The following is a 57,077-nucleotide window of genomic DNA, read 5'->3' as shown; positions in this document are numbered from 1 at the left end:
GCAGAGGCACCTGCAACGCCAGATTCGGGCGAACGACCTGTGTCCCGAACATTACGAACGCAGGAATCGTATTATCACAGAAACCTGCAGCAACGGCTGTTGCGATCATAGTGCCACCGAGAGAGTGACCAACCCAGGCGGGAAAGCGCCCTGTTTTTTCTTCGATAAATTCGTGCACTGCAGGCACGTCGTACCGTGCGTAGCGTTCAACAGTATTTCTGCTGTAGTCCTGATTGCGAGGCGACAGACCATGGCCCCGCTGTTCAAACAACCAGACATCGAAGCCCTGTTCAACCAGGTATCGGGCAAAGCCCTGACCTTTCGGCGAGAGCCAGAACCCACGATTAGTGAAACTACCGTGAACAAGAACCAGGGGAAAGCCGCTTTTCTCGGGAAATTCCGCAAGACCAACCCGCGTCAGAGCAATCTGAACACTCTGATCCGGATCGCGGTTATGCTTAACGAGATAGATATCCTCAGAAAGATCTCCGAGGATATCCGCCCTCATCAATGTGACTGGAAACAGCGCACTGCTGCTCTTCATTCAATTACCGCCCTTTCAGTCCTGCTTATTTGCAAGGAAAAACCAGGTATCGAGAACAGAGTCCGGGTTCAATGAGATACTGTCGATTCCTTTGTCCATCAGCCAACGAGCAAAGTCCGGGTGATCTGATGGCCCCTGCCCACATATCCCAATGTATTTGCCGGCCCGTTTACAGGCATCAATGGCATTTTCAAGCAGCGCCAGAATCGCTTCATTCCGCTCATCAAACAAATGAGCGATGATGCCTGAATCACGATCAAGCCCCAGCGTTAACTGGGTGAGATCATTGGAACCAACTGAAAAACCGTCGAAGTGTTCAAGAAACTTATCCGCAAGAATCGCGTTCGCTGGCAGTTCACACATCATGATCAGACGAAGATCATTTTCGCCACGCTTCAGCCCATGTTCTGCAAGAAGATCGACCACTTGCTCCGCCTCACCCACGGTACGCACAAATGGAACCATGATCTCGACATTGGTGAACCCCATTTCATTCCGGACTTTCTTCATTGCCCGACATTCGAGTTCGAAGCAGTCGCGGAAATTTTTCGATATATACCGGGAAGCACCCCGGAAGCCAAGCATCGGGTTTTCTTCTTCCGGCTCATAAAGGCGCCCGCCAATCAGGTTGGCATACTCGTTCGATTTAAAATCCGATAAACGAACAATGACCCGCTTAGGCCAGAACGCCGCAGCCAGAGTCGAAATACCTTCAACGAGTTTCTCGACGTAGAAATCAACAGGCCCGGGATATCCGGAAATACGTCTCTCAACCGTGGGCCGCAGATCATCCGGAAGCTGATCGAAGTTCAGCAGTGCCTTAGGGTGAACACCAATCATGCGGTTGATAATAAATTCCAGTCGGGCGAGCCCTACACCAGCATTAGGCAGTGCCTGAAAATCGAAAGCGCGATCCGGGTTACCAACATTCATCATAAGCTTGAGGTCCAGATCTGGCATGGACTCAACACTGTTTGTCCGAACATCAAAATCCAGAGCACCATCATAAACGAATCCGGTATCACCTTCTGCGCAAGAAACGGTGACTTCCTGGCCATCGCTCAGGCGATCAGTAGCATCTTCACATCCAACTACGGCAGGAATGCCCAGCTCACGCGCGATGATCGCGGCATGACAGGTACGCCCCCCACGATTCGTGACGATCGCGGCTGAGCGTTTCATGACTGGCTCCCAGTCAGGGTCTGTCATATCTGCGACAAGCACATCGCCTTCCTGAACCTGATCCATATCTTCAATACGATCAATGACTTTCACCCGGCCTTTGCCAATCCGGTGACCGATACTCCGGCCTTCCGCGAGCACGTTACCCTGTTCTTTCAGGAGATAGCGCTCCATCACCTGCTTACTGGCTCGGCTTTTTACCGTTTCAGGGCGGGCTTGCACGATATAGAGCTGACCGTCATCACCATCTTTTGCCCACTCGATATCCATCGGGCGGCCATAGTGCTTTTCGATAAGCACAGCCTGACGGGCCAGAGATTCCACCTCATCGTCTGTCACCGAAAAAATACGTCTGAGGTCTCGATCAACGCGCTGCGTTTCAACTGACTTGCCCACTGCGGCTTCAGTGTTATAAACCATCTTGATCGCTTTTGCGCCGAGGTTGCGCCTCAGGATAGCTGGGCGACCGTCCGCGAGGTTGCGTTTGTGAACGTAGAATTCGTCAGGGTTAACCGCGCCCTGCACAACGGTTTCACCCAGACCATAAGACGAAGTAACAAACACAACATCGTCAAAACCAGACTCAGTATCGAGCGTAAACATCACACCACTGGAAGCCGTTTCGCTACGAACCATTCGCTGGATACCGGCAGACAAAGCCACCTTATGATGATCAAACCCCTGGTGTTCGCGATAAGCAATCGCGCGATCGTTGAACAGTGATGCAAACACGTCGCGGATAGCGTGCAGAACGTTATCAATACCGACGATATTCAGATGGGTTTCCTGCTGACCTGCGAATGAAGCATCTGGCAGATCTTCTGCGGTAGCCGAAGAGCGGACAGCGACAGCAACAGATTCATTCCCAGCCTGCAATTCAACAAATGCCTGTCTGACAGCGGCCTCGAGAGCTGGCGGCAGTGGCGCATCAAGAATCCACTCGCGAATCTGCTGACCGGTACTCGTCAGGGCCTGGATATCATCAACATTTAGACTGCTGAGGGCCTGATTGATACGGGCATCCAACCCTTCATGTGAAAGAAACTCACGATAAGCGTCGGCGGTTGTAGCAAACCCCATAGGTACCGAGACACCAACGCTGGACAGATTTCCGATCATTTCACCAAGAGAAGCATTCTTACCACCGACCTTTTCTACGTCGTGTATCGAAACCTGATCAAACTTAAGTACGTAATCGGTCAACGCCCTTCTCCTTAGTGATACTTTTAACGAACGGATGAATCGCCCATAATGGGGACTGCGTAATACTAAGTGCACGCAGGACAAATTACCACATGAAGCGCTACGCCTATTTCATCTCCGATGGCACGGGGATCACCGCAGAAACACTCGGAAACGCATTACTTGCTCAGTTCGATAAAATCCAGTTTACCCGTGTCACTCTGCCCTACATCGACTCACCAGAGAAAGCCAACGCCGCTGTGGCCAAAATCAATGAAGCTGCAAAAGAATCGGGGGCACCGGCGATTCTTTTCGATACCATTATTGATAAAAGCATCCGTTCGATCATTGATACCGCAGACGCTTTCAAAGTCGACATCTTCGAAACATTCCTGTCACCACTTGAGCAGGAACTGAGCGTAGAAAGCTCATACTCTGTCGGTAAGTCACACTCATCGGCGAACAGCGCGAGTTATCTCCACAGAATTGATGCAATCAATTTCGCACTGGACAACGATGACGGAGCGAGAACCCGACACTACGAGGACGCCGACGTAATTCTCGTCGGGGTATCACGCTCTGGAAAGACACCAACTTGTCTTTATCTGGCCATGCAGTTCGGCATCAAAGCTGCGAACTACCCATTAACAGAAGAAGACATGATGGAACTGAGTCTGCCCGAGTCATTGAGAAAACACCGACACAAGCTGTTCGGCCTGACCATTGACCCAGAACGTCTGTCAGCAATCAGAACTGAGCGCAAAGCCAACAGCCGATATGCGTCGCTCAAGCAGTGTTACCATGAGGTAGACGAGGTTGAAATGCTTTACGAACGCGAGAACATCCCGTTCATCAGCACAACCGATAAATCCATCGAAGAAATTTCGACAAGAATTCTTCAGACAACCGGCCTGAAACGATCCCAGAGCTAGGGCTAATTCTGAATCAGGTGACAGGGAAAGTGAACCAAGAGTCCTGTGAGTCTTTAGTGCTCTAAGAGCCCTACCCGATCACGGGCTCGCAGACGCCAGGCTTTACATTCAGGGGACGTATAGCTCCCCTAACCGATTAATATCCGCGCGTTTATGATTTTTGCGATCTCACGCGGACGCGTATAAACGAGGCCATGATCACTGGCGTCGATAACATGTGATGTCCAGTCCGGACTCTGCTGGGAAAGCTTTTCGTGGCGTTGGTGCATCGACTGAGAGGAAAGGCCACCAACTAAACTGCAGCCAGCCACTGGTGATACCCAGCCTGCGTACTCTGCAGCGCGCTTATTAAGCGATTCAGACACTGCACCGATCCCATCGGCAAGCCCAGTTCCACGATGCATCAATCGCTCAACTGCCATTTTATCGATGGATGCGTTACGCACGCGACGTGGCGATACCGTATTTAAGAACTCAAGGTATGGTGCCGGCGCCGCCGGGTCCTTTCTTATCGCCGCCGCCAGACTGTCATACTGGGTCGCCCTCATACTCAGATCTGCCGCCTCAGTTGACAACAATGCAGCGGGCTCGATCAATACCAGCGACGTTACCGCGCTCAGAGCATTTAGGAGCTCAATTGCCAGCAACCCACCAAAAGAATATCCAACCAGAGCTATGTCTTCCCAGCCGAGTTGCTTTACAAGCCCACAGACTGCATCGAGATAGTCCTCTGTCAGAGGCGCACGATCAAACAGAAAGTCAGATTGCCCCATACCTGGAAGGTCTGGAATTACGATCTCGCTCCAACCCTCAAGATAGGACGTAACAAAACGCCAGGTCAGATCCCCAGCAACACCAGCCCCGTGAAGCATAAGTAGCTTCTGACCCGGGTTGCCAGAGCGGAGACGGGAATACCTTATCAGCGCAGCAGCACTGCTGAATTCAGAAAGGTGGTTCACCGGAAGCCCAGCGAATCTCGAGAGACATATCCTCAGCAGGCTTAAGCTCAGGGAATACAATCAACCCTGTTACCTCAGCGTCTTCAATGAGGATTTTATACTCCTGATAAGCCTGGCCATGCCAGCTTTCCGGAATAAATGACGAAGGCATGTCAAACTCAACGTAAAGCGGCCGATAGTCTGAACTTACAGCCACAAGATTGGTAGAAACCTCTGCACCACGCAACCGGAGCACGACGAATCTTGGTCGATTGTCATTGCTCACTTTACCGATTTCAAGATACCAGGCTGGGCGCTTACCTTCACCGGTTTCAAACGACCGATAGCGCGTAGGATCAAATAACTGAACTGAGCGGAATGGTTTTAAAGCAGGTTGAAACTGCGTCTTAAATCCAACACAACATGCTCCCTGAGTGACCTCACCAGGAACACGGAACGGCACCGCCAGAATAGTATGCCACCCGAGAATAGCTTCACTATCTTCGGCCACCTCGTCGGCTGCAGCCTGTTCCGCGTCCGCATCATAAGCTTGTGACCTTGTAACACCCTGAGCATCTACCCAAATATAAAACGACGGGTTTTCCTCGTTATATTTGCGGATTTTCTCTTCAAGCTGCTCTTCAGTAAGAAACTCTTCAGACTCCACCGACTTGGAATCGGCAGGTGATGCGACAACTTCTTTTGCAGAACTTTTGTCAGACACGGGGGTATTGTGAATACGCCCCTGGGCATCAACCCAGGTGTAATAGCCGTCGCCGGCGGACGCCGGCAACGCAATCAGAGATAAGAGTAGAATCAGAACTTGGTGCGGAAACTGATACCCGCGTGACCGATCGTTAACTTGGTATCGACGTCGAGTCCTGGGTACGGGTTGGTTACTACGCATGTAATACAGTTCCGGTTCAGAGAGTTACTCGAATTAGGATACTCGTCCTCATTGCTCTGAGGGTCTGCTTTGATATGTTCAACAGACTTCATAAAGCTCATCGACAGATCAATCACAGTATCAAGGTCCCACTGGTAGCCAAGACCAACAGCGTAAAGCCGCGCAAAGCCAATCGGCGCCTGGAGGCTGCGAGAATCATCCGGGATTGAACTCTTACGAGGCTCAATACCCGCACGCAACTGAATACGTGAGTTCAGATCCATCGCCATACCGATGTTGTAGGTCCAGACGCTGCGGAAGTTAAGAGGCATCTCCAGAGTGTTTGGGGTCACAATACCAGGTGACATCAACTGAGCTGTAGAAAGGAAGCTTACGTTGCGATCAAACTTCAGATCGAGACTGTCCCACTCATCGAAATCGGTCCAACCTGCATCCAGATTCAGGTGAAAGATATCGAAATACCTGAACTTCACACCCGCCTGGAAGTGCTGTGGATACGTCAGCTCGGTGCTGACATGTCCAGCCTCATATTTCTGACCACGCGGAAAAGAGAAGATTGCTCCAGTAACCGCACCGATAATTGACGAGTTAAACGTCTCAAAGAACTCTGCGAAGTCGTCTGTGTACTGAAGGTCAAAATCACCTTTCAGGCGACTCTTTGCTTCACTCTGATACACCGCGCCGAATTTAAACCAGCTATTCGGTTCCCAAAGCATCCCAAGGTTAAACGATGGGGACAGGCTTTCGGTCATTTCAATATTGAGCGTACCAACATCATCATACGGGCCGACATTACCACCACAAAGGAGGATAAACGGCGCAAGCGGATCCGACCCAACGGTGTTACCTTCATCATCAAAACACCCAAAAGCATCCTGAAGCTCTTCAAGTACACCCACCAGAACGTTAGGCGCACGGATATCCTGCTCAAGGGCGACTGCCTGATGCGAGAACAGGAGGCTTCCCCCCACGGAGAATTCGTCCGTTACCTGATACCCGAAAGACGGTGACAGGTAGGTGAGGCGCTGAATCGCAACTTCTTTTGCCTGATATCGACCAGGGTCGTCATCGTCCTTAGAGAAGCCTGCAGCCATAGGTGCATACAAGCCATTAGCAAAAGTAAATTTAGAGCCAGGCGGCTTAACAGAAATACCAACGGAAGGAAGCGCCACAATCGGTAAAGGGATGCCTACCGTTCCGACAAAAGGAAAGTAGGCAGCCACATGGGCGCGACTCTTTCCTTCGTTAATTACGGGGTCTTCTGAAATGTCCAGCAAGCCTGCGTTGTTCGCATCGTAGTCGTCAGGAAGACTGAACTCAGCCTCTGACTTGAGAATAATAGAATGCAACTGCAGTTGAAACTGACGCCCCTCCAGCTTGGTAAGACCCGCTGGATTAAAATGAATATCCATAATCCCCGTTGGGTCGGCTGTTACCGCATTCCCCAGGGACATAGCTTTATTGTCGATAAACATATTCTGGAGAAGCTCAGCATTAGCCAACCCCGGAATCATCATCGCTAAAAGTGCTAACTTCCGCATATCAAACCGCCATAAACTGTTAGTTCTTATCGTTTTATCAGTCATGACTGATTAGTTGCCCTCAGCTGGCTTCACACCTTCGATATCGATAGGCAGAGAGAGGCCGAGAATAATATCCGGAGACAACTCAGTAACACCAAAGCCAACGTTTACGTTAGCAATTGTTTTTGGAGACACCCGCACACCAAGTGCGAAGTTCATTATGCCGCTCATCTGACTTCCTACGGTGGAGGTACGCTCTCCTCCATTAACACCATCATATAGAGTGAACTCAGACTCAAGGCTGTATGACCCCTGAAAAGACGCGCTCAGAGATACATCGTAAGAGAGTGAATATGCGAAGCCCATAGAGAACGACAGGTTCAGGCCGTTGTTTACTTCACGAAGGACGTTACCGCCATCCTTGACTTGATTCAGGCCGGTCACAGGCAAGGTGTAACCGATTGAACTCGATCCAAACAGGACAACAGGGTCCAATACTTTTGACACGCTCCAGCCACCGGTCAAACCCCAGGAGCCCGAGCCAGTTGCCAGCGAAGTGTCTTCATCAATCTCATACGGACTATCGCCGGTAGGAAGACGCAAGGAGCCAAAGACAGTATGAGACATACGACCTGGGATATATTCAAATGGCTGCCAGCGCAGGCTGCCCGAGATATCCCCAATACCGTAACCAGTAAGTTCATCTTCAGTCTCAAACTTGGCAACGAGTGGCAATCGTCCACTGATCGTCAGGTTATTGAGCAGACCGTAATCAAATGTGAAAGTATTGGTAATGGTATGGCTTGCAACCGGAGTAACATCCGCATTACGGATTACGGCATTACCATCCTGGTTTTCGATTTCCAGACCGATTCGCTGATCACCATAGTAGGTGTAATCAACACCATAATTCAGCGCCATCCCGCCCTTTTTCAACAAGGAGTAGTTTTTTTCTGCAGCTTCAAAAACCTGTTCAAGCGCTTTTTCTGTATCAGCATCGTTATCCTGCTTTGAAAGCGCCTCACGAGCCCGATCAAGATCAGCAGATTCATCGGCCTGTGCGAACGGCACGGACGCGAGAAGAACAGACAGTGCGATTGCTTTAATTCGAATAGTCATGGTACTAACCTGTAATCCTTATCGTTATTATTTTCTTCTGAAGCGCAACTCTTTAGAGATCACGTCGCCTTCAGCGGCCGGTACAGCCAGGTTGAAATCATCAGAACTGACACCATCACTGGCGTCTCTCGAAACATATTCATAAACCGCGTTACCGTTATCATCGCGAACGATATCGCCGTTTTCGTCCCGCTGAACTTCATAGCTTGACTGAACATTATTGTACGACGCCGCTATTGCGTTATTCAGCTTATGGGTATCTGCAATCATGAAGTGCGGAAACTCTTTAAATGCATTTTCTGCGATCACGTAGTCAGACACAAAACGCATATCCTCCTCGTGCAGCTCTAACCCGCTGGCAGGCTTGTGGCCGTTCGGAAACACTATAAAGAGAACATTGTTGTCCCAGACTTCGAGAAAACGATTCAGAGTAAAAGAAATGTTGCCCAATGCAGGGTCGGCAACATAGACCCGGCCATCGTACACCGTGCGGATAACAACAAAGTGTTTGAATCCCGCATACTGAATCGGTGCGATAGCTGGGTGATCTAAGCTTTCAAGGTCGGATGCTTCCGCCTTGAACCCTCCTGATGGATGACCGAGCGCGGTGACCAGGCGCTTCATGTCGAGAAGTGAGAAACCGCGGCGCTGAACAATTCGTTCTGTTTCGCCGAAGCGGAGAAGACCTTCCATTACCTGACGCTCCTGGAAGTTTCTACCAAGATAATAATCAAGAAGCGTTGTAAGAGCGGCGGAACCACAGGAGTAGTCGTAGGCCTGGCGAACAACGTTTTTAAAACGCTTTGTCGATAGTGGCTCTACATTAACGACTTTATCTTCCTGGAAGTCCTCATTCACAGCCACACGAACGATCGTGTCGCCCTGCTGACGGTCATTCACCAGTGCAAACTCGTGCACCATGGCGAAGCCGATGATTGATCCCAATAAAATGACAAGCACTGTAAAAAGGCCGCAGCCCCTCCCGTATTGTTATTATAATATTTATTGCCAATACACATGTTACATAAAATCACACACCCGACCAAGCCAATTGGTTGTTTTTTTTAAGTTTTTTGTAAACAGCAAACACAAAAAAGCCCGCCGAAGCGGGCTTTTCCGAAGGCTGCTCTTAGTGACCAGAGATGGTCAGAGAAGCAGACATTTCGATGTTGCTGATTGCAACAGAACCAATAGAAGCGTCACCCAGAGCAACGTCACCCAGTTCGATAGTACCAGCAAGGTTCAGGTTAGAAACGGTGATACCGTTGCTGTTGAACAGGATGTCTGCGTCAGTAGACAGACCACCTGAACGGTTACCACTCGCATCCAGACCATAAGCCTGAATACCAGAAAGGCCGATTGCACCGTTCAGCAGGTCAGCAGAACCATCAGTGATCTCAACAGAACCACCACGAGTAGTGATCAGAGTATCAGCATTGCTGTCGCCATCGTTATCAGCAGTAGCGCCGATAGTGATAGTAGAACCAGTCAGGTTCATATCCAGAGATACGTTACGAGCCAGGTTGGCAGAGTTAGTACCGACAGTGTCGATGCTCGCAATACCAAGACGCAGGTTGTTTACAGAACCAGTCTGAATCACGATTTCGCCGTCAGCGTTAACGTCGATAACATTAGTCAGAACAACGTCATCACCAGTCGCAGAACCCAGTGTGATGGTAGACAGAGAAACACCACCACCAGAAATGTCTGAGCCAGTACCGTCTGCAGTATCAGTCCAGGTTACAGAACCGATGCTGATTGCAGAGGCAGAGTCACCCAAGTTGATGTCGATATCGATACCAGCCTGACCAGTTGCTGCAGCCAGTGCAGACTCATCCATTGCTACCAGTTCAGCATTTGCTGCGAAAGACACTGCAGCGATGGAAGCAGCCAGAGAAGCTTTTTTGAGGAATTTCATTTGTGCACACTCCTGATTATTTTTCTTTTGTAGTACAGCGGGTCTTGTACCCGTTTGATCATCCTACAAGATCCTCATCTTTGAGTCACTAAGTAGTTTGATCGTTGATTTGACCCCAAGGGGCCTTCTCAGTAAGCCCCGCTACACGAGACTTGCGATCAATCTATTACTTAGATCTGACCTTGTCTACCTCTTTTTTACACAAAGTTACGGAGGGTGGTCACAAAACAGGCAACATATGTATAATGATCGTAAATCGATGCCATAAAACCCTTTAAATTCAATGGGTTGCAATCAAAACCCATAATACAAAGTGGCTTAAAATGTTCCATACCCCCCTTTCCTGCAGTGCAGTTAAGCTTTTGAATTCACTACAGTTTTTTCAAGTCGCTGCTTTAATGCCCATGCCAGAGCACCAGGAGGATTACGAAAATCTGACAGATAACTCCTCTTTCTGCGCCACACATGTCGTGACAGTCAGGCCGCTGCAGAAATCAAATACCCTTCCTCCGACAGAACAACGCTCAGATCAGCGTACCTCGGAAAGAAACAACCAGGGCTTTGTCAGTGGATGGCTTGGCATCATCGACTACCCATCCTCCCCCACGCAGCGCCCGAAGCAGGAATTCTATTACTTCAGCTATAGCATCCTCATTGATATAAACAGTGACCGCTGCATCATCCAGTCACCAACCAGAATGGATGATTCCGAGCTGACCGCCCTTCAGTCTGATATTGCCAGCGCAACCTCAAAACCTGCCGTAAAAGCACAGGTGCGCCACTGGTCCGGAGAATGGAGCAAGGATTCCTATACAGAAGCGTTTCAAAGGGTGCAGCAGTATCTGTTATCCGGAGACTGCTATCAGATCAATCTCACCATGCCCTTTATCTGCCAGGATGATCTAACGGAAGCAAACCCCTTCCCGCTGATTGCGCACTTCAATGCACCATTCAGCGTGTACTTCAAGACGGCGGAGCGGGCGATATTGTCAGTATCCCCAGAACTGTTCATCCGCATCACCGGGAAACGACTGGAAACACGCCCTATTAAAGGTACCGCCCCGCGCTCCTCAATCCCTGATGCCGACGTAGAGAACATCAGACTCCTGGAAGGAAGTTCTAAAAATCAGGCGGAAAACCTGATGATTGTCGATCTGTTGAGAAATGACCTCAGCCTGAGCGCCAAGCCTCACAGCGTCAAAGTGGAAAAACTGTTCAATATTGAAAGCCACAAGAACGTTCATCATCTTGTATCTACCATCAGCGCTGAACTGCGCGACAACATCAGTCACAGTCAGGCTATTCTGAATGCATTTCCGGGAGGGTCGATTACCGGCGCTCCAAAACGCAGGGCAATGGAGATCATCGACTCCCTGGAATCACGAAAGCGAAACGCTTACTGCGGATCTTTCGGCTACATCGACGACAGTGGGCGCAGTGAATTCAACATCCTGATCAGGACAATCATTGCAACCAGAGAAGAAGCAGTCTGCTGGGGGGGCGGCGGCGTAGTTGCCGACAGCACTGCGGACGACGAGTATCAGGAAATACTCAATAAGGTGGGTATGATACTGGAGTTTCCACTCTGAGCTGCAACACAGCCCAGAGTGGACAGAATCAGAGAGAAAGCTCGCGATTACTCGCTTTGATAAACTCTTTCTTCAGATCTTCATAGGTATGTACCGCAGGGAACTGCGGAAACTCATCAATCACATTCTGCGGTGCATGAAACAGAATTCCCGCATCTGCTTCTGCCAGCATAGTCGTGTCATTATAAGAGTCGCCCGCAGCAATGGTGCGGTAATAAATAGTCTGCAGGGCCCGGATCGACTGGCGTTTCGGGTCTGCCTGACGCAGTTTGTAGTCCACTACACGGCCTTCCTCATCTGTAATCAGACGATGACAGAACAGTGTCGGAAACCCTAACTGACGCATCAGCGGTTGTGAAAACTCATAGAAAGTATCCGACAGAATAATCACCTGAAAGCGCTCGCGCAGCCAATCAACAAACTCACGCGCACCGTCGAGAGGCTTCAGGGTCGCAATTACTTCCTGAATGTCCTGAATCTTAAGGTTGTGCTCATCAAGCAGACGCAGACGCTGCTTCATAAGCACATCATAATCCGGAATATCCCGGGTGGTTGCTTTCAGCTCTTCAATACCGGTCTTATTTGCGAATTCAATCCAGATCTCAGGCACCAGTACGCCTTCAAGATCCAAGCATGCGATTTCCATGTATACCCCATTGGATGTCAGGTGATTTATGCGGCGTACTCTAGCCAGATGCGCTTTCGAACACAACCGTCAAGACCGCCTCTCATGGGCACAGGTACTAAGAATATGACTTTTTAGTCTTATTTGAGATAAGAGGTGCATGCTAATATTCCGGAAAAATACAGATACAACCGGATGATTACGATGACCTCAGTGGATTTTGAAGCCCTCAATGGGCAGTTGGCGGAAAAGCGCCCGAAAGACATCATCAGGCACGCTCTGGAACAGCACGATAAGATCGGCGTTTCATTCAGCGGCGCTGAAGATGTCGTACTGATCGATATGGCGGTGAAACTACGTAAAGATGTGGACATTTTTACCCTGGACACTGGCAGACTTCACCCTGAGACCTACGAGTTCATTGAGACCGTTCGCAAGCATTACGGAATCACAATTGATGTGCGAACCCCCGACCAGAAGGCTCTGCAGGATTTCGTGCGCGAGAAAGGCCTGTTCAGTTTTTTTGAGGATGGCCATAAGGAATGCTGCGACATTCGTAAAATCGCCCCTTTACGTGAGAAGCTGACCACCCTGGACGCGTGGATTACAGGTCAGCGGAGGGATCAGAGCCCCGGCACCCGCTCGAACGTTAACACGGTTGAAGCAGACACCACCTTTAACGGCCTCGGAGACACCCTGGTCAAATACAATCCACTCGCCAACTGGACCTCAGCACAGGTATGGGAATACATCAAAATTTTTGATGTTCCTTTTAATCCTCTGCATCAGCGGGGATTTGTTTCCATTGGTTGCCAGCCATGCACCCGCCCTGTCCTGCCAAACCAGCACGAGCGGGAAGGTCGCTGGTGGTGGGAAGACGCAGGTCATAAAGAGTGCGGCCTGCATGCAGGAAATATCATTTCAAAATCCTGATAAGAAAAAAGGGCCATCGGCCCTTTTTTCTTATCTGAAATCAGTGGACTGGAAGGTCTATCCCCGAAAAGAGCGCTGCCAGATCCTGCCTGTTTGCACACATCGCCGCTTTCTCGACCAGGTCTCTGGAAAGATGAGGAGCGAAAGCGGAGATGAAATCAAACATATACCCACGCAAAAATGTCCCCTTGCGGAAGCCAATACTGGTCACACTTGAATCAAATAAGTGGCTTGCATCAATCGCTACCAGATCATCATCCAGAGTCTCGTCTATTGCCATACTGGCTACAATTCCAACACCAACCCCCAGCCTGACGTAGGTTTTGATGACATCCGCATCGGCCGCGGTAAAGGCGACCTTGGGCGTCAGCCCTTTATCTTTAAACGCCTCATCCAGCTTTGACCTGCCGGTAAACCCGAACACATAAGTAACGAGGGGGTAGGCTGCAAGCTGCTCCAGAGTTGGCCGCGGCGTACGGGCAAGCGGATGATCCTTTGGCACCAGAATACTGCGATTCCACCGGTAGCACGGCATCATAATAAGATCACCAAAGTACTCCATCGCTTCAGTCGCAATCGCAAAGTCGGTGGTGCCGTCCGCTGCCATTTCAGCAATCTGCATCGGCGTCCCCTGATGCATGTGCAACGACACATCAGGATAGCGCCCCATAAAACTCTCAATCACCTGCGGCAACGCATAACGCGCCTGCGTATGAGTGGTCGCTACTGACAGACTCCCGCGCTTTTCGTCACTGAATTCCTGAGCGACCTGCTTAATACTCTCAACCTTGCGTAGTATCTCACCCGCGATTTTGAGAATGGCCTCACCCGCGGGCGTCACGCGCGTCAGGTGCTTACCGCTACGGGCAAAAATCTCAACACCTAATTCGTCTTCCAGAAGGCGGATCTGCTTACTGATCCCGGGTTGCGAGGTATACAGCACCTGCGCCGTGGCAGACACATTGAGGTCGTGGTGAGCGACCTCCCAGATGTATCTGAGTTGCTGTAACTTCATACGACCTCCGGATCGAGTGTTTAGTTATAAAAATATAAACAAATATTCCTTTCCAGAATAGATGCCAGACAATACATTGTCGCCCACAAAGGGCTTAGACCCATATTTTCACTTTAGACGATTCCAATGGATATTTTGTTATATATAGCAGCCGGTGCCGTAGTTGGCCTGGTCGTAGGCATCACTGGCATCGGCGGCGGAGCTCTGATGACTCCAATGCTGCTCTCCTTTGGATTTCCACCTCACACAGCCGTAGGCACTGATCTTCTGTACGCCGCACTGACCAAAGCGGGCGGAGCATACAGCCACCACAAACAGAAACACGTTAAGTGGGGACTGGTAAAACTTCTGGCCGTAGGCAGCATCCCGGCTGCACTCATCACGGGGCTTCTGCTTCACTTTTTCTTTACCGATGCTGAAAGCTACGGCCACCTGCTGAAAAATGCCCTGGGCATCATGCTGGTACTTACCGCGATTGTGATTCTTCTGCGAGGCCGTATCCAGGCATTGGCAGGACGCTCTAAAGCCGGACGCCTGGCCCACCTGAGACCCCACGCAACCATCATCATGGGGATATTTCTCGGCATATTCGTAACCCTGTCATCCGTTGGCGCCGGCGCCATTGGCACCGCCATTCTGATGATCCTTTATCCTGCACTGCGAGGCACACATATCGTAGGCACCGATATCGCCCATGCGGTTCCGCTGACACTGGCGGCCGGACTTATTCACCTGACACTGGGCAATGTCGACTTCTTCCTGCTCGGCGCACTTCTGATTGGCTCTATCCCTGCCATTCACGTGGGCAGCCATCTGAGCCGCTATATGCCCGACAAAGTACTTCGTCCAGTACTTGCAACATTGCTTCTGACCATGGGCCTGCGTTACGTCTTCAACTGATACAGACAGAGTCACACATGTCATGGATGACATGTGACTGACTCTGGCAGCTCCTCCCACAAGGTCTATTCTGATGCTCAAACGTATCAGGAGCCATTCCATGACCGACCAGCTAATGTCCATCGAAGAAGTTGCAGAATTCCTGGAAATCAAACCAGTAACAGTGAAGCGTTACGCCCGCGAGGGCCTGCTTGATTCTACCGGCAGCGAACAACCTCCCGTCTTCGAAAAAAGCAAAGTAGAGCGATTTAAAGAGATTCAGGCCAAACTTCGTTAAAATTTAACTTTACTTAAACTCTTCTGCTTAATATGCTGTCTTCATACTTAAGGTAACTTAACTTATATTATGAAGACAGCAGACGTCGTTACACACTTCCGCACCAAAAGCGCCATTGCCAAAGCCTGCACAGACGACGGCTGGCCTCTGACTGTGGCTGCAGTTTCGCAGTGGGGAGACACCCCGCCACAAGGGCGACAGAAACAACTTGAGGCCATCACACAGGGCGCTCTCAGAGCAGCGACATCTGCCGAACCCAAACAACCCCCTACAGAAAAAACAGAAAGCACAACGGGTAGCTACATGACCGACAACCGCGTAGAAGATTTAAACATTGAAAGCATCAGCACGCTGATCACACCACAACAACTGAAGGAAGAGATGCCGATCTCTGACTCAGCTGTCATCAGCGTTCAGAGAGGACGCCAGGAAGTCCGCGACATTCTGGACAGGAAAGATCACCGTATTTTCGTTGTAGTAGGGCCCTGCTCTATTCACGATGTTGATGCAGCGAAAGAGTATGCGCAACGCTTACGCGACCTGGCAGAAGAAGTCAGCGATACACTCTGCCTTGTTATGCGTGTCTACTTTGAAAAGCCCCGCACCACGGTAGGCTGGAAAGGGTTAATCAATGACCCTTACATGAACGACACATTTAAGATTCAGGATGGCCTGCACATCGCCAGACGTCTGCTTCTGGATCTCGCAGAACTCGGCCTGCCGCTGTCGACAGAAGCACTGGATCCAATCTCACCCCAGTACCTGCAGGATCTGATTGCCTGGTCAGCCATCGGTGCGCGCACGACAGAATCTCAGACACACCGCGAAATGGCATCAGGCCTGTCATCAGCGGTAGGATTCAAGAACGGTACAGACGGCAGCCTGACGGTCGCTACAAACGCGCTAATGTCAGTTGCTAATCCGCACCGGTTCCTGGGTATTGACCAGCAGGGTAAAGTCTCGATCGTCGAAACTAAAGGCAACCCATACGCTCATGTCGTTCTGCGCGGCGGCGGTGGCAAACCTAACTACGACTCAGTCAATGTGAAGATCGCCGAAGAAGCTCTGGCAAAAGCGGATCTGGCGCAGAACATTATGGTGGATTGCTCTCACGAGAACTCCAACAAAAACCCGGCACTGCAGCCGCTGGTAATGGAGAACGTCACCAATCAGATCCTTGAGGGTAACAAGTCCATTATTGGTCTGATGGTGGAGTCCAACATCAAACATGGCCGCCAGAACATCCCTGCGAATCTCGACGATCTGGAATATGGCCTGTCAGTCACTGACGGATGCATCAGCTGGGAAGAAACAGCTGACGCTATTCGCAAAATGCGGGAAAAACTGAAAGACGTCCTGCCCCAGCGCTAAGCGGGTGCTGCAAATAAAAAAAGGGCCTCTGGCCCTTTTTTTATTCGTCTTCGAAGATCCCGAATTCATCCTCGAATTCATTCTCTACCTTGCCATCATTGGTCAGATACTCACGACGCTGCAGATATGCACTCCTGATAAACAGGTAACGATCGCCGGTAATAAATTCTTCAGAAGCCATAAGATCCGAGCGGAAATCAACGGCTTTAAGACCAAACATAGCAGCATCTTCGCCCAGGTTATCACCAAAGTAGGTGTAAGAAAGATGGGTAAAATAATCACCCCCCTGTCCTACCGCATGGCGTACCGTTCTCGGGCCAAAAAACGGCACCATAAGATACGGGCCGGTTCCCACGCCCCAGTACCCTAACGTCTGACCGAAGTCTTCATGATGTTTTTCAAGACCAATATGTGTAGCGACGTCAAATACACCAAAGAAGCCGACCGTTGAATTAACAATAAACCGGGCCGTATCCGACAGAGCCTGCGAAAACTTAAACTGCGCCACACCGTTGACTGTGGTCAGCGGCTCCATGGCATTCTGAAATACGTTGGTGATCCCGGCATCAACAGCATCGGGAGTCACGGCATCATAGGTTTTTGCCACAGGAACCAACAGGTTTCTGTCCATGAATTCATTGAAGGCAAAAATCTTACGATTGGTTTTCTCCCACGGATCGTACTCTTCGGCGGCATGCGCGCCTGCCATACAGAGCTGCGTCATTACACCGGTCACGATAGCGGGCATTTGCCAATAACGGTTGAGAGAGGCTTTCACTGCCTGTAACTCCTGTTCTTATATGCGGGATAATCTTCTCAGATTCAGGATGATTTTACAGCACCCACAACAATCCCTTTTTGCAGCCAATCCTTGAGAATCTCCGTTCCACCATTAAGCGCAACCTCGCTCACCGGAATACCCGCCTGAGTAAGTACATCCGTAACAGCGTCCCGGCCTCTCACCTGCTCCTGCCGCAATTTCATGAGAAGGGACAGCGCAAGGCCATTCAGGTTGAGAAAGCGGACGTTCAGATCAGCGTCCCGATAGACAACCATAACTGTCGGCGCTTCAACTTCTGGCAGGCTGTCGGCTGAAATCGTATGAACCGGGTATTGATATCCCGCCAGAATGTGCGCGGGATTGATCACAGGAAAGTCATTTTCAACATCAGCGGTTTCATCAATCACCACATCCCCTGCTTCGAGCACGTCCACAGCGAGTTCCAGCCACTCGTAATGTGCAAGCTCAGCAAGAAACGGATAATGCGGACTCCAATGGGAGGTGTCAGCAGACAACCAGGTAATGAATTCCTCACATATCTTCAGAAAATAAGGTGTGCGGCAGGCGTGCTCCCGGAAAAAACGCTCGCATAGGCTGGTCCAGTACGATTCACCCACAACTTCCGCGCAGACAGGAAACGTATTATCAATAAAGCCACGCACATTATTGAAAAACAGATCGCGATAGACCTGCATCCGCGGATCATCAGAATAGACATCCCCACCCTGAGTGCGGATGTCACGCGCAAATGCCTTCTGAACGTCAGCTGAACTCACGGACTTCCCCTACAGAAGACTGCACTCGTCGTAACTGGCTCAGTTCATCAAAGAGATCGTCGAGCGGAGGAATATTGAAGTCCCGCTCGAGCAATGTCGGGCGCACACCGTGTATGCGGTAAGCCTGCTCAAGAAGCTCCCAGACAGGGGAACTCACATCAGAGCCATGCGTATCAATGAGCAGATTCTCGCTTTCGGTGTAATGCCCGGCGAGATGCATATAGCGTATCCGCCCGGTCGGCATGGCCCGAAGATATTCAATCGGATCGTAGCCGTGATTGACCGAGTTAACGTACACGTTATTCACATCAAGCAACAAATCACAATCCGCCGCCGCAAGCACCTCACAGATAAACTCAGGCTCACTCATTTCTTTACCAGGTTCGAGATAAGCAGAGACATTCTCTACAACCAGACGTTGTCCAAGTATATCCTGCACTCTACTGATACGCTCAGACACCCTTCTGACAGTCTCCCGGGTAAAGGGCAACGGCATCAGATCGTACATATGGCCATGATCTGAACAATAACTGAGATGCTCACTGTAGAGAGCTACATTATGTGTCTTCAGAAACTCAGCCACCTCTCTGACGAAGGCTTCATCCAGGGGATCGAGACTTCCGATAGACAGTGACAGGCCATGACAGACCAGTGGATAGCGCTCTGTGAACCAGCGCAGCTGCTGAGCGAGCCTGCCGCCAGCGCCTATCCAGTTTTCAGGTGCAACCTCAAGAAAATCGAAGGGTGGAGTTTCACCACCCTCGATCCGCTCACGCAACGGCCGGCACATGGCCCGCCGCAACCCGAGGCCTGAACCTCGCAGTTCAGCAGAAGGCATGACGATCAGCTCTTACCGCCGCACTTGCCTTCACCACACTTACCTTCTTTTTCGGTTTTTTCACCACCGCATTTGCCTTCGCCACACTTACCTTCTTTGTCGGCTTTCTCACCACCGCATTTGCCTTCGCCGCACTTACCTTCTTTATCGGCCTTCTCACCACCGCATTTGCCTTCACCACATTTGCCTTCATGGTGCATTGCAACTTTGTAACCCTGCTGCAGCTCTGCTGAAGCAAACGGGTTTTCTGCCGCATGCGCAGGAGTTGATGCCAGAGCCGCAACGAATGCAGTACCCAGGATTGTGCCAAGTGCTTTGTTAGAATCTTTCATCGTTCTGTCCTTTTCTGTTTGGGATAAGCGGGCGAACCCGTCATCAAGTTAACCTTCCACACGAAGATTACAAACTATACGTTAGTAAAGTACGACCGGATTCAACTCAGGAAGAAAAGTGGACCAATTCTTTCCAGCGCGCTTCCAGTCGTTTCAGGGAAACCGGTTCCTGCGTCCCCAGAGGTTGAGCAAACAGTGATACCCGCCACTCCTCAAGAAGCCAACGAAATTCTTCCAGCAGCTCTCGCTTTTCCGGCTCATTACGTCGGACCGCTTCCTGCCAGGGCTCAAACAATGACGCAAATTCGATCATTGATTGGCGGTCCCTTGGAAGGTTTCCCTGAAGTTTGTCGATCCTGTATTCGATTCCTTTCAGGTAGCGGGTAAAAAATTTTAATTTTTCTAACGGCGTCGCCACCATGAAGCCGGGCTCCAGCAGTCGTTCCATATGCGCTTTAGCGTCACTGAACGCCATCGCCTTATCCATTGATACCGCGCCACGCAGACTTTTTAAGGTGCGATGACGGATTTTCAGCCACTCGATAAAGAGAGAAACGAGAAACTCAGCAAAGTCACTCAGATCACCACGACGTTCAAGTCGTGCCCGGTAGTCTTCTTCTGCTCTCGGTAAGGGCTCCCCATGAGGGAGGAAAACATGCGTAAAGCTTGCATCAATCAGAGATTGCGTCAGCTCCTGCTCGCTCCCCATTCCCTTCGCGAGTAGCCAGTGTGGCCGCATGGTTTTCTGAATATATTGCTTAAGCTGACGGTCCAGGTCCGGCAGGTTCTGCCTGATCAACCGCAGCAGCCCTTCCCTGTGGGACGCGTTCGCCTCATTCTCATCAGATTCGACCGTAAGCTCGACACCTTCTCTGGTTGCCCTCAGGCATGGATAAGCCCGGACAGGTAAGCCACCAACTTCAGATTGGGTCGTCTCAGGAAGATGGCCAAAGTTCCAGTCAGCAACATTACTCAATTGATAGCGCTGATCAGTGAGCTCTACAACAGCCGTCTGAGCAGCACCACTGAACTCGTCACGCAAACGGTTCAGGTCCCGGCTCTGTGCCAGACACTTACCCTCAGCGACAACGCTGTAGTTCATCAGGAGGTGCGGCTCAAGGTCGATCGCCTTAAGCTCATCAGGAGAGATCTTCGGACGCAACGTCTGATTGAGAAACTCAGCGAGTGCAGAATAGAGACTGCCCTGTCCTGCCGAGACCTGCTGGAGAAAACGGGTGGCGGTATCCGGCACGGGGACAAACTGCTTACGCACTGTTTTGGGCAAGCCTTTCAGTAAGGCCACTACTTTATTATGCAGAAAGCCGGGAACCAGCCATTCAGCCCGGGGCTCAGGCACCTGCGCCAACATAGCGACAGGGACACTGAGGGTGACCCCATCATCGATGGCGCCGGGAGCAAATGCATAACTGAGAGGGAACGCCAGGCCATTGATCTCAAGCTCGGTTGGATAATCGGCCTGAGACACGCCGCGGGCTGCATCAGACAACAGAAAATCGCGGCTGAACAGGAGTCTTTGCTTCTCTTCTGCGCTGCTTTTTTTATACCAACTTTCAAGACTGCGCCGGCTGCAGACCTGCTGAGGGATATTCTCACGGTAATGCCCCGCAATGACCTGATCGTCAATAACCAGATCACGACGCCGGGACTTCTCCTCATACTCAGTCACCTCATCAAGCAACCGAAGATTCTTCTGATAGAAAGCAACGTCAGAACGCAGATTCCGGGCAACCATTGCTTCCTGAATAAAGATCTCATGCGCTTCTTCAGGGTGAGTACGGGAATAATCAACACGGCGTCTTGGGTTCACAATAAGCCCATACAACGCCGACTGCTCTGATGCCACGACCTGACCGCGTTTTTCCTGCCAGTGCGGCTCAAAATACTGATACTTAAGTAAATGGCGTCCGCACTCTTCAATCCACTCAGGCTCAATTTTTGCGATGGTACGTGCATACAGGCGCGTGGTTTCAACAAGCTCTGCCGCCATGATCCACTTAGGTGGCTTTTTATAGCTGGCACTGCCCGGTGCCATCACGAATCTGCGGTTTCGGGCCCCCAGATATTCCTTCTGCTCAGCCCTGAAGCCGATGTGACTCAGCATTCCCGCGAGTAGCGATTTATGAACAACCTCATACCCTGCAACCGTGGAATTAACAGTAAAACCGATATCCCGACAGAGCAGATGAAGCTGGCGGTGGATATCCCGCCACTCGCGCATCCTCATATAGCTGAGAAAGTGTTTCTGACACCATTTACGGAGTTGATTCTGTGACAGTTCCTGACGCTGTTCTTCGTAGGCATTCCAGAGGTTTATCAATGAAACAAAATCAGAATCTTCATCCGCCCAGAGCCGGTGCTTTTCAGCCGCCGCCTGCTGCTTCTCAGGCGGACGCTCCCTCGGGTCGGCAACGGTCAGAGCCGCTGCCACAATCATCACCTCATTAACGCACTGACGTTCCGAGGCCTCAATCAGCATTCGTCCGATACGAGGATCTACCGGCAGGCGGGCGATGATACGACCGATATCTGTGATCTTCCGTGAGGCATCGACAGCCTGTAGTTCCTGCAACAGATTAAAGCCATCTTTGATATAGCGTTCGTCGGGGGCATCAACGAAAGGAAAGTGACGGATATCGCCCAGTCGCAGGTGCAACATCTGAAGCACGACGCTGGCAAGGTTTGTCCGGCGGATTTCGGGGTCAGTAAATTCTGGTCGACTGGCGAAATCCTCTTCTTCATACAAGCGGATGCAGACACCGGGCTCGGTCCGACCACAGCGCCCTGCCCGCTGATTGGCACTGGCCTGAGAGATGGCCTCAACCGGAAGCCGCTGTACTTTGGTGCGATAGCTGTAGCGACTTATCCGCGCCACACCAGAGTCAATAACATAACGAATGCCGGGAACCGTCAGCGATGTCTCGGCCACATTCGTACTGAGTACGATCCGACGCCCGCCGTGGGGTTTAAAAATCCTCTGCTGATCTGCACCGCTGAGACGGGCGTAAAGAGGCAGGATGTCGGTCGCTGGGAGCGCCTGACGACGGAGATAATCAGCACATTCCCGGATTTCACGCTCGCCGGGCAGGAAAACGAGGACATCTCCCGGGCGACCACTGCGCTTATCTTCTTCACGCAGCTCACTCAAGGCATCCCGCACCCCCTCAAAAAGACTGCGGTCTTCCTGATCGTCATCCGCCCTGACCAGCCCGCGATAACGCACTTCTACGGGAAATGTACGCCCTGACACTTCAATAACGGGCGCGTTGCTGAAATGACGTGAAAACCGCTCAACATCAATGGTGGCAGAGGTAATAATAACTTTAAGATCCGGGCGCTGCGGCAGCAACTGTCGGAGGTACCCCAGCAGGAAATCAATATTGAGGCTTCGTTCATGAGCCTCATCGATGATGATGCAGTCGTACTCATTCAGAAAGCGATCCCGTTGTGTCTGAGCAAGCAGAATCCCGTCTGTCATTACCTTAATACGGCTCTGATCCGAACTCTGATCCGTGAAACGCACCTGATATCCGACAAGGCCACCAAGCTCTCCACCCAACTCTTCTGCAATACGTTGTGCAACGGCGCGGGCAGCCAGTCTGCGGGGCTGAGTATGACCAATACGACCGTAGCGACCTAACCCGGCCTCCAGGCACAGCTTTGGTAACTGCGTGGTTTTCCCGGAGCCTGTTTCACCAGCGATCACAACAACCTGATGGTTTCGTATAACGTCCAGAATTTCTTCTCTGCGTTCACATACGGGGAGACCTTCAGGGTACCTGAGAGGGGGCGTCACCTCGCGTGAGCCCGCGATTTCCTGACTTTTCTGAACCCGTTGCAACAGCTCCGCCAGTTTTTTCTGGCGTTTTTCTTCCGGCAGAGTCTCCGCCCGTTTAAGCGCTGACCGCACTGGAAACCTGTCTTTCAACAGGCAGAATTCAAGAGCTGCATGAATATCAGAAATCATTCGTTTACCGCTATTACCAAAAAAAACGCCCCGGATTTCCGGGGCGTTAAGTTTACCATGTCAGGGCTGACGAATACTTACTTGTGCTTCGCCAGCTCCTCATCACGCAGCTCCCTACGCAGAATCTTGCCAACGTTGGTTTTAGGCAGTTCTTCCCGGAACTCAATTGTCTTTGGTACTTTGTACGCTGTCAGGTTTTCCCGCGCATAGGCAATGACGTCCTTTTCAGTGAGCGCCGGATTCTTCGATACCACGAATACTTTGACAGCCTCAGAGCTTTTCGGATCGGGGATACCAATGGCAGCCGCTTCGATCACATCAGGGTGACCAACAATGATATCTTCAACCTCATTCGGATAAACGTTGAAGCCCGAAACGATGATCATGTCCTTTTTACGGTCAACGATCTGCATATAGCCATCTTCACGGATCACGGCCATATCACCCGTTTTAAGCCAACCATCAGCCGTCATGGTTTCGGCCGTTGCTTCCGGACGCTGCCAATAGCCCTTCATCACCTGAGGGCCTTTAACACACAGCTCACCTGGCTCGCCAACCGGAAGATCATTACCTTCTTCGTCGATAACTTTACAGACAGTATTCGGAACAGGCATACCAATTGTGCCCTGAATAATGGCACCCGGAGGGTTAAAGGAAACGACTGGCGAAGTTTCGGTCATACCGTAACCTTCTGCGACCTCACAACCAGTGACCTGTTTCCATTCGTCAAACGCTGCCTTCGTAAGTGCCATACCTCCAGACACAGTAAGCTTCAGGTTGCTGAAGTCGAGTGCCCGGAAAGATTCCTGACCACAGAGCGCCACGAACAGCGTATTAAGGCCGACAAATCCGGTGAACTCGGTCTTTTCCAGCGTTTTAATAAAGCCAGGAATATCCCGTGGATTCGGAATCAGGATGTTGTGATTACCCGTTTGCAGCAGCACCATGCAATGCACGGTAAATGCATAAATATGGTACAGCGGGAGTGGGCAGATAACCGTCTCTTCAGCCTCGTTCAGAATCTGAGTAAAGACACCGTCACTCTGCATCATATTGGCCATCAGGTTACCGTGGGTCAGCATTGCGCCCTTAGCCACACCCGTCGTACCACCCGTGTACTGCAACACGGCAATATCATCAGCCGTTGCCGGTACCGGCGTGTACTGTTTGCCGGCGCCTTTGCTCAACGCAGAGCGCAGGGGCACTGAGCCAGCAATGCTGAATGCCGGTACTTCTTTCTTCACGTACTTGAGAACGCCATTGATCAGCAGGCGCTTGAACGGACAATGCATATCGCCGACCTGAGTCACGATAACGTGCTTAATACCTGTCTTGGGGACAACCTTCATGGCCTTATCGCCCATATTGGCGAGTACCACGAGAGCCTTAGCACCTGAATCGTTAAACTGATGTTCCATTTCCCGTTCGGTATAGAGCGGATTGGTATTAACGACAATCATCCCAGCACGCATCGCACCAAATACGACAACCGGATACTGCAGCACGTTGGGCAACTGAACCGCAATACGGTCGCCCGCCTGCAGTGTGGTTTCATTCTGCAGATAAGCAGCAAAGGCAGCACTTTTCTCGTCCAGTTCGGCGTACGTCAGCGTTTGCCCCAGACAGGTAAATGCCGGACGGTCTGCGTACTTTTTGACAAAGCTGTTAAAGATTTCAATGACTGAAGAGAATTTATTGACGTCGACTGACTTTGGGAAACCCTCAGGGTAACGATCCTGAAAGAACTGTTCGTTCATACCACCTCCGGTAAGACCCCGGCAAATGCCGGTAGGATGAAAGCGCCCGCCTCCCTGTGACAAACGCTTCTGAATTATTATTAGCCAAGGATTCTAGCCCGTTTGGGCCTCTCCGGCAAAGCTCTGTCACTGCCGAACGACCAGGCAGGCCCCTATGTCATACCAACGTCATTGACCAGGCGCAGGGTAATTGTCATCGACAGGGGTATGATGCCCCGAGAAACAGGAGAAACGTATGAGCACAGTCAGAAACGTCCCCTTCTCCGAGCTGCGTTGTGGCGAGGCGCAGACCATGAAGCACACAGTCACACGGCGGGACATCGATCTCTTTGCCGCATCAAGCGGTGATAATAATCCGGTTCACCTGGATGAAGACTATGCATCGAAGACGCGCTTTGGCCGCACCATCATGCATGGAATGTTCAGCGGCGCACTTATCTCACGGATGCTCGGCACTCAATTCCCCGGCCCAGGTACCATCTACCTGTCTCAACACCTGGACTTCTGTGCTCCCGTGTACTGTGGCGATGAGCTGACTCTTCATATGACTGTTGAATCCATCCATCCGGAAAAGCCGGTTGCTACCCTGCACTGCGATATTGTTAATCAGGACGGAATCACAGTTACCGTGGGCACGTCAGTGGTACTCGTTCCACGCACAGAAGAAACAACGACGCTCCCTCCTTTGCCCGAGGTCGTTATTTCTGGCGACTAAAAACAGAAAACCCGGCGAGTGCCGGGTTTCTGTTGTCCTCAGGGATTGAAGCGTATCGGGTATTCAACCCGCGTCACTTCCAGCCCAGGACGATTTTCGAAAGCCATCTGCTTACACTTAGACTCTACCCGGCGAACCAGCCCAGAATCTTTGATTTCTGTTTTGGCTGCCTTACATTCGCTGACGGAACCGTCAGGCTGAATCGTAAGGGCCAGCAGAATAGTGCCCTCCAGTGTCGGATTCTTACGTAACGCACTGCGATACAGACGATCGTAATGCACATTGTATGTTTCGAACACCAGTCGCAGTTCTTCCTGGCTCCGTTTCGTGGATTCCTGCTCCTGAGCCACCTGCTCGGCAGACAATTCAACAGCGGTAACTTCACGATCGCTCAGCGTCTCGCCCGCAGTCACGTTTGTGAGAGTCGCGACATCGACCCCACCAGATACCCGGGAGGCTGCATTGCGGTCAATAACAGAACCGACATTCGTAGCCTGACTCCCCTTGGTACTGAGGTTTGAGCTCGAAGTGCTTAGCGCTGCAACAGGCACACTGTCGCGCAGTGCACTGAGAGCGGCCAGCGCATCAGCACCAATCGCCTGCTTAGCTTTCTCCCGTGCAGCTTCACGCTGCTGCTCAGTTGCTTTCACCTCAGGCTTCTTCTCGGGCTTTGGCTTAGGCTTTGGCGGCTCGGGCTTAGGTTCCGGTTTTGGCTCGGGCTTCGGCTCAGGTTTTGGTTCCGGCTTAGGCTCGGGCTTGGGCTCTGGCTTAGGCTCAGGTTTTGGTTTTGGCTGTTCCAGCTTCTTACGCTCAATCACTTTGGCCAGTTGAGGCGGCAGTTTCTCAAGCTCAGAACGATCTTTATCAGGAAGATCGATAAATGGAACGACCACACCAACAACAAACACCAGCAGTAATAACAGACCGACGATCAGCCATAACCGCTGACCATCACGCCCGTCAGTCCAGGGCAGCTCAGGAGTGCGGTTGATACCTGTCATCAAGCACCTCCCGCTGGCTGTTTCTGGTTCACTGCAAGCGAAATGTTGTTAAATCCTGCCTTTGAACAGGTGGTCATCACCTGCTTAAGAACAGCATACGATGTTTCTTTATCGCCAATAATGGTTACCGGACGACCTTCCTCGATCAGCTCCGGGGGCAACAGCGTACGGGAGGCATGATATTCAAGCTCCTTCTGCAAGGCAGCGATATGCTCGTCCCCTGACGCTTTGACCTCAGCAACGCTGGCGATCGGACGACCCTGAACGAGAATATCGTCTTTGGTCACCAGGACACTCAACTGCTCTTCCGGTTTACTGTCGGCAACCGACACAGGCAACTCAACACTGTCTGTGTTCTGAACCTCAACTTCTGACTGGTTGACCATCAGGAAGAACACCAGAATGGTGAAAATATCCATCAGTGCCGTCAGGTTGAGGCCATTTTTATTGGCATTGCGCTTGTGGTTACGGTGCATACGCTTAGCACGGCGGGACATTTTCATGGTGTCACCTCCGGTGCATCTGCTTCACCAAGAGAGATATCTGGAAACAGCAAAGCATCCACCAACGACGCGGCCACGACCGCCGGATAGATACGCACAGTATCCATGACAGTCACCAGGGTCTGATAGTCTGTTTCAGGCTCTGCAAGCAGAGTGATATCTTTTTTGTCCGCGAATACCGGATTCTTTTTCACATCCTGCAGAGTCGTAGACAATGCGGCGTAATCCAGACCATCAGGTTTGGCAGGCAGAGTGGCCAGCACTTCTGTCTGTTCCTGATAGGTACGGGCTACGGTGAAGCCGCTTTTTCTGATCGTCACTTCAAGCGTGACATCCTCCGGGGCAACAGCACCTGGCTGATCACCTGCCGGTAGTCTGAGATCAAGTACGGCCAGTTGTGAGAACACCATGTTCAGCAACAACACGGGGACCAGTACGATCATCAGGTTCATAAAGGATGTTACGTTGAGTTCCGCCTCTTCTTTGAGTTTCTTATGGCGTCTCATCGGAACAATTCCCCGGATTAACCGTTATTTGAAGGCGTGCCGTTCTGACCTTGCTTTCTGTCGGTAATCGTATTCAGGAATTTCACACCTGCCATTTCAATACTGTCGACAATCTCAGAGGTTTTTGTCTGCAGGTAGCTATGTGCGAGCAACAGTGGAATCGCGGCGATCAGACCGAATGCAGTCGTGTTCATCGCAACAGAAATACTTTGTGACAGAAGCGCTGCTTTCTCCGCTGCAGGCGCACTTGCTACGGCGGTAAAGGCTGCAATCAGACCCATAATAGTCCCGAGCAGTCCCATCAGCGTTGCGATATTTGCCAGAGTTGCAATGTAAGGGGTGCGTTTTTCAAGCTGAGGGATCGCTTCCATCAACCCTTCTTCAAGTGCATATTCGACTTCTTCACGACGCTGCGCAGTCGGAATACGCTGAATACCTGACGCAAAAATATTAGCGATATGGGTATCGGAGCTGTTGGCGTAATTGAGCGCTGAGCGCAGATCACGCTTCTGCAACATTGGATACATGTCGTCGAAAGCACGACGATTTCCTGATTTTTCTTTTGCCAGGACGAGGAAACGCTCCAGAGCTACGCCCAGTCCAATCACCATGATAATGGCAATCGGGTACATAAATACGCCGCCTTCCTGAAGGAAACGAATGATGGAATCCATGAGATATCTCCGCTGTATATCGCTTTATTGTTCTGTAAATGTCGCTGTCATGCGTTACGCATCCAGCCTGCCTGATTTAACCACTAATCGGTTAACGAAAAAACCGTATCTTACTGAATTTCAAGGACTTCATTCAGTCGTGTGATGTGGTCCTCTTTTTCGGTGTAGCGCTTACCGTATCGAATTTCCCGCTGCAGACTCTCCCGCGTCAGAGGCGTAAACCAGTGGCGGTTAAAACTGGTCACTGGTTCATACAGACGCCCGGTCCCCGGTGGTGGTTGCCACGCATTAACATAGAGGACATTCGGATTTTCACTATTACCGTGAATTGTCATCCCCTGGAGGCGCACAACATCGTCTTCGGCTAAGGCATAACCGTTGAAGAGCATAGCAAGGATTACAATAACTGCTTTCATTCTGTCACCTCTTCACCAGTGCTCTGAGTTTCCTGCTCTGCCCCTATACCAGCGGGCTCCTGTGAAACATCAACTCCGGAGTGAACGTCTTCAGCCTGTGGCTCTGCTGCTTCGTCTGTGCTGGTAGTGTCCACAGGCTCTGTTTCAGAAGCAGTGGCGTCAGAGGAAGCATCCTGCACTTGCGGGACATCCTCGCCTGTGCCTGCAGCAGTGACTGCGAGAGCCGCCGCGGCCGCCTTACGGCGCGCCAGCTCCGCCTGAACATCCTGCTGCCAGATGTCGATACTCTCGGGATCATCTTCGGCAACATCCAGACGCCGCGACAGGTCAGTAATCCACATGTTAAGAATATCTTCGTCAGGAATCAGGCGACGAGCCTTCCGGTAGTTATCCAGTGCACTGGCAAGGTCGTTTCGATACAGATCGAACAGAATCCCGAGGTTGAAGTACAGTGCCCCCTGATCGGGCTGACATTCAATCCCGGCTTCGTAACTGGCCTGCGCCTGGTCGAACTTACCAGCATCCCGTTCAAGAATGCCTTTGAGCGCGTATACCGGGCAAAATGACGAATCCAGTTTGACGACGTAATCATATGCAGCCAGTGCATCATCCGTACGCCCAAGCTGTTGCAGAGCCAATCCAAGATTGGTCCACACGCCGGGATACTCTTCACCGCTCTGTTGTGTCAACGCAGTCCAGAACCCGACCGCCTCTTCAAACTTCTGCTCTTCCATCAGCAAAAGTCCGTCGCGGTACTCACTCTCAAACCCTTCGCGCAGCGGAGGCCTCGTATCGCCGGGCGCCGCGGTCTCGGTAAGTACCTGCGGTTTATTTGCCGCACACGCAGCGAGAACCGCCGCCAGCAGAAGGCTAGCGAATCTGATCAACATAAGTCACCGCTTTTTCTTTCTTGTCGTATTGCCCCGGCATCAGTGTCGCCATGGATTCGAAGCTCTTCTTCACCCATTCATCATAAATGCCATCGTAAGTACGACTGATATTCGTCTGATGCACGCCAATGGCTGCTTCCTCCAGCGGGAATGCCTGGTCTTCGAGCAGAAACTGATATTCCTCTGCTTCGAGTTCATCCATTCCTGCCGGACGCTCGGAATCCATCAATCCCTTACTGAAACCCGCATACATATTTCCGATATGGAAGGTCGCTGGCGTCGTAAACTCAAGCACTTCCATCTCCACAGCCTGGGTGTAGCGGCGCAACGCTTCTTTCATCGCATTATTTTTACGGACAATACTTTTTGCCAGAGGGAGTTTTATTGCCACATTATCAAACTGGCGACGATCGAACTCACCGAGTTCAAACGCGGCCTTGGAAGCAAGGTAACGGGAGCGCTCAGTCTTATCGTCACCAGCCCCTTTATGAAGACGGATAATGCGATCCAGCCAGAAGCGGCGCTTCTCTTCTTCCCCGACCGTTGCGTAAATCTGATCCAGCTTGAAATGCGCTTCGATTGCCGGATCAAAAGGACGTTTGAATGTATGTGCATAGCGCTTGTACATAACGATTGCGTTATCAAAGTCTTCGGCTTTTTCGAAGTACTCGGCCGACTGAAAACAGGCAATGCGTTTTTCTTCATCGTTGCTGCCCGCATCCGAAATACGCTGCAGTTCGAAAGCCGCTTTTCGCCACTCGCCCTGCTCTTCATAAACGACAATCAGTTTGCTCGGTATATCTGCAATAAACTTACTGCGCGGGTGCGTATCACGGAACGTTACCAGCACCTCTTCTGCCCGGTCGAAGTCGCCCGTCTGCATCAACAGCGTCGCAGCATCGTATTCGGCACTTTCCCTGAGATCACTTTCCGGAACGACCTGCGCGATTCTCAGCCACTGATCGACCGCAGCAGCCGGGTCAGAATCTTTCAACGCTTCCCCCTGCTTATAAATAGCTGCCGCTGCTTTCTGGCGCAGATCACCGCGCTCTTTTCTGCTCAGCTTTTCATAGTCAGACGCCCGTAACAGAGCATCCTCTGCCTCGGCAAACTCGCCGACTTCAAAGGCCGAATGCCCCTGTACGAGAGATGCGCCATAGGCATAACGCGCAGGCAGCTCTACGCCGGCTTTCTGGGCCAGCCGCGCGGTCGACAACGCCTGCTCGTAATATTTATCCCCAAGTAGTGTTTCCGCAGAATTCACAAGAACAGTGCCGCGTCGCTCATCGTCCGGAAATTCAAGAACAAATCGCTTTGCACTCGCCACGGTCAGCTGTCTCCAGCGCAAAGCATCGTCAGGCTCCGGGCGATACTTCGCATAGGCCAGCAGTGCCGCATAGCCGGCTTCGGCGGCGTTTTCGTAGAAGGGATACTGATACGCAACAATTTCGTAGTTATTCCGGGCGTCGTCATAATTACCCAGTTCAAACGACAGTTCTGCGAGTAAAAAGTGAGCTTTTACCGTATCGGGCGCTTCCGGGAAACTACGGATATACTCGCGATACCACCGGGCGGCATCTTCGTAGCGTTCACGCTTTTCATTACGGGATTTACTCTGCTGCCCCCAACCGTGCGCGAAGGTCGCAAGATCCCAGATATAGTCACCAAGGGCAACGGTAATAAGAGTACGGACATCTTCTCCGTGAGTGTTCCAGTAATCTGATCCGACACCAAAGCGCTCGATGAAAATCTCTTTGTGCTTACGCTGCAGATTCGGATATCCGGCCTTCTCATAGCCAGTAATCAGACGGCGATAATAGAGCGGTGCTTTGTCGTCGTCAGGGTAGCGGTCCACAAACGCCCTGAGCGTAGACGCCGAGCTTTTATAGTATTTCTTGTCGTAATACTGATTGGACAGTTCAGCGTAGAGGCGGTACTCGTAATAACGGGGGCCATGCTCATCGTAGAAACGGGCGATTTCCGTCCAGTCGCCAATGTAATCAAACATAAGCGCCATGATACGCAGAGTATCATTGAGAATTTCGAGTTTACTGCCCTGAGCCGCCAGCAATGTTTCATCATCCGGAAAATGCTCATCAAGCATCAACGTAAATGAAAGCAGGCTGTCTTCAAGTCGGTTCTGTTTAAAAATCGCCCACGCACGAAGATATTGAGAGTCAAAATAAAGCGTGTTGCCATCAGGCCCGAAATTAACGACCTCAGTAAATCTCTGCTCTGACGCTTCGAAATCGCCTACCGCATATAACATGCGCCCCAGGCGGAATTGCGATTCCAGATAATAGAGCGACTCCGGGTAACGTTCTGTCAGTTCCTCCAGAACCGCTATCGCCTGATTAGGGCGCCCGGCGAGGGAATACGCTTTAGCCAGCTGGTAATAAATCGCGTCATTATCGATACGATTCGGATAGGTTCTGATCAGCGTTTCATAGTCACCAATCGAGGCTTCGGCCATGGCCTTATCTTCTTCGACCATGGAATCAATATCACCGTCTGCATTCTGTTCCAGACGGATTTCATCCCACTGCAGCTTCAGACCTGCAATACGATGAGCGACACGGACCCGAAGCTCAGGATCTGTACCAACTTCCAGATACGACTGATATGCACGAATAACATCAGCATGTTCCACATCGAGCGGCTCATCTGAAGCAAAGCGGACGGTTAAGGTACCGATGTCAGCAAGATAGCGGGTGTCATCTTTTTTACTGAACCAACTACACCCGGTAATACCCACAGCAATAAAAATTATCAGAGCTAAGCGGATCATTGGCCTACCTCCGGATTTTCAACAACATGCTTTTGCAACGAATCATCATAAAGTCGGGCCAGTGCAAGCCGGGCCTGGGAAAGATAGAGCGTCAGGCGGCGATCAAGATCGTCCATATATTCACTTGCGTACAGCTTGAGAACATCCGCCTGCTGCAGCTGTATTGTTGAGATAAGCGCCTGGGTTGCGCTGATACGCGCCTGGATATTCTGGACCTGTTCAGGAAAACCCCGCCATGAACTTTCAGCCCACTGCATAGATGTGCGGGTATGTTCCAGTTGTGCAAACAGGCTGTCCGTTTCTGAGCGCAATTTCATGTGGTCACGTTCGGTGTCCCATTTGCGCTGAGGCTGTTCTTCGTAGATATCCCACAGCTGAATACCACGCATACGGCGCCAGCGTTCTTTATATGGGGCCAGATCACGTGTCGGCGTACCAATCTTCTGCAGACTGGTGACATAACCCACGACGTTCCGCAGACGTTCAATTCTTACTTTGTCTGACTCGCTGGCGTACGAAAAAACGGTTTCGTCTTCGTCAAGGAGCTTGTCCTGAACGGCAAGCACTTTGCGAAGGACATCCATCTGCCGTTCTTCCATCTGATCGAGCAAGGCGTCTCCACCCAGGTTCTCAAGGTGTTGCCTGCGCACGACCAGCACCTCATCCCAGAGTGCCAGCGTGCGCTGCATGTCAGCGAGATCCGCCTGAATACGGTCAAGGTCATGCAGTACTGCCAACTGACGCACAAACGCATCATCATCAAGCAGCCCCTGAGTAAATCGGGTGACCGGACTGTCCTGCAGATCCGTCAGCTGCTGTCTTTCCCATCCCCAATCCTGCTGGGCATTAGTCAGTCGCCATTCTTCCAGCCAGGCATCAAGCAGTTCAGGCTGATTAGACGAGCGCAACTCATCAACCATGACGGACAGGTTGTCTTCAATACGCTCATACGCGAGCACAGACTGATTAACGGCCTCAACCAGCTCCAGAGTATGAGGCACGGCAAGGAGCGACTCGACAACCGCAGGGTGATAAGGATCGTACATGCGCTGGAGAATCCGCCAGGGCTGAATGGCGTCCTCATATTTCCACTCTGCCAGCAGATTCCAGCCGTAGTGCAGCAGGGCTGGGGCAGAGAACACGGTTTCCAGGCTTATTTCACGGAAATAGCGGTTAGCTAGCTTATGCTTTTCCCGCTCCATAGCGGCGATACCGGCGAGCAGAAGAACACGATCACGGAGCGAGCGCCCTTCTTCATCTTTTGGGAGGTAGTAGACTGCTTCATCGATCAGTGCTTCGAGATCCCGGCTTTTGTGGTTCTGACGGATCATCGCCAGGATCAGATTGTATCGGGCATAACCCGTCCAGATACTTTTATCCAACATGCCTGCCAGGGCACTTTTGGCTTCTTCGATCCGGTTCTGTTGCGCAACCGCACTGACAAGTATCGAGCGCAATTCCTGTTCGTAGCGCGGCGACAACGCAGGATCAGCACGGAGAGAATTGATGGCAGCAATTTCTGCCCCATCGTAATCAGCATTATTCAACAGTCGTTGAGCGAGAAAGTACCAGGCATCGCCAGAAGCTCCACCACCCTGCTCTGCGACCGCGAAAAATTTTGCTTCAGCCTGCTCTTCAAGGCCAAGGGCCAGGTATACCGCTGCACGCATCACCTCAGCTTCAAGCTCCGGCGCACCCTCTGCACCTTCAGCCTTTTCCCACTGATCCAGGTAGTAAAGCGTCCTGTAGTACTGGCCGTTCAGATAACTGTAATAAAAGTTTCCACGCAGAAGCCGCAATTCCTCGCCATCCGCAACCCCCAGAGCAGCAAGCTCTGCGTCGAGTGCGTCATCGAGCAATTCATTTTCTGACGTTTCAGCAGCAAGACTCCACAGAGGCAGCAGCAGAAACAGGAAAAAAAGTCTGCGCATCAGATTACCAGTACTTCAGTTGAACACGGGCGCTCTGCAGGTCATCCCGATCGACAATGACCAGCTCAGTAATCAGAGGCTTGCTGGTCTTATTCACCATTTCAGTCACGCTCAGCTCACGCCCCTGCCCCAGGTGATCCACACCACGGACCACCGCACGGACACTATGCTTACCCGGCGCGAGGTTAATATCACCCAGAGGCTGCACGGCGCCCATGCGCAGCGCTTTCACCTGGCGCTCGGTATACAGATGCTGAACTTTCAGCTCGTCATCAACCGAGATTTCAATCGACAGGGGCTCAAAATATTCGCCGTGATTCAGCGTCAGATTGAACGCTGCGCGCGTTGTCGCCGGGCTGAGCAACTCCCGTTCCAGCTCGTAAAGATCACGGTTAAGTTCGAGTACCGTTTCTTTTGCTGCGAGCACTTCTTTACGAACCGCCGCGTCTTCAGCCAGAGAAAGCTGTGGCAGCAACAGTGCAATAATCAATAACAATCTCATAACTTACTCCGATATCTGACCGTCACGACCAAGTGACAGCCAGCGCATTAATACTTTTTCAGTCTCCGGATAGTTGTCATCCAGATCTCCGGTGATCAGGTGGTCGAGTTCGCCATCCGGATCAATCAACAAAACGGCAGGACGACCTTCAAACTGCCAGCCCTGATTCCAACGGGGCTCATACTTCAGCACAGGAAGACGCATTTTCGGTGGCTGATCTTTACCTTCTGGCGTCCAGACAAACCATCCTTTCAGTCCGTCCATAGCCAGACTCTCTGCCAGAAGCTGGTAGCGGACGAGGGTTTCAGAACATTCATCACAACGGCCAAGCCAGACAATCATCAGGGGCGCACCACGAGCTTCGGCCAGCCTCTGCCCAAACCCATTTACCGCAGGCAGAGTAAAGTCAGGCACCAGATCCCCCGGCCGCAGACTGTTTGTTGGTTCAATTGTTTCTCCGGCCCAGCTGGCACAGGAAAGCAGTATCAGAACCACATACCGAGCGAGATATCCCACTGCATCCCCCTGTCCGCTCCAACCTGCTCCAGCCGCTCATCACTGATGACAAACTGCCGAGCACCTACCGCAGTCCAGACTTTCGGACCATGAAACTGAACAGAAAGTCCTAGCGACGTGTATTGCCCACTGGTATCGCCGGTTGTCTGTTCACCCACCGCCAACTCAGCCGCGATAGACCACGGCACCGCGTACTGCCCTGAGGTACTGGCATTCCCCTGAAGCACTGAGTATCCCGCGCCAAACGCATAGCGGAGAGCATCCTCACCTTCTTCAATCACCAGCGTATCGCCATCCGACAGATCTTCACTGTTGAACTCGCCATACTGAAATTCTCCCAGCAGGTACCAACGATCACCGGCAAAGTAGCGGCCGTTCAGTAACAGTCCAGCCTGAATTTCATTGCCGGTAGTTAAGGTATTTGCATAGGCGGCACCCAGCATACCGTGCTGCGTACCTGCACTTTTGATGTCTTTCAGACCATTAGCCTGAACACGGGGCTTATAGACACTGGCATTGTCTGCAAACGCAGGCAGCGCCGCTGTTATCAATGCAGCACAGAGCAAGGCTCTCATAGACGGATTCTCCAGATTAGTGACGCCCCGGGTCTGATACCTGGCTCACTGTCGAGTGTCACGGCGATGTGCCCGCGTACACCAATTTCAAAGTAACGTTCAGGTGACCAGACTGCTTCCGCGCCTCCCGAGAGAACCGGTACCGAGGAAGATGAGTCACTCCAGTAGTTACTGCCCTCTGTCTGGCTGGCCAACCCAAGGCCAAGGTCGACGTTCAGAGCAACGCCGCCGCTGTTGTCACGACTGCGTTTAATGTAACCCACCTCAGTGAGTCCCCAGTTCTGGTCGCCATCAGGGTTGCGTGTATGCCGGAAATAGAGAGGAAGTCCGTACACAGGCGTGAGCAGACCAATACTCCAGGCAGACTGAGTGACAAGACCAAATTCGAGGCGGGTATTCCCCGGACGGGCCTGATTAATCAGCGCCCACATTTCATCGGCAGGCAGTGAACGGACACGATGCAGGTCATCCACATGAAGCCATCCTTCATTGCGCTCATCGGTCATTTTCAACCAACTGCCGCGTCGCTGTAACGGGCGCAGTTCACGCTCACCTGTGACTTCAAATATGACGGGAAATGCCGAAGAGGGGCCACTGCGCAGACCTATATAGTCCTGCTCAGCCGCCACATTCTGAACAGCGAACAACGCAGGCAGAAGCGCCAGCACCGTCGCTAAAGGCCTGAAAAAGCCTCTGAATATCATCTGTTCTGCCCTGTTATTGTTATCGTAGTCGGCCGCCCGGGTGAGATCGGGCGATACAGCATCTGCATGCTGCGAGGCTAAGCCTCTGTCCGTCTGTTCTTTTTACTTACTCAGAAAACGCATGGCGTCTTCCAGTCCAGCTAAGGTCAGCGGGTACATCTTATCACGTACAAGCCCCCGGATAGCGCCAAGCGAACCCCCGTTCCCCCAATGCGCTTCCGGTGCCGGGTTAAGCCACACCAACTTTTCAAAATGGTTAGCCATTCGCTCCATCCAGAGCGCACCAGGCTCTTCATTCCAGTGTTCTACACTGCCCCCGACGTGGGTCACCTCATAGGGAGCCATCATGGCGTCACCAACAAAGATCACCCGGTAATCACCGCCATATTTGCGCAAAATGTCCCATGTTTCTGTGCGCTCGTTCATGCGACGGATATTATTCTTCCAGACTGATTCGTAAAGACAGTTATGAAAGTAGAAAGTCTCCATATGCTTGAACTCGGTCCGGGCAGCCGAAAACAACTCTTCACAGACCCGCACATGAGGGTCCATAGACCCTCCGACATCAAAAAACAGCAGTACTTTAACCGCGTTGTGACGTTCGGGCACCATACGGATATCAAGAAATCCCGCATTTCGCGCTGTCGATGAAATGGTGTCATCAAGATCCAGCTGATCTGCCGCCCCCTGACGGGCAAACCGGCGCAGGCGTCGCAATGCTACTTTTACGTTGCGGATGCCCAGCTGAATGTTGTCATCAAGGTTGCGATAGTTACGCTGTTCCCAGACCTTAGCGGCTTTTTTATGACGGGAGCGCCCTTGCTCAATACGCACCCCCTCAGGGTTGTAACCGTCGGCACCGAAAGGAGACGTCCCGCCGGTACCAATCATCTTATTGCCACCCTGATGGCGTTTCTTCTGCTCTTCAAGACGTTGACGGAAAGTATCCATCAGCTCGTCGAACCCGCCAAGAGACTCGATTTTGGCCTTATCTTCATCTGAGAGCAGACGTTCAAGTTCGCTGCGCATCCAGTCGGCAGGAATGTTGGCGTCTTCAAACAGGCCCGGCAGCGCGTCGATACCTTCAAAATACGCGGCGAACGCCTTATCAAACTTATCGTAATGCTTCTCGTCTTTGACAAGACAAAGACGCGCGAGAGCATAAAATTCGTTGAGATCAGCGAACGCCACGTGAGATCTTACTGCTTCGACGAGATCAAGGTACTCGCGGATAGAGCAAGGCACTCTTGCTTTACGGACCGTCTCAAAGAAATCAATGAGCATGCATCAGCCCCGACGTCGGCTCATGAAGGCAAGCTTTTCAAGCAGGTGCACGTCCTGTTCGTTTTTGACCAGCGCTCCAGCCATAGGCGGAATAGCTTTGGTTGCTTCTTTGTTGCGTAACAATTCGACACCCAGCTCATCAGCCATAAGCAGTTTCAGCCAATCGATCAGCTCTGACGTGGAAGGCTTTTTCTTCAGCCCCGGCACTTTTCGGACATCAAAGAAGACTTCGAGTGCTTCAGAGACGAGCTCTTTCTGAATCGCAGGATAATGAACATCAACAATCGCCTTCATCGTGTCACGATCAGGGAAGTCGATGTAGTGGAAGAAGCAACGACGCAGGAATGCGTCAGGCAGTTCTTTCTCATTGTTACTGGTAATGAGAATGATCGGACGGTGCTTTGCGACGATACGCTCCTGCGTTTCGTACACGAAGAATTCCATCTTATCGATTTCGAGCAGGAGGTCGTTCGGAAACTCAATATCTGCTTTATCAATTTCATCGATCAGGAGTACCACAGGCTTATCGGCCGTAAAGGCTTCCCAGAGCTTACCCTTAACGATGTAATTCGATATGTCGTGGACCTTATCATTTCCGAGTTGCGAATCACGCAGACGGGAAACCGCGTCGTACTCATACAGGCCCTGATGAGCTTTTGTTGTACTCTTCACGTGCCATTGAATCAGATCAGTCTCCAGAGATTCAGCCAGCTGCTCAGCCAGCATCGTCTTACCTGTACCAGGCTCACCTTTGAGCAGCAGTGGTTTCTGCAGAGTAATGGCAGCATTGACTGCCATCTGCAGCTCAGGCGTCGCAACATAGCTGCCAGTACCTTCAAATTTCTTCGTCATCTCTTGGGCCTGTCCGTATTCATCACTTCGTTGGCCAGAGTATAAGGAGCAGCATGTACTACAGCAAGGCAGGCGAGAGGAAAAGCGCTTAGAAATCAGACACAAAGGTCAATGTGTACAGAAAGAAGGGCCAGTCAGACACTGGCCCGGATGGCATTACTCAGGACGGGTGGCTACTTTTTATCTTCCTCATCCGGGAGGTCGAATTCACCCCATTCGTCATCTGCCGCCTCATCACCAAGATCAAAGTCGTCTTCCTGCGCCGAAGGCATCATAGTATCACCGCCCATAGACGCCGGGACCCTGGAATCTTCTTCATCAGACGCAGCCGGGATTTCCTCTTCTGCTTCATCGGCAAAATCATCGAAATCGCCCTCATCCAGATCAGCATCGTCCAGCGGACCAACATCAAGGTCAGGCACAGACGTCGCAACCGGTTCTGACTTGCCGGCATCTTCTGCATCGCCAGCCGAGGCTTTCCTGCGGCTCAGCCACCACCACGCCAGGCCACCGATCAATCCGAGATTCGCCACAACAAGAATGGCATACACCCACCACGGGATGCCTTCTTCCTCTTCCTCTGGCAACTCGGTGGACTCATCCGCGTATTTCTCTGCAAGATCCGGAGCTATCGGCTCACTGGCAGGCGGTGGCGGTGCCACAGGCTCAGGCGGAACAGGGACTTCTTCAACGCTTTCTTCAGCAGGTTCAGATACCGGCTGCAGCGCTTCGTGCGACTCTTCAGCAACAGCTGGAGTATCAATCAGAGTATCGCCGCCAGCCGCCGGAATCGGAAATTCGACCACCATAGTTTCAGGTTTGCTTTTGAACGTCATCCCGCTGCCCGACACTCCGCGGATATTGAGCATGACCTCGTACTGGCCGTCACCTTTTTCACCCTGCAGATCGAGCTTCCAGGCATTATCAGCCGCATCAAATTCCATTGAGTTTATGACTGAGCTTCCGTCAGGGCTCGTCACCCGGGCGATCACCCTGCTCAGCGTCGTATCAACCATATCGCTGTCAGAGTAAACGCGCACGCTGAAGGTCTGCGTATCGGCGTCAGCTTCCGATTCAACTCTCAGAGGCTCAGCCAGAGTCGCGGTCAGAACCTGGCGCCGCTGAAAGGTCCGACCTATGGCGTTGACTTCCAGTCGGTATTCCCCGGGCTGTGTCAAGCGACTGAGGACTTCACGAAAAACTCCGTCAACCGGAAGACTTTCAGGGTCGGATAAGAGCTTGCTGCCGGTCCGGCCGTCAGGTGCAGTCACCTGAAGGCTCACATCGGTCAGTTGAAGAATTGTCGGCTCATCGACCGTTTCCCCTTCATTCACCAGCGCCATTTCCAGCTCAACCGGAACACCAGAGAAGAGACTGCCCGGCAGACCTTTCACGCTCAGTTTAAGATCCGACAGAATCTGGACCCGGTTTTCCGGGTCGAGATCGGCCTCGGCAGACCATTCGCCCTGTTCCGGGTTTTTAATCGTTACAAGATCGAAGTTGAGATCATGATGCCAGCGGACATTTTCGTTATCGACGGACACCGCCTGACCAATACGCTCACCAGATGGAGAAATCAGAACGGTAGGCGTCGCAGACGATTTACGGAAAATAAGCGCGGTAAACTCTTTTACGCTTGGATCAATGCTGAAGCGGTTGTTTTCCATGGGTACCTGCTCTGCAGGCACCGCACGATCGAATGCTTTGAGGAAGGCAGGCATGAGCTCGTCAGCCGTATGTGCCTTCAGAAACAGACCATCGGCTTCCATCGCAATCTGCTGCAACATTGCTTCATCTGCAGCATCGGATAACGCAAGGGTATGAATGCGGACGCCTGCGCCCGTGTAGCGCGGCAGAATTTCTTTCATCAGGCGCTGACGCTCTGCGGCATTCGGAGGCGAACCAGGATTCCCCTGCGACCCGTCCATATCTATGCGACCGTCCGTCAGGAGTATAACGGTCTGATCAAAACTGCTGTCGGCTGTCGCCTGCCAGAGTGCTTTATCAAGTGCGCCCACGAGATTGGTATTCAGGCCAACGGAATTAATATCGCCCGCCGCTTTTTTTGCCTTAGTACGCCACTGTGCATCCACCGTTTCCAGCGGAACCAACATATTCACATAACGCCCGAAGGTCCAGACACCTGCCCGGGCACCATCGGGGAGTAATTCAGTCAGAAGATTAAGAGCAGGACGGCGTAGATTCTCCGGATCGGTATCTTTCATACTGCCGGAGATATCTATAACAATCCTGACATCCGGTTGTTTATTGTCTTCCGCAGAGACCACTCCGCTGATAGCCAGAGCGACAACTGTTGCCAGAATTCCGAAAAAACGCATACCTGCTCCCGGGACAGCCTCAGAGATTAGATTCCAGAACCCGACGACCTTTCTCGGTAATGTGCCAGCGCACACCGTTTTTGCCGCTTACTTTGCCTGCCAGACTACGGGCAGTCAGCACATTGAGTGTTTTCAGAACCGTCGATTCTTCCTGATTAGATTCGCGGCACACCCCCGCCAGAGAGCGGAAAATATAGCGACCATTTGAGAGAATTTTCAGCACCTGGGTCGACGTAATATCCAGTTCATCCGACACAGTCACTGCCTGGTTATCGTAACCGCTCATGTCTTTCTCTGTTTCCGTATCAATCAGAGGTAACAGCTCACTCTGAATAACGCGCAGGTTCTGTTCTACCTCTTCCGAACGCTGGCGTGCGACATGCGCTTCGTTGAGGATACGATCAGACATGTTGTCGATCACAAAACGACTCAACAGCGCTGAAACCAGACAGAAACCGGTAAAGATCAACAGCTGAGACGGATCACCCTGGCTTTCCAGTACCAGTTCGCTGTTGACCATATCGAGCACGACAGGAACCAGAAAAGACGCACCAACACCAACCACCAGAAAGCGTGGCAAGCTTGCTGAATCCGGATCTTTGTCCCCATATAAATAGTAATTCACCAGCCCCCCAAAAATGCCCGCCAGAAGCATTACGGTTGCAAGAATGAAAATATGATTTGCCATCGTCCTAATCCTCGTGAATTCCGGTTAAGCCGGAACTTCTTATCACCTGTCAGACCCACTGATACTGTGATGATTTTCTGTCATCACGACGAAGTGCGCCTCGCAGCAACACACCATGATTTAAAGCTAGCAAAGTTTTAGCGGTTAGCCAGAAAAGTAATTAAGAAACGGATAGTCACGAATGCAATTAGAGGGACAAAACCAATCCACCGCCCCCTCAGGGAGAGTGGACATGGCATAGCCAGCGGCAGACAGAACGCGACCGGACTGGCCGCGAAAGATCATCTGAAAGGATTGTCGGAGCGTGTTTTAGAACGGGGTTCTGCGGGCTTTTCCGCCGTTGTCTGCATGTCCGTCGGCAGCAGTCCCGCCAGCGCCATAATCAGGGTGATACCAAATGCAGTTGCCACCGACGCCGCATACCAGATAGCGGTGTAGTCCAGCTCAGCAAGCGTGCCAGAGATCAGACTAAAGGCGATAACAACCGCGCCCGGTGCAAGAAACGAAGACTCCGCTGCAACCGGAACAGGCGTAAACACAATGACCGCGCCCAATGCACTGAAGAGGTGATAAGGCAGCCCGCGGGAGGTCACCCAGAACGCCATTTTTCCCCAACACCAGTAACCCAGTGTCCCTGCAGCAAGGTAGATAACCCAGAAGGCAAAGTAACTGTTCAGGCCTTCCATATGATGCGGTCCTCCCATTCCTCTTCAGGGATCCTGTCGTCAGGGATCCCTTTATTTCTGATTGATATACCTGCCAGATGAACTGACTCGCGATCTCCCGATACCAGGGGGTGCCAGTCAAACAAGGGCTTCCCCTCTGCTACAAGACGATACGCGCACGTTTCTGGTAACCAATGAAATTCTTTTGCCTGATCGGGTGTCAGCCAGACACAGTGCGGCACTTTCTCCTGACGGGTCTGATACACAGTACAACGGCAGGTATCCTGCTCCATATAGCGACAGTGAACATCGGTGTAGTAAACATCCCCGGTGTCTTCGTCCTCGAGCTTATGCAGGCAGCAGAGTGCACAACCATCGCACAGTGACTCCCACTGTGACGACGTCATTTTATCCAGCGGAGTTGTCAGCCAGAAAGCCTTGTCACTCATTCAGGATCGCGCTTAGTAAAGAGGTCCAGCATATAGGTCTCTCTCATGGGCGGCATCTGCAGGTAAAAACCGTTTTCCTCCAGCTGTTCGATGACTTTGGCCGCATCCGCACGCCCGAGCTTTTTCTCAGGGGTGAGCAGTATGGTCATTGCCAGCTGTGGCTGACCAAACATCTCTTTAAGCTCATCTGGCACACGTGACATCCCATCTTTTTTGGTCACGTACAGGTACATTTCGTCTTTTTTGCGCGTTTTGAAAACATCACAAAGGATTTTACTCATCACTCTCTTCCGCAGGGTCGGTTGACTGCTCAAGCAGCACAGTTAATTCTTGGGTAATCACAGAGTAGCGCCATCCCTGCAACGGCTCTGGCACCGTTTTTCCCCGGGCCCGGACCAGGGCTTCGATCATTTTTTTATTCGCGAGGATTTCTGCAGGCACCTGCAGCTCCTCCGCACGGGCGACCACTTTTTTCTTCAGCGTTTTCATCAGATTCCCAGCACTGATAGACAGAGGTCTGGTGAGAGCTTCCGGCCATTGCTCCGGAGGTTGCCCAAGGGCCACTTCGATGCGTTTCAGCACCTCCCGGGCACTTTCTCTGATGATATTTGAGCGCATACCAGCTTTACTCAGCTGGTCGCGATTGCGTGCCTTAAAGCGAGCAAGATTCCAAAGTGTCTGATCGTCGGCGACTTTATTCCTCGGGACATCCAGCCTGCGGGCCTCAAGCTCCCGCCACTCTGATAACGACTGAAGTATGTTCTGTTCCAGCGGGCGCAGCTTCCAACCGAGTTTCACACGCCGATAGCTGGCCTTGAGATCGGTTTCAGCTTCTGCTGCTGCCTGCACCGTACGCTCAGCCTCTTCCTGCAACCAGACCAGTCGCCCGGTGTCTTCCAGACGCTCGCGCAGCCCCGGATACAAGCGCCTCAGGAAGTAAACATCCGCCGTGGCGTAGTCAATCTGTACGTCACTCAGGGGTCTTTTCAACCAATCTGAGCGAGTGGCTTCTTTAGGAATAGCAATCCCCAGAAGCGACTCTACGGCCTTCTGAAAACCGACGGAGCTCCCTTCACCTGCCAGCGCCATCGCCAGCTGCGTATCGAACAAAGGCTGCGGAACAACACCACAAAGGCGACGACAGACCTCAAGGTCTTCAGCACATGCATGAAATATCTTCACGACATCAGGCGCCGTCAGCACATCAGCAAAGGGCTGCCAGTCCGAGATAGCGAGTGGGTCGATTAACCAACAGTCCTCCAGAGTGGCGACCTGAATCAGCCCTGGCTGCGGATAAAACGTCGTCATTCTCACGAACTCGGTATCGAGCGCCAGGCAGGCTTCTTGTAACCACTGCTGGCAGATCTGCGCCAATGCATCATCGCTTTCGACCCACTGAGGCGCCGGCAGATTTAACATACTCATGTCTGAGATTTCCGATATCTGTCCAACAGCTCCACCAGAGTACAGGTGTCTCCGGGAGCATGGCTCTTTCTGATCAGGTAATCTGCCGTCACACGCCCCTCCACTGTCGCCGCTGTTGCGACGAGAATGCTGTCTACCTCCCGGGAACGGGATACAAAAGCATCAATATTGAGCTGTGACGGACCAATCCCCCGGGAAGGAGACAACTCACCATGAAGGCACCAGACAGGTTGGCGACAACCTGCGTCTCTCAGCAATGCCAGGTCATCCATATTGGCAACCACGGTCAGGGTTCTACCCGAGGAATCACGACAGTAGCGACACTCGGCCGCTACATCGTGAGTGGTATTACATCCTGCACACAAAGGTTCAGCCGCCGCTGCTGTGAGAACTTCTGCCAGTGCTTCCGCACGGGACTGATAAATCAGCCACTCGGCCAGACGGCGGGCACCAGACGGACCTACTCCCGGCAGGTCGTCCAGCTGCTCACACAATTTCTGATAGGCAGGCGCATTCTGTGTCATGAGGTCAGAAAGGCAGTTTCATTCCTGCAGGCAGGCCCATACCGGCGGTCATTTTCGCCATATGTTCCTGATTGTTCTGCTCAATCTTGCGCACGGCATCATTCACCGCTGCAGCCAGCAGATCTTCAAGCATTTCCTTGTCTTCACCAAGAATCGCATCATCCAGTTCAACGCGCTTCACATCGTGACGCCCTGTCATCGTAACTTTCACCAGGCCCGCACCGGATTCTCCGGTGACTTCGGCACGAGCAAGCTCTTCCTGTGCCTTGGTCATCTGTTCCTGCATCTTCTGGGCCTGCTTCATCAGGTTGCCCATACCACCTTTAATCATACTGTTCTCCTCAAGAGTTCGGACGAACGGTGTCTTCGTTCACACGCCCACCCATTTCGTTAAGAATCTGGTTGACCAACGGGTCACTGTCGATCGCATGTTTAGCTGCGTATAACGCCTCGACACGCAGCCGGTGCCGGCGCTGATCCGGCGTTTCGCCGCGCGGCGGCGTCAACGTCATTTCAATAGTCAGACCGGGCACCAGTGTCTGCAGAGCATCCTGCACGCGGGATTTCTGAGACTCATTGTAAAGAGCACCCTGAGCGGGGTCGACGTCGAATACAGCAACCCCTCCGTCAAGAGTGATCAATGCTGAGTTTTTCGCAATCGCCATCGGCAGACCTGCAAGCGGCAGGTGCTCTACCCACTGCCACCAGGTATGAGGTGCCAGCGCTGGTAATTCATCCGACTGACCGGGCGCGGCTTCTGGCGCCTCAACAGCAATCTCTGGAGCCGAAGTTACGCTTACCGGCTCACTGACCGGGTCAGTTACTACCTCATCAGCCACCGGCGAATCCATCAATGACGCCAGTTGAGTCACGGGCTCCGGCTCGGTCTTCTCATCAATCGACAGAGCTGTATCAGAAGGAACATCCTCGACGACCTCCACGGCAGCCTCCTGATAAGAGGCAGCAGCGTCAGGAGACGTTGTCTCAGCAGTGGAAACCGTCGGTTCTGCAGGCGTAGAAGGATCTGTTACGGAAACGTCAGTCGGCGGGCTCAGAGGCTTTTTTTTTTGCAGTGCACTCTCAAGATCCAGTTCAGGCACCTGCTCAGGAGCCGGACGGAACGCCAGCATTCTCAAGAGTACCATTTCAAAACCCTGGCGCGGGTCTGGCGCCAGAGCAAGATCTTTGCGGCCCTGCAACGAAATCTGGTAATACAACTGAAGGTCTTCTGCAGGCATTGCCATTGACAGTTTCAGAATGGCATCACGATCACCTTCTGAATTTTCAATGGCGTCGGGTACGACCTGGGCCAGAGCTGCCCGATGCCAGATATGGAGCATCCCCTGAAGCACCTCATCAAAATCCGGAGCATGCTCTGCCATCTCTGCAACTTCCTGCATAACCCGTCCAGCATCGGCCTGAGCCATGAGCTCGGCCAATCTGAACAACCGGCCCCGATCCATGGTGCCAAGCATGGCATTGACCTGACTCTCACCTACATGACCTTCACCGTAGGCAATAGCCTGATCGGTCAGACTGAGCGCATCACGCATACTGCCCTGCGCTGCCCGCCCCAGAGACCAGAGTGCCGGCTCTTCGTACTGTATTGTCTCGGCATCCAGCACTTTGGCGAGATACTCGACTATCCGCTCCGGCGTCATATTTTTCAGACTGAACTGCAGACAGCGGGACAGAATCGTCACAGGGAGTTTCTGTGGATCAGTGGTCGCCAGCAAAAACTTCACATGCGCAGGCGGCTCTTCAAGCGTTTTCAGCAATGCATTGAAACTGTGGGTCGAGAGCATGTGCACTTCGTCTATCAGGTAGACCTTGAAGCGACCGCGCGTCGGTGCGTACTGGACGTTGTCGAGCAGCTCACGCGTATCTTCCACACGCGTTCTGGAGGCGGCATCCACCTCAATCAGATCAACAAAGCGGCCTTCTGCGATTTCCCGGCAGGATGTGCATTCACCGCAAGGACGTGCACTGACGCCCTGCTCACAATTCAGGCACTTGGCTAAAATACGTGCAATGGTGGTTTTACCGACACCCCGGGTACCGGTAAACAGGTAGGCGTGGTGCAGGCGCTCTTCATTAAGCGCGTTAATGAGGGCCCTGAGTACATGCTCCTGGCCGACCATTTCATCGAAGAAACGCGGACGCCATTTGCGCGCAAGTACCTGATAACTCATGAATTTAGGGCCACCCCGGAAGTTAAATCTGGGGAGCATAATAACTGTTAGTGAAGGGAAAGTCAGTGACTATCTGGAGATGACCCCTACCAGCCACACCCCGGCACACGAGTCGACCACTACCGTTGCTTCCTTCCGGACCTGGCGGGGTTCGCGGTGTATCGTTGCGAGGGGACCGGCAAGGGCCACCATAACGTCCTGAGGAACCTCAGGAGGCCGCTACATTAGCCAAAACTGATTTTAAAATCAAGAAGTTAAAGGTGAAGCCATTGCTGCAACGCCTGGTTTATCACTTCAGCGCGGGACAACCCAAGGTCTTCAGCAACCTCATCGAGGCGCTCAATCACGTCGGCCGGCAATTTGACTTCAAGACGGTGCAACCCCGCATGCTTGTCACGAACCCGCTGACTGCGTTTATTAAACCGGCATTGCTGAGTACGGTCATAAGGATTGCTGCGCGGGCGCCCGGGCCGCGACGGGGAAAACATATCTATCGTGGTACGATCTTCGGGCTGGACAGACATCCACCACTCCGCCTGATTTAACTGCCTGGTACACACAGGCAATAAACCTGCAACTGAATGGCGCAATTATCCCAAGCACGGCAGCAAAAGCAACCTCACGACTTGCCTTAAGAGGTCCGGCGCAATACTGTTGGAATATTCTTTCTGATTTGTTCCAGTGAAATGACACAAAAACCGACATCGATTCCGCACAGTCTCGCGACACAGACAATTTCCAACGATTCACTTAAGTTCAACACAACCGCTGACCTCGAACCCTTCCAGGGGGTACTGGGCCAGGAGCGGGCCGTCAATGCCATTCAGTTCGGGGTTGCCATGGAACGCCCGGGCTACAACATTTTCGTCATGGGCGAAACTGGCACGGGGCGATCATCTTACGTACAGGATTACCTGAAGAGTGAAGCCAAGCGTCAGGCAACCCCTGATATCTGGTGTTACGTCAACAACTTCAAGAACCCCCGCGAACCACGCGCCCTGTCATTACACCCGGACGAAGCCAGCCTGTTCCGGCGCCTCGTCAATGAACTGATAGACCAGTTACTCGCCACCTTTCCGGCAGCACTTGAACACCCGGCCTACCAACAGAAAAAATCGGCCATCGATTACGTGTTCAATCGCCGCTATGACAAAGCCATTGAGGCCGTTGAGCGCGAAGCTCACAAGCGCGGCGTCGCTGTATATCGCGACTCAAGCGCCATCAGCTTCACCCCAATGCGAGACGGCAAGGCACTGGATGAAACTGAATTTGCGCAACTCAGCGAAGAGGAACGGGACACGTTCCATAATGACATTGGTGAGCTGGAGCAGATGCTGAGCGAGCACCTGTCTGAGCTTCCGCAATGGAAGCGGGAAAGCAGCAACGACCTGCGCAACCTGAACCGCGAGACCATCAGAGAAGCCATCACCCCTCTGCTTCAGTCCATCCGCGAGAGCTTCAGCGACCACCAACCGGTAATCGAATACCTTGATGAGATGGAAGAATACTTGCCATCCCTGGTACTTGAAGAACTGGTTGAAGAGCGCCTGATGGATCTGCGTGAAGAGTTCGCCAAACGCAGCAGTCTTGAGGATGCCCTTCTGCCCAACATTGCGACACACCACAACCCGGACAGTGGTGCTCCTGTTGTCTATGAGCCACACCCCAGCTATGCCAACCTGTTCGGTCGCATTGAATACGTCAGCGATCAGGGCGCACTGGTGACAAACTACCATCGCATTGCACCGGGCGCCCTGCACCGTGCCAACGGCGGCTATCTCATCCTGGATGCGGAGAAAGTGCTGTCCGAGCCTATGGTGTGGGAAGCGCTCAAGCGCGCGCTGCAGTCGCACGAGCTGAAAATGGAATCGCCCTACTCCGAAATTGGCCTGTTCAATACCACCTCGCTGGTGCCAGCGGTCATCCCACTGGAATTCAAGCTCGTCCTTATCGGTTCACGCAATGTTTATTATCTGCTGCAGCAATATGACGACGATTTCCGCCGCCTGTTCCGCTCCGTCGTGGATTTTGACAACGACATCCCACTTAACGAAGCGCACCTTGATGCCTATGCACAGCTTCTGAAAAGCCGCGTCACAGAACAGGGATACAGCGATCTCGATCGTGATGCCGTTGCCCGCATGGTTCAGCACAGTGCCCGGCTTGCAGAGCAGCAGGACGTACTCAGCGCCTGTATTGGCGACCAGTTCGACCTGCTTGCAGAAGCAGACTTTATCCGCAAACTCGCACAGGACGAAGTCATCACCCGCACTCACATTGACCGGGCGCTGAACGCAAAACAGGAACGCACCGGACGGGTTTACGACAAGCTGTTCGAGCAGATGCTGGAAGGTACCGTTCTTCTGGAAACTTCAGGCACCGCCATCGGCAAAATCAACGGCCTGACGGTTATGTCACTCGGCGATACCAGTTTTGGCTCTCCCGCGCGCATCACAGCGTCGGTATATCCCGGCTCGAAAGGCGTCGTCGACATTGAGCGTGAAGTAGCGCTTGGCCAGGCGATCCACTCCAAAGGCGTAATGATCATCAGCGGTTTCCTGGGCAACCGATATGCACAGAAATTTCCGCTGGCGATTTCCGCACACATCGCGATGGAGCAATCATACGGTTACGTTGATGGCGACAGCGCCTCCATGGCAGAACTCATCTGCCTGATATCGGCACTGACTCACTCACCCATCGATCAAAGCTTCGCCATCACCGGCTCGGTTAACCAGTATGGCGAAGCACAGGCCATTGGCGGCGTAAACGAAAAAATTGAAGGGTTCTTCCGGCTCTGCGAGGCCAGAGGCCTGACCGGCAGTCAAGGTGTGATTATCCCACACTCCAACCAGCGCAATCTGGTATTAAACGATGAGGTAGTGCGCGCAATTGAGGCGGGTAAATTCCACGTTTATTGCGTAAGACACGTAGATGAAGCGATGCATTTGCTGCTCAACCGAGAACCCGGCATTGCAGATAACGAAGGAAACTTCCCGGAAGGGACAGTGAACGGAGACATCATCAAGCGCCTGCAAAGCATCGCTGATCTGGGCAAAAAAGACTGAGGCAGGCACGCCCCTCATTCATGGGGGGCCTTACAATCGTTGCTAACTTCCCACCCTTACCGGGTGGCGTCCTTGGCGGCTATGAGCGAGCAACTGCTCATGCAGCAGCTTAAAGTCGACCGGTTTCGCAATGACGGAATCCATCCCCGCATCCAGACACTGCTGACGCTCGGAATCAGACACTCCGGCAGTGAGCGCGAGAATCGGCCGCCGACACCCCAGCGCTCTTAGTTCCCGCGTAGTCTGCATGCCATTGAGAACAGGCATATGGCAATCCATCAGAAAGATATCTGCGCTCTTCCAGGCTTCGCTGTCCAGCATATCCTGACCGTTCTCAAATACACTGACTGCCATCCCCCGCTTACGCAACAGAACAGCCAACAGTTTCTGATTCATCGCATCATCTTCACAGACAACGACATTCAGCGCTGACGTCGTCGTGGATTCTTCAGGAGCGTACCCCTCACCGACGAGATCCAGGGGAACCTCAAGCCAGAAAGTCGACCCGCTGGCGGGTGAACTCATCACACCGACGTCTCCACCCATCAGCTCTGCGAGATTGCGACAAAGACTTAAACCGAGACCCGTACCACCGAATTCACTGGACGTGGAATCACTGGCCTGCTCAAAAGGTTTAAATACTTCCTGCAAGCGTGAGGCTTCAATCCCGATACCCGTGTCCCGCACTGTCAGACAGAGATCATATCTGTGATGCCTCACCTCACCAGTAAGGCGCACGGAGACCCGGCCTCCCCTTGGCGTGAATTTGCAGGCATTGCTGAGAAAGTTAACCAGTATCTGTTGCATCCGGCTGGCATCGCCAAGGAGGTGTTCAGGCACACTCTCAGCCACCTCCGCACTGAAACGTATATCCTTCCGCTGCAGGTTTGCCGAGAATATTGCCGCCGCCCGTTCGAGCCAGTTGCGGACATTAAACACCTGAGGGTATAGCCGGAGTTTACCCGCTTCAATTTTTGCGACATCAAGGACATCATCCACCACACCCAGCAGAGTCTGCACTGTGTAGTTAAGATCGCGCAGCAAAGGCTTTATGGCCTGTGGGTCATCCTGAATTTCGAGCAGATCGACAATCCCCAGAACGCCCGTCAATGGATTACGGATTTCATGGCTCATATGCGCGATAAACTGGGTTTTTGCCTCAAGCGCGCGGGCCGCCACTTCGCGCTCCTGCTCCGCCTCCTTTGCCCGACGTGCATGAAAATCGGCCATCATAATGTCACGATAGCCTCGCAGCGCGGTGGTCAGAGACACAAACAGGCGCTCCTGAGTCGACTCAGTTTTGGCCAGATAATCATTGATATCGTAGTTCTGAACGACACGATATTCGGGCGCAAAGCCTGCCTGCCCTGTGCGCAGAATAATCCGCAGACGACGATCCCCCAGCGTATTACGGATGAACTCAACCAGAGCAAGACCGGCATCATCGCGTTCCATCACCACATCAAGGAGAATCACCGCAATATCATTGCGCTGCTGCAACAGAGCCCGGGCCTCGGACGCGGCATTACAGGTAATGCACTCGACGGAATGTCCATCAAAACGATAACGGGAGAGAACAAGGCGGGTAACATCGAGAACTGACTGATCGTCATCAACTACGAGAACCGGAATCCGGTCAGGCAGAAGCTCGCTTTTTACAGCCTGCATTTCAGTGTCGGTCATTTAAGCAATCCTTTGCCCAACCTTTATGGAGTTTGTCGGGTCAGTTACCCAGCATTTTATCGCGAAGGCGCGTCTGCACCGGATCATCAGATAACCAGATGCCTGTCATTGCCTGTTTGAACGCAAGCCCTGGAACAAGTTCCAGCTGCTCCCCATTACGATAAATGCGAACTCCTTCTTCGGGCAGATAAACCAGGTCAAAAACATCGCCATTTTTCAGCGCGTTCCGGAATGTCGCTATCATAGCATCAACTTCACTCCGGATGGGCTCAAGATTGCCGTGAGTTGAACGGACAAAGCCATCCATTGCAGATTCTGCAAAGCGTTCTCCGGTAATCAGATCAGACACAATGTAAATGCGGATATTCAGAGGAGCATCCGCTGCAATGATACCTTCGGCGTCGGATGAAGGTTCGGGCAGGTAGAGAACCGCAACGTAGATATCGTGAAAGAATTTAGTCCGCATTCCGGCACCATTGAGTACCAGCGGCTGTTCAGCGAAATTCAGATCGTCGGGAATTTTCAGGTCATACGCTTTCAGCGCATAAGACGGGAGTGACAGAAAGGCAGATAGCAGCAGCGCCCAGGTGACTCTGATCATAAAAACATCCTTAACAATCCATTAACTGACAGTGTCAGGAAAGAGGGGTGCTTTTACAAGCCCTGTTGCGCTGCTACAACGAATAAAGGCCCGGATCTATCCATCCGGGCCCGGACTCAGCGGAAGTCTTTGAGATTTTTCTGAACAAATCTCAATGTCATTTCCACCAGGTTCTCACCTGAATCGTAAAAACGATCATCCATCGAAGCAATATCATCAGCATGCTCGCTCTCTATGAGATCAAACGCCGCAATCCGGTCATCTTCATCAACCGGGACCTGACCGTCGTCAAAGAACGCGATAATGCCCGACAACACATCAGCAGAAGCTTTGGCGCGAATCCGCTCGAGTGCTTCGTGAGTGTCCTGCGCCCGCGCGCCTGCTTCGTGGTGAATAAACTGAACGAAACCGCCGTTTTCCATTTCTCTCAACAACTGATCAATACAGAAAACCGTTTTCTCCGCTTCATTCAGTTCGTCGTATCCGACTTCAGATTCTTTGTCGTAAATAACATCGGTAATCTGAAGAAATGAATCGGTCTCATCGGCAACATCGAGGGCTGCCTGAATCTCCATGTTCATAGGGTCCTACTTAAAACTCGCTTCAACACTAGGGGTAAAGCCACAATAGCCCAGACTGCAGCCTTTGACAAAGGTTTTGAAGTGCCTCCGTTTTGAGACTGCACGGCTACGAAATTATCCGCCGGACTAACTGCGCAGCCTGCTCTGGATTTTCCATAGGAAAACAGTGCGTCCCTGATACCTCATGCACCTTAACATTTGAATTGAGTGCCTTAGCCTTCCGCACAGCACGCGGGATAAAACCATAGGACCGTGAAGCAACCAGAATATCCACTGGACAAGACACTCCGGCCACAGAACGCCATAACTTCCTGGGATATGAGCCAAAAATAGCGGCCTCCCACTCCGGAGCGCAGCGAAGCCGAACCCTACCCTCCTCATCTGCGACGGCGCCATAACGGACGAACGCCTCCAGCGCCTGCGAATGCCAGTCACGATAAAGCGCCTTACGGCGCAGATCTTCTGCAAGCGCTTCGGCGCCCGGCCAGACCGAGCGGCGGGAAGATACTTTTCTGACCAGCGCTGTTCTGCGCCATAACCCCGAACGGCGCAACAATGCCTGCACCGCAATGATATCCGGCGGGAACAATACGGGGTCGAGCAGAACGATCCGGGAAAAGACGTCAGGGTGCCGGGCTGCAGCCATCAGAGTCAGAACCCCGCCCATAGAATGGCCGATACCTGTCACCGGGCCCGATGCCCGTTGACGTATGCTGCTGGCAATGTCTTCTGCCATCTGATTCCAGTCAGGCTCTGCAGCTCCCGGGCGCAGGGAAATGCCCTGGCCGGGGATATCGGTAAGCAACCACCGGGCGTCAGAATCAAGTGAGGCAGCAAAAGGCTCCAGAGTACGGGCACAGAAGCCGTTTCCATGTAGCAGATGTATTTCCCCTGCACCCTGAACACAGTCGTACCCGCCAAGCGTCGCATCCTGCCACTGCTCTAACGGAAGTTTCAGATCTTTCTGCGTCATTTCTGAGGAATTGTTCATTTTGTTCCAACTACGAAAAGATTTTGTCAAATTTGCAGACTTCCGGAACCTGTAGTTATGGCGCAGTCATAGCGGTAGGTCTAGTTTTGAAGCATTAACAAGAAAGGAGAACGACCATGACTGCTGCTGCCACTCTCAAAGCCCTGGAAGCAAACCGTATCTTCACTGACCTCAAAGACGCAGAAGCCAGGCTGGCGCAAGCTGCCCGGGATCTGAAAGCCGGCGCCATTGACATGGCAACCTACCAGACAGAAACGGATGTCTGCACTAAGATCATCCGCGCCTGTCAGCAGTAACTCAGGCAGGGATTCCACTATGGAAGCGGAATTCAGGGTCCGGAGTCTGAATTAGTTCTTTCTCCGCCTGACGCAACTCATCTATGCGCCACTGAATGTCCTCGTCGGCGTATTGACGGGCCAGGGTCAGGTAATCCTGATAATGGCGCCCCTCTGACCGTAGTAGCGACCGATAGAATTTTGCCAGCACGTCATCCAGATGAGGCGCAAGCATGGCAAAGCGTTCGCAGCTACGTGCCTCAATGAGTGCACCAATGATCAGAACATCCGTAAGTTCTTCCATACCGCCTTTGCGCACATGCTCACGAAGGCCGGACGCATATCGCGATGAAGAAATATGGCGATAGGTTACGCCCCTCTCCTTCATGATGTTGACCACCTGCTCGAAGTGGAGCAATTCTTCACGTGCCAGCTGACTCATTTTTTTCAGCAGGTCATCCCGGTCAATATAGCGATATAGAAGATTCATGGCGGTTGAGGCGGCCTTCTTTTCGCAGTTTGCGTGATCAATCAGAAGGACATCCTGCTGTTCAAGCGCAGCGCCAATCCAGGCTTCTGGTGTTTCACAGAGAAGAAACGTGTTTATTTCCTCAAGTACTTCTTTCATTGATGCCACGGTCAGCTCTCCATTCCAGACGCCAGGATATCCCGTATACGTCCTTCAATCGGCAATGCCTTTTCAGTCTCACGATCCATGACACAGAAGGTAACGTCAGCATCGACAACCACGACCTCGGCACCATCGTCATTTTTCAGTGTGACCAACTGTTCAAAGCGAGCACTTTTGTTGCCTATATGGCTGATGCGTGCAGTCACATTCAGGACATCGCCCATCACCGCCGGGCGCCGGTAATTTACATTGATATTCACAATCACCAGCGCGACGCCAGCCTTATCCAACGAGTCGCCAAACCCTGATCGGGACATAAAATCCCAGCGTGCTTCTTCAAGAAACTCAAGATAACGTCCGTTGTTTACATGCTGATAGACGTCGAGGTGATAACCCCGCACACGAATTTCGACGGACAAAGCCTGCCTCCAGAGAAGTAAAATGTTGGCGGAGTTTATCCAATCAGCGCGAGGCTCTCAACGCAGACAGACTGATCCCCAGAGGAACATCCGTTCTCAACCGGGCAAGTTCGCGGGTAATCAATGCACTTTGCCAGCCTTCCTTCAGCGCCTTACGGTAGCGTTCAGGCGCGAGATCAGGCCAGGCCAGAGCCCTGTCGAGAGTCTGGCATGAATCAAGCACCTGCCCCGCACCCTTTGCTCCGATACCAGCAACACCGGGCAGGTGATTGGTCTGATCCCCCGTCAGGGCCCAGAAATCCGGCAACCTGGCAGGCTCAAAGCCCCAACGTTCCCTGACCTGTTCTTCATCCCACCACAGGCGGTCGAAATGGTTCAGCACCCTGGTTGATGAATTCACCAGCTGGCAGAAACCTTTGTCGGTCGACAACAGGGTGACAGCCAACCCAGCGGCACCGGCTTTGACCGCGAGTGTCGCCGCTATGTCATCGGCCTCCCACCCCGAGAGGTTAAACGTGTGTACACCGTTCATCTCAAGATACTTACGGATGTCCCCGAGGATATGTTCCAGTGCCTCAGGCATAGGCGAGCGCCCTGCTTTGTACTCTGACCAGAGTTCGTGGCGCCACGTCGGATGATGATCCTCAAACACCATCACCCAGTGAGTGGCTTCCGAGCGGCTGGCCGCACCATGAATTATCGCCAGCGAACGTGTCATGGTCGCCTCGGCGGCCAACTCGTTCCCCTCAACCGCCGCATATACACGCCGGATGAGATTCATCGCATCAATGATCAGCAGGTGCATCTTGCTCTCCTGAGTGTTGAGCCGCCCACAATTGAGCGTAGCGACCCTTCTGCGCCAGAAGAACACTATGTGTCCCGCGCTCGACAATCTGTCCGTTCTCCATGACGGCAATATCATCCGCATCAACAATCGTCGACAGGCGATGGGCAATGATCAGCGAGGTATGCCCTGAGGACACCCGCCGAATTTCCGCCATAATCGCCCGCTCCGTTTCGGAATCGAGCGAGGAGGTTGCCTCATCAAATACCATCACAGAAGGTCGTTTAAGCAGCATCCGCGCAATAGCGATACGCTGCTTCTCCCCTCCTGAAAGCTTGAGTCCCCTCTCACCCACAACGGTTTCAAGCCCATCCGGGCACAGACTGATCAGGCGCTCAAGGCTGGCCATACGCACGACGTCGGCCAGTTCGTCGTCCGTTGCGTCGGGCCGGGCATACAGCAGGTTGCTCCTGAGGGTATC

The 57,077-nt window shown here is 52.2% G+C and carries 57 protein-coding genes and 1 other RNA gene (2 of these 58 running past the window's edge); 9 read left to right on the top strand and 49 right to left on the bottom strand.

The window, feature by feature from the left end; all coding sequences use genetic code 11:
• Both Q1L85_RS05350 and ppsA read right to left on the bottom strand, forming a co-directional pair.
• A protein-coding gene (locus Q1L85_RS05350) for an alpha/beta hydrolase family protein (RefSeq protein ID WP_300425389.1) crosses the window boundary here: on the bottom strand, positions 1–544 show its 5' portion. It extends 407 nt beyond the left edge of the window; the window shows 544 of its 951 coding nt (coding positions 1–544); its start codon is at positions 542–544; its stop codon lies off the left edge, out of view.
• Between the two features lie 15 nt (positions 545–559).
• Positions 560–2,929, bottom strand: a complete 2,370-nt coding sequence (ppsA, locus tag Q1L85_RS05345) for a phosphoenolpyruvate synthase (RefSeq protein WP_300425391.1) — start codon at positions 2,927–2,929, stop codon at positions 560–562.
• Between the two features lie 92 nt (positions 2,930–3,021).
• Between ppsA and Q1L85_RS05340 the strand changes: the two genes are divergently transcribed.
• Positions 3,022–3,840: a pyruvate, water dikinase regulatory protein gene (locus tag Q1L85_RS05340; protein WP_300425394.1), complete on the top strand. Its 819-nt coding sequence runs from the start codon at positions 3,022–3,024 to the stop codon at positions 3,838–3,840.
• A gap of 128 nt (positions 3,841–3,968) precedes the next feature.
• Here the strand turns inward: Q1L85_RS05340 and Q1L85_RS05335 are convergent, their stop codons facing one another.
• The 6 genes from Q1L85_RS05335 to Q1L85_RS05310 form a co-directional block, all read right to left on the bottom strand.
• On the bottom strand, positions 3,969–4,712 hold the full coding sequence (locus tag Q1L85_RS05335) for an alpha/beta hydrolase (RefSeq protein ID WP_300425395.1): 744 nt from the start codon (positions 4,710–4,712) through the stop codon (positions 3,969–3,971).
• 70 nt (positions 4,713–4,782) lie between these two features.
• Entirely contained in the window at positions 4,783–5,685 is a 903-nt protein-coding gene (locus Q1L85_RS05330; protein WP_300425397.1) for a DUF4124 domain-containing protein, read from the bottom strand.
• The gene (locus Q1L85_RS05325) at positions 5,595–7,226 is read right to left on the bottom strand and encodes an OmpP1/FadL family transporter (protein ID WP_300425399.1); all 1,632 of its coding nucleotides are present in this window, start codon (positions 7,224–7,226) and stop codon (positions 5,595–5,597) included. Before Q1L85_RS05325 ends, Q1L85_RS05330 begins: the two co-directional genes overlap by 91 nt.
• 51 nt (positions 7,227–7,277) lie before the next feature.
• Positions 7,278–8,327 carry a transporter gene (locus Q1L85_RS05320; protein ID WP_300425401.1) on the bottom strand — a complete coding sequence of 350 codons (1,050 nt, stop codon included), beginning with the start codon at positions 8,325–8,327 and terminating at the stop codon, positions 7,278–7,280.
• A 27-nt stretch (positions 8,328–8,354) separates the two neighbouring features.
• On the bottom strand, positions 8,355–9,287 hold the full coding sequence (locus tag Q1L85_RS05315; protein ID WP_300425403.1) for a C39 family peptidase: 933 nt from the start codon (positions 9,285–9,287) through the stop codon (positions 8,355–8,357).
• A 169-nt stretch (positions 9,288–9,456) separates the two neighbouring features.
• The gene (locus tag Q1L85_RS05310) at positions 9,457–10,245 is read right to left on the bottom strand and encodes a DUF6160 family protein (RefSeq protein ID WP_300425404.1); all 789 of its coding nucleotides are present in this window, start codon (positions 10,243–10,245) and stop codon (positions 9,457–9,459) included.
• Positions 10,246–10,649: 404 nt separating this feature from the next.
• On the opposite strand from Q1L85_RS05310, the gene Q1L85_RS05305 reads away from it, so the two are divergent.
• On the top strand, positions 10,650–11,834 hold the full coding sequence (locus tag Q1L85_RS05305; protein ID WP_300425406.1) for an anthranilate synthase component I family protein: 1,185 nt from the start codon (positions 10,650–10,652) through the stop codon (positions 11,832–11,834).
• Positions 11,835–11,862: 28 nt separating this feature from the next.
• Here the strand turns inward: Q1L85_RS05305 and thrH are convergent, their stop codons facing one another.
• Positions 11,863–12,480: a bifunctional phosphoserine phosphatase/homoserine phosphotransferase ThrH gene (gene thrH / locus Q1L85_RS05300; RefSeq protein WP_300425407.1), complete on the bottom strand. Its 618-nt coding sequence runs from the start codon at positions 12,478–12,480 to the stop codon at positions 11,863–11,865.
• Between the two features lie 183 nt (positions 12,481–12,663).
• Between thrH and Q1L85_RS05295 the strand changes: the two genes are divergently transcribed.
• Complete coding sequence (locus Q1L85_RS05295) at positions 12,664–13,392, top strand: phosphoadenylyl-sulfate reductase (RefSeq protein WP_300425409.1); 729 nt, start codon at positions 12,664–12,666, stop codon at positions 13,390–13,392.
• A 40-nt stretch (positions 13,393–13,432) separates the two neighbouring features.
• Here the strand turns inward: Q1L85_RS05295 and cysB are convergent, their stop codons facing one another.
• Positions 13,433–14,407, bottom strand: coding sequence for an HTH-type transcriptional regulator CysB (gene cysB, locus Q1L85_RS05290; protein ID WP_300425411.1), 975 nt, complete (start codon positions 14,405–14,407; stop codon positions 13,433–13,435).
• Positions 14,408–14,533: 126 nt separating this feature from the next.
• Between cysB and Q1L85_RS05285 the strand changes: the two genes are divergently transcribed.
• The 3 genes from Q1L85_RS05285 (at position 14,534) to Q1L85_RS05275 (ending at position 16,955) form a co-directional block, all read left to right on the top strand.
• Positions 14,534–15,307 (top strand): sulfite exporter TauE/SafE family protein, encoded by a 774-nt coding sequence (locus Q1L85_RS05285; protein ID WP_300425413.1) that lies wholly within the window; start codon positions 14,534–14,536, stop codon positions 15,305–15,307.
• A 100-nt stretch (positions 15,308–15,407) separates the two neighbouring features.
• The gene (locus tag Q1L85_RS05280) at positions 15,408–15,584 is read left to right on the top strand and encodes a helix-turn-helix domain-containing protein (protein WP_300425415.1); all 177 of its coding nucleotides are present in this window, start codon (positions 15,408–15,410) and stop codon (positions 15,582–15,584) included.
• 69 nt (positions 15,585–15,653) lie between these two features.
• The gene (locus Q1L85_RS05275; protein ID WP_300425417.1) at positions 15,654–16,955 is read left to right on the top strand and encodes a 3-deoxy-7-phosphoheptulonate synthase; all 1,302 of its coding nucleotides are present in this window, start codon (positions 15,654–15,656) and stop codon (positions 16,953–16,955) included.
• A 40-nt stretch (positions 16,956–16,995) separates the two neighbouring features.
• On the opposite strand, the gene Q1L85_RS05270 is transcribed toward Q1L85_RS05275, so the two are convergent.
• From Q1L85_RS05270 to Q1L85_RS05245, 6 genes are all read right to left on the bottom strand, one after another.
• Positions 16,996–17,733: a VacJ family lipoprotein gene (locus tag Q1L85_RS05270; protein WP_300425419.1), complete on the bottom strand. Its 738-nt coding sequence runs from the start codon at positions 17,731–17,733 to the stop codon at positions 16,996–16,998.
• 44 nt (positions 17,734–17,777) lie between these two features.
• Complete coding sequence (locus Q1L85_RS05265; RefSeq protein WP_300425421.1) at positions 17,778–18,512, bottom strand: DUF2063 domain-containing protein; 735 nt, start codon at positions 18,510–18,512, stop codon at positions 17,778–17,780.
• Positions 18,499–19,350, bottom strand: a complete 852-nt coding sequence (locus Q1L85_RS05260) for a DUF692 domain-containing protein (protein WP_300425422.1) — start codon at positions 19,348–19,350, stop codon at positions 18,499–18,501. Before Q1L85_RS05260 ends, Q1L85_RS05265 begins: the two co-directional genes overlap by 14 nt.
• A 5-nt stretch (positions 19,351–19,355) precedes the next feature.
• On the bottom strand, positions 19,356–19,682 hold the full coding sequence (locus Q1L85_RS05255; protein WP_300425423.1) for a hypothetical protein: 327 nt from the start codon (positions 19,680–19,682) through the stop codon (positions 19,356–19,358).
• Between the two features lie 106 nt (positions 19,683–19,788).
• Positions 19,789–23,667, bottom strand: a complete 3,879-nt coding sequence (gene hrpA, locus Q1L85_RS05250; RefSeq protein WP_300432518.1) for an ATP-dependent RNA helicase HrpA — start codon at positions 23,665–23,667, stop codon at positions 19,789–19,791.
• Positions 23,668–23,744: 77 nt separating this feature from the next.
• Entirely contained in the window at positions 23,745–25,424 is a 1,680-nt protein-coding gene (locus Q1L85_RS05245; protein WP_300425425.1) for an AMP-binding protein, read from the bottom strand.
• Positions 25,425–25,659: 235 nt separating this feature from the next.
• Here Q1L85_RS05245 and Q1L85_RS05240 point away from each other — a divergent pair, with 235 nt between their 5' ends.
• Positions 25,660–26,139: a MaoC/PaaZ C-terminal domain-containing protein gene (locus tag Q1L85_RS05240; RefSeq protein ID WP_300425427.1), complete on the top strand. Its 480-nt coding sequence runs from the start codon at positions 25,660–25,662 to the stop codon at positions 26,137–26,139.
• A 38-nt stretch (positions 26,140–26,177) separates the two neighbouring features.
• Here the strand turns inward: Q1L85_RS05240 and Q1L85_RS05235 are convergent, their stop codons facing one another.
• The 25 genes from Q1L85_RS05235 to ybfE all read right to left on the bottom strand — a co-directional run bounded on the left by Q1L85_RS05235 (position 26,178) and on the right by ybfE (position 48,087).
• A complete protein-coding gene (locus tag Q1L85_RS05235) occupies positions 26,178–27,140 on the bottom strand; it encodes an AgmX/PglI C-terminal domain-containing protein (RefSeq protein ID WP_300425429.1) in 963 nt (320 codons plus the stop codon).
• Positions 27,140–27,643: a biopolymer transporter ExbD gene (locus tag Q1L85_RS05230; protein WP_300425431.1), complete on the bottom strand. Its 504-nt coding sequence runs from the start codon at positions 27,641–27,643 to the stop codon at positions 27,140–27,142. The genes Q1L85_RS05235 and Q1L85_RS05230 overlap by 1 nt, the downstream gene beginning before the upstream one ends.
• Entirely contained in the window at positions 27,640–28,149 is a 510-nt protein-coding gene (locus Q1L85_RS05225; protein WP_300425432.1) for a biopolymer transporter ExbD, read from the bottom strand. Before Q1L85_RS05225 ends, Q1L85_RS05230 begins: the two co-directional genes overlap by 4 nt.
• A gap of 17 nt (positions 28,150–28,166) precedes the next feature.
• A complete protein-coding gene (locus Q1L85_RS05220) occupies positions 28,167–28,823 on the bottom strand; it encodes a MotA/TolQ/ExbB proton channel family protein (RefSeq protein ID WP_300425434.1) in 657 nt (218 codons plus the stop codon).
• 110 nt (positions 28,824–28,933) lie between these two features.
• A complete protein-coding gene (locus Q1L85_RS05215; protein WP_300425436.1) occupies positions 28,934–29,239 on the bottom strand; it encodes a hypothetical protein in 306 nt (101 codons plus the stop codon).
• Positions 29,236–30,129 carry a tetratricopeptide repeat protein gene (locus tag Q1L85_RS05210; RefSeq protein ID WP_300425437.1) on the bottom strand — a complete coding sequence of 298 codons (894 nt, stop codon included), beginning with the start codon at positions 30,127–30,129 and terminating at the stop codon, positions 29,236–29,238. The genes Q1L85_RS05215 and Q1L85_RS05210 overlap by 4 nt, the downstream gene beginning before the upstream one ends.
• Positions 30,110–32,917 (bottom strand): tetratricopeptide repeat protein, encoded by a 2,808-nt coding sequence (locus tag Q1L85_RS05205; RefSeq protein WP_300432514.1) that lies wholly within the window; start codon positions 32,915–32,917, stop codon positions 30,110–30,112. Before Q1L85_RS05205 ends, Q1L85_RS05210 begins: the two co-directional genes overlap by 20 nt.
• Positions 32,914–34,848 carry a hypothetical protein gene (locus Q1L85_RS05200; RefSeq protein ID WP_300426569.1) on the bottom strand — a complete coding sequence of 645 codons (1,935 nt, stop codon included), beginning with the start codon at positions 34,846–34,848 and terminating at the stop codon, positions 32,914–32,916. Before Q1L85_RS05200 ends, Q1L85_RS05205 begins: the two co-directional genes overlap by 4 nt.
• Before the next feature lie 4 nt (positions 34,849–34,852).
• Positions 34,853–35,350, bottom strand: a complete 498-nt coding sequence (locus Q1L85_RS05195; protein ID WP_300426567.1) for a hypothetical protein — start codon at positions 35,348–35,350, stop codon at positions 34,853–34,855.
• Between the two features lie 3 nt (positions 35,351–35,353).
• Positions 35,354–35,866, bottom strand: coding sequence for a hypothetical protein (locus Q1L85_RS05190; protein ID WP_300426565.1), 513 nt, complete (start codon positions 35,864–35,866; stop codon positions 35,354–35,356).
• The gene (locus Q1L85_RS05185; protein ID WP_300426563.1) at positions 35,836–36,441 is read right to left on the bottom strand and encodes a hypothetical protein; all 606 of its coding nucleotides are present in this window, start codon (positions 36,439–36,441) and stop codon (positions 35,836–35,838) included. The genes Q1L85_RS05190 and Q1L85_RS05185 overlap by 31 nt, the downstream gene beginning before the upstream one ends.
• Positions 36,438–37,145, bottom strand: coding sequence for a hypothetical protein (locus Q1L85_RS05180; protein ID WP_300426561.1), 708 nt, complete (start codon positions 37,143–37,145; stop codon positions 36,438–36,440). Before Q1L85_RS05180 ends, Q1L85_RS05185 begins: the two co-directional genes overlap by 4 nt.
• 102 nt (positions 37,146–37,247) lie before the next feature.
• The gene (locus Q1L85_RS05175; protein ID WP_300426560.1) at positions 37,248–38,429 is read right to left on the bottom strand and encodes a VWA domain-containing protein; all 1,182 of its coding nucleotides are present in this window, start codon (positions 38,427–38,429) and stop codon (positions 37,248–37,250) included.
• Positions 38,430–38,432: 3 nt separating this feature from the next.
• Entirely contained in the window at positions 38,433–39,281 is an 849-nt protein-coding gene (locus Q1L85_RS05170; protein ID WP_300426558.1) for a MoxR family ATPase, read from the bottom strand.
• A gap of 173 nt (positions 39,282–39,454) precedes the next feature.
• A complete protein-coding gene (locus Q1L85_RS05165) occupies positions 39,455–41,620 on the bottom strand; it encodes a vWA domain-containing protein (protein WP_300426557.1) in 2,166 nt (721 codons plus the stop codon).
• A gap of 19 nt (positions 41,621–41,639) precedes the next feature.
• Positions 41,640–42,308, bottom strand: a complete 669-nt coding sequence (locus Q1L85_RS05160) for a YEATS-associated helix-containing protein (protein ID WP_300426556.1) — start codon at positions 42,306–42,308, stop codon at positions 41,640–41,642.
• Positions 42,309–42,589: 281 nt separating this feature from the next.
• On the bottom strand, positions 42,590–42,994 hold the full coding sequence (locus Q1L85_RS05155; protein WP_300426555.1) for a hypothetical protein: 405 nt from the start codon (positions 42,992–42,994) through the stop codon (positions 42,590–42,592).
• Positions 42,982–43,422 carry a YcgN family cysteine cluster protein gene (locus Q1L85_RS05150; RefSeq protein ID WP_300426554.1) on the bottom strand — a complete coding sequence of 147 codons (441 nt, stop codon included), beginning with the start codon at positions 43,420–43,422 and terminating at the stop codon, positions 42,982–42,984. Before Q1L85_RS05150 ends, Q1L85_RS05155 begins: the two co-directional genes overlap by 13 nt.
• A complete protein-coding gene (locus Q1L85_RS05145) occupies positions 43,419–43,703 on the bottom strand; it encodes a YcgL domain-containing protein (protein ID WP_300426553.1) in 285 nt (94 codons plus the stop codon). Before Q1L85_RS05145 ends, Q1L85_RS05150 begins: the two co-directional genes overlap by 4 nt.
• Positions 43,696–44,847, bottom strand: a complete 1,152-nt coding sequence (gene rnd / locus Q1L85_RS05140; RefSeq protein ID WP_300426552.1) for a ribonuclease D — start codon at positions 44,845–44,847, stop codon at positions 43,696–43,698. The genes Q1L85_RS05145 and rnd overlap by 8 nt, the downstream gene beginning before the upstream one ends.
• The gene (locus Q1L85_RS05135; protein ID WP_300426550.1) at positions 44,844–45,371 is read right to left on the bottom strand and encodes a toprim domain-containing protein; all 528 of its coding nucleotides are present in this window, start codon (positions 45,369–45,371) and stop codon (positions 44,844–44,846) included. The genes rnd and Q1L85_RS05135 overlap by 4 nt, the downstream gene beginning before the upstream one ends.
• Positions 45,372–45,375: 4 nt before the next feature.
• On the bottom strand, positions 45,376–45,702 hold the full coding sequence (locus tag Q1L85_RS05130) for a YbaB/EbfC family nucleoid-associated protein (protein WP_300426549.1): 327 nt from the start codon (positions 45,700–45,702) through the stop codon (positions 45,376–45,378).
• 10 nt (positions 45,703–45,712) lie between these two features.
• The gene (gene dnaX / locus Q1L85_RS05125) at positions 45,713–47,563 is read right to left on the bottom strand and encodes a DNA polymerase III subunit gamma/tau (protein ID WP_300426548.1); all 1,851 of its coding nucleotides are present in this window, start codon (positions 47,561–47,563) and stop codon (positions 45,713–45,715) included.
• A gap of 84 nt (positions 47,564–47,647) precedes the next feature.
• Positions 47,648–47,744: signal recognition particle sRNA small type (ffs, locus tag Q1L85_RS05120), an RNA gene on the bottom strand.
• Between the two features lie 73 nt (positions 47,745–47,817).
• The gene (gene ybfE, locus Q1L85_RS05115; RefSeq protein ID WP_300426547.1) at positions 47,818–48,087 is read right to left on the bottom strand and encodes a LexA regulated protein; all 270 of its coding nucleotides are present in this window, start codon (positions 48,085–48,087) and stop codon (positions 47,818–47,820) included.
• A gap of 162 nt (positions 48,088–48,249) precedes the next feature.
• On the opposite strand from ybfE, the gene Q1L85_RS05110 reads away from it, so the two are divergent.
• On the top strand, positions 48,250–50,631 hold the full coding sequence (locus Q1L85_RS05110; RefSeq protein WP_300426545.1) for an ATP-binding protein: 2,382 nt from the start codon (positions 48,250–48,252) through the stop codon (positions 50,629–50,631).
• 42 nt (positions 50,632–50,673) lie between these two features.
• Here the strand turns inward: Q1L85_RS05110 and Q1L85_RS05105 are convergent, their stop codons facing one another.
• The 4 genes from Q1L85_RS05105 to Q1L85_RS05090 all read right to left on the bottom strand — a co-directional run bounded on the left by Q1L85_RS05105 (position 50,674) and on the right by Q1L85_RS05090 (position 54,487).
• Positions 50,674–52,314 (bottom strand): response regulator, encoded by a 1,641-nt coding sequence (locus Q1L85_RS05105; protein ID WP_300426544.1) that lies wholly within the window; start codon positions 52,312–52,314, stop codon positions 50,674–50,676.
• Between the two features lie 40 nt (positions 52,315–52,354).
• Positions 52,355–52,915: a chalcone isomerase family protein gene (locus tag Q1L85_RS05100; RefSeq protein WP_300426543.1), complete on the bottom strand. Its 561-nt coding sequence runs from the start codon at positions 52,913–52,915 to the stop codon at positions 52,355–52,357.
• 116 nt (positions 52,916–53,031) lie between these two features.
• Positions 53,032–53,496 carry a DMP19 family protein gene (locus Q1L85_RS05095; RefSeq protein ID WP_300426542.1) on the bottom strand — a complete coding sequence of 155 codons (465 nt, stop codon included), beginning with the start codon at positions 53,494–53,496 and terminating at the stop codon, positions 53,032–53,034.
• Positions 53,497–53,602: 106 nt separating this feature from the next.
• Positions 53,603–54,487 (bottom strand): alpha/beta hydrolase, encoded by an 885-nt coding sequence (locus Q1L85_RS05090; protein WP_300426540.1) that lies wholly within the window; start codon positions 54,485–54,487, stop codon positions 53,603–53,605.
• A 116-nt stretch (positions 54,488–54,603) separates the two neighbouring features.
• On the opposite strand from Q1L85_RS05090, the gene Q1L85_RS05085 reads away from it, so the two are divergent.
• Entirely contained in the window at positions 54,604–54,783 is a 180-nt protein-coding gene (locus Q1L85_RS05085; RefSeq protein WP_300432506.1) for a hypothetical protein, read from the top strand.
• A 1-nt stretch (position 54,784) separates the two neighbouring features.
• Here the strand turns inward: Q1L85_RS05085 and Q1L85_RS05080 are convergent, their stop codons facing one another.
• The 4 genes in view from Q1L85_RS05080 to Q1L85_RS05065 are tightly spaced (at most 43 nt apart) and all read right to left on the bottom strand, a layout consistent with a single transcriptional unit that may run on beyond the window.
• Positions 54,785–55,390, bottom strand: a complete 606-nt coding sequence (locus tag Q1L85_RS05080; protein WP_300428618.1) for a tRNA-(ms[2]io[6]A)-hydroxylase — start codon at positions 55,388–55,390, stop codon at positions 54,785–54,787.
• 11 nt (positions 55,391–55,401) lie between these two features.
• Complete coding sequence (locus Q1L85_RS05075) at positions 55,402–55,812, bottom strand: thioesterase family protein (RefSeq protein ID WP_300428617.1); 411 nt, start codon at positions 55,810–55,812, stop codon at positions 55,402–55,404.
• Positions 55,813–55,855: 43 nt separating this feature from the next.
• Positions 55,856–56,617: a 5'-3' exonuclease H3TH domain-containing protein gene (locus tag Q1L85_RS05070; RefSeq protein ID WP_300428616.1), complete on the bottom strand. Its 762-nt coding sequence runs from the start codon at positions 56,615–56,617 to the stop codon at positions 55,856–55,858.
• On the bottom strand, positions 56,598–57,077 hold the 3' end of the coding sequence (locus Q1L85_RS05065; RefSeq protein WP_300428614.1) for an ABC transporter ATP-binding protein/permease. It continues 1,335 nt past the right edge of the window; the window shows 480 of its 1,815 coding nt (coding positions 1,336–1,815); its start codon lies beyond the right edge, outside the window; it ends in the stop codon at positions 56,598–56,600. Before Q1L85_RS05065 ends, Q1L85_RS05070 begins: the two co-directional genes overlap by 20 nt.

The organism is uncultured Thalassolituus sp. (assembly GCF_950066645.1).
GTDB lineage: Bacteria > Pseudomonadota > Gammaproteobacteria > Pseudomonadales > Oceanobacteraceae > Thalassolituus.
This window is presented reverse-complemented; position numbering and strand designations above follow the sequence as displayed.

Excerpts from the sequence above, each read along its gene's own strand:
- rnd (WP_300426552.1), bottom strand. The coding sequence starts at position 44,847 with ATGAGTATGTTAAATCTGCCGGCGCCTCAGTGGGTCGAAAGCGATGAT.
- Q1L85_RS05130 (WP_300426549.1), bottom strand. The coding sequence starts at position 45,702 with ATGATTAAAGGTGGTATGGGCAACCTGATGAAGCAGGCCCAGAAGATG.
- Q1L85_RS05175 (WP_300426560.1), bottom strand. The coding sequence starts at position 38,429 with ATGCTCATTGATTTCTTTGAGACGGTCCGTAAAGCAAGAGTGCCTTGC.
- Q1L85_RS05230 (WP_300425431.1), bottom strand. The coding sequence starts at position 27,643 with ATGAAAATGTCCCGCCGTGCTAAGCGTATGCACCGTAACCACAAGCGC.
- Q1L85_RS05145 (WP_300426553.1), bottom strand. The coding sequence starts at position 43,703 with ATGAGTAAAATCCTTTGTGATGTTTTCAAAACGCGCAAAAAAGACGAA.
- Q1L85_RS05210 (WP_300425437.1), bottom strand. The coding sequence starts at position 30,129 with ATGTTGATCAGATTCGCTAGCCTTCTGCTGGCGGCGGTTCTCGCTGCG.
- Q1L85_RS05090 (WP_300426540.1), bottom strand. The coding sequence starts at position 54,487 with ATGAACAATTCCTCAGAAATGACGCAGAAAGATCTGAAACTTCCGTTA.
- Q1L85_RS05105 (WP_300426544.1), bottom strand. The coding sequence starts at position 52,314 with ATGACCGACACTGAAATGCAGGCTGTAAAAAGCGAGCTTCTGCCTGAC.
- Q1L85_RS05195 (WP_300426567.1), bottom strand. The coding sequence starts at position 35,350 with ATGAGATTGTTATTGATTATTGCACTGTTGCTGCCACAGCTTTCTCTG.
- Q1L85_RS05160 (WP_300426556.1), bottom strand. The coding sequence starts at position 42,308 with ATGGCAAATCATATTTTCATTCTTGCAACCGTAATGCTTCTGGCGGGC.
- Q1L85_RS05220 (WP_300425434.1), bottom strand. The coding sequence starts at position 28,823 with ATGGATTCCATCATTCGTTTCCTTCAGGAAGGCGGCGTATTTATGTAC.
- Q1L85_RS05235 (WP_300425429.1), bottom strand. The coding sequence starts at position 27,140 with ATGACAGGTATCAACCGCACTCCTGAGCTGCCCTGGACTGACGGGCGT.
- hrpA (WP_300432518.1), bottom strand. The coding sequence starts at position 23,667 with ATGATTTCTGATATTCATGCAGCTCTTGAATTCTGCCTGTTGAAAGAC.
- Q1L85_RS05165 (WP_300426557.1), bottom strand. The coding sequence starts at position 41,620 with ATGCGTTTTTTCGGAATTCTGGCAACAGTTGTCGCTCTGGCTATCAGC.
- Q1L85_RS05305 (WP_300425406.1), top strand. The coding sequence starts at position 10,650 with ATGCCAGAGCACCAGGAGGATTACGAAAATCTGACAGATAACTCCTCT.
- Q1L85_RS05080 (WP_300428618.1), bottom strand. The coding sequence starts at position 55,390 with ATGAAAGAAGTACTTGAGGAAATAAACACGTTTCTTCTCTGTGAAACA.
- Q1L85_RS05155 (WP_300426555.1), bottom strand. The coding sequence starts at position 42,994 with ATGGAAGGCCTGAACAGTTACTTTGCCTTCTGGGTTATCTACCTTGCT.
- Q1L85_RS05325 (WP_300425399.1), bottom strand. The coding sequence starts at position 7,226 with ATGCGGAAGTTAGCACTTTTAGCGATGATGATTCCGGGGTTGGCTAAT.
- Q1L85_RS05135 (WP_300426550.1), bottom strand. The coding sequence starts at position 45,371 with ATGACACAGAATGCGCCTGCCTATCAGAAATTGTGTGAGCAGCTGGAC.
- Q1L85_RS05225 (WP_300425432.1), bottom strand. The coding sequence starts at position 28,149 with ATGAGACGCCATAAGAAACTCAAAGAAGAGGCGGAACTCAACGTAACA.
- Q1L85_RS05185 (WP_300426563.1), bottom strand. The coding sequence starts at position 36,441 with ATGAGAGCCTTGCTCTGTGCTGCATTGATAACAGCGGCGCTGCCTGCG.
- Q1L85_RS05295 (WP_300425409.1), top strand. The coding sequence starts at position 12,664 with ATGACCTCAGTGGATTTTGAAGCCCTCAATGGGCAGTTGGCGGAAAAG.
- Q1L85_RS05285 (WP_300425413.1), top strand. The coding sequence starts at position 14,534 with ATGGATATTTTGTTATATATAGCAGCCGGTGCCGTAGTTGGCCTGGTC.
- Q1L85_RS05335 (WP_300425395.1), bottom strand. The coding sequence starts at position 4,712 with ATGCTTCACGGGGCTGGTGTTGCTGGGGATCTGACCTGGCGTTTTGTT.
- Q1L85_RS05150 (WP_300426554.1), bottom strand. The coding sequence starts at position 43,422 with ATGAGTGACAAGGCTTTCTGGCTGACAACTCCGCTGGATAAAATGACG.
- Q1L85_RS05340 (WP_300425394.1), top strand. The coding sequence starts at position 3,022 with ATGAAGCGCTACGCCTATTTCATCTCCGATGGCACGGGGATCACCGCA.
- Q1L85_RS05255 (WP_300425423.1), bottom strand. The coding sequence starts at position 19,682 with ATGAAAGATTCTAACAAAGCACTTGGCACAATCCTGGGTACTGCATTC.
- Q1L85_RS05275 (WP_300425417.1), top strand. The coding sequence starts at position 15,654 with ATGAAGACAGCAGACGTCGTTACACACTTCCGCACCAAAAGCGCCATT.
- Q1L85_RS05170 (WP_300426558.1), bottom strand. The coding sequence starts at position 39,281 with ATGACGAAGAAATTTGAAGGTACTGGCAGCTATGTTGCGACGCCTGAG.
- Q1L85_RS05245 (WP_300425425.1), bottom strand. The coding sequence starts at position 25,424 with ATGAACGAACAGTTCTTTCAGGATCGTTACCCTGAGGGTTTCCCAAAG.
- Q1L85_RS05095 (WP_300426542.1), bottom strand. The coding sequence starts at position 53,496 with ATGAACATGGAGATTCAGGCAGCCCTCGATGTTGCCGATGAGACCGAT.
- Q1L85_RS05085 (WP_300432506.1), top strand. The coding sequence starts at position 54,604 with ATGACTGCTGCTGCCACTCTCAAAGCCCTGGAAGCAAACCGTATCTTC.
- Q1L85_RS05280 (WP_300425415.1), top strand. The coding sequence starts at position 15,408 with ATGACCGACCAGCTAATGTCCATCGAAGAAGTTGCAGAATTCCTGGAA.
- Q1L85_RS05200 (WP_300426569.1), bottom strand. The coding sequence starts at position 34,848 with ATGCGCAGACTTTTTTTCCTGTTTCTGCTGCTGCCTCTGTGGAGTCTT.
- Q1L85_RS05180 (WP_300426561.1), bottom strand. The coding sequence starts at position 37,145 with ATGATATTCAGAGGCTTTTTCAGGCCTTTAGCGACGGTGCTGGCGCTT.
- Q1L85_RS05260 (WP_300425422.1), bottom strand. The coding sequence starts at position 19,350 with ATGCCTTCTGCTGAACTGCGAGGTTCAGGCCTCGGGTTGCGGCGGGCC.
- cysB (WP_300425411.1), bottom strand. The coding sequence starts at position 14,407 with ATGAAGTTACAGCAACTCAGATACATCTGGGAGGTCGCTCACCACGAC.
- Q1L85_RS05240 (WP_300425427.1), top strand. The coding sequence starts at position 25,660 with ATGAGCACAGTCAGAAACGTCCCCTTCTCCGAGCTGCGTTGTGGCGAG.
- thrH (WP_300425407.1), bottom strand. The coding sequence starts at position 12,480 with ATGGAAATCGCATGCTTGGATCTTGAAGGCGTACTGGTGCCTGAGATC.
- dnaX (WP_300426548.1), bottom strand. The coding sequence starts at position 47,563 with ATGAGTTATCAGGTACTTGCGCGCAAATGGCGTCCGCGTTTCTTCGAT.
- Q1L85_RS05215 (WP_300425436.1), bottom strand. The coding sequence starts at position 29,239 with ATGAAAGCAGTTATTGTAATCCTTGCTATGCTCTTCAACGGTTATGCC.
- Q1L85_RS05100 (WP_300426543.1), bottom strand. The coding sequence starts at position 52,915 with ATGATCAGAGTCACCTGGGCGCTGCTGCTATCTGCCTTTCTGTCACTC.
- Q1L85_RS05330 (WP_300425397.1), bottom strand. The coding sequence starts at position 5,685 with ATGCGTAGTAACCAACCCGTACCCAGGACTCGACGTCGATACCAAGTT.
- ybfE (WP_300426547.1), bottom strand. The coding sequence starts at position 48,087 with ATGTCTGTCCAGCCCGAAGATCGTACCACGATAGATATGTTTTCCCCG.
- Q1L85_RS05070 (WP_300428616.1), bottom strand. The coding sequence starts at position 56,617 with ATGCACCTGCTGATCATTGATGCGATGAATCTCATCCGGCGTGTATAT.
- Q1L85_RS05110 (WP_300426545.1), top strand. The coding sequence starts at position 48,250 with ATGACACAAAAACCGACATCGATTCCGCACAGTCTCGCGACACAGACA.
- Q1L85_RS05310 (WP_300425404.1), bottom strand. The coding sequence starts at position 10,245 with ATGAAATTCCTCAAAAAAGCTTCTCTGGCTGCTTCCATCGCTGCAGTG.
- Q1L85_RS05205 (WP_300432514.1), bottom strand. The coding sequence starts at position 32,917 with ATGATCCGCTTAGCTCTGATAATTTTTATTGCTGTGGGTATTACCGGG.
- Q1L85_RS05320 (WP_300425401.1), bottom strand. The coding sequence starts at position 8,327 with ATGACTATTCGAATTAAAGCAATCGCACTGTCTGTTCTTCTCGCGTCC.